The sequence below is a fragment of the Bacillus testis genome (assembly GCF_001243895.1).
Classification (GTDB): Bacteria; Bacillota; Bacilli; order Bacillales; family DSM-1321; genus Bacillus_AD; species Bacillus_AD testis.
The window spans coordinates 498,852-556,522 of sequence record NZ_LN851186.1 but is presented as its reverse complement, the minus strand read 5'-3'; the positions used below and the strand labels follow the sequence as shown (position 1 = coordinate 556,522).

At 40.0% G+C, this 57,671-nt stretch carries 52 protein-coding genes and 1 riboswitch (1 of these 53 only partly in view); of the genes, 8 read left to right on the top strand and 44 right to left on the bottom strand.

Translation table 11 applies throughout. The features are described 5' to 3' along the window. Nucleotides 1–413: 413 nt before the first annotated feature. The 14 genes from BN1765_RS03350 to BN1765_RS03285 form a co-directional block, all read right to left on the bottom strand. Entirely contained in the window at nt 414–1,070 is a 657-nt protein-coding gene (locus BN1765_RS03350; protein ID WP_050613836.1) for a hypothetical protein, read from the bottom strand. A 387-nt stretch (nt 1,071–1,457) separates the two neighbouring features. Beyond that, entirely contained in the window at nt 1,458–2,069 is a 612-nt protein-coding gene (locus tag BN1765_RS03340; protein ID WP_147554142.1) for a hypothetical protein, read from the bottom strand. Then, a complete protein-coding gene (locus BN1765_RS03335; protein WP_147554141.1) occupies nt 2,053–2,862 on the bottom strand; it encodes a hypothetical protein in 810 nt (269 codons plus the stop codon). Before BN1765_RS03335 ends, BN1765_RS03340 begins: the two co-directional genes overlap by 17 nt. Next, nucleotides 2,847–3,095: a hypothetical protein gene (locus BN1765_RS19930; RefSeq protein ID WP_147554140.1), complete on the bottom strand. Its 249-nt coding sequence runs from the start codon at nt 3,093–3,095 to the stop codon at nt 2,847–2,849. Before BN1765_RS19930 ends, BN1765_RS03335 begins: the two co-directional genes overlap by 16 nt. A gap of 75 nt (nt 3,096–3,170) precedes the next feature. Next, nucleotides 3,171–4,895 carry a hypothetical protein gene (locus BN1765_RS03330; protein ID WP_050613832.1) on the bottom strand — a complete coding sequence of 575 codons (1,725 nt, stop codon included), beginning with the start codon at nt 4,893–4,895 and terminating at the stop codon, nt 3,171–3,173. A gap of 14 nt (nt 4,896–4,909) precedes the next feature. Then, nucleotides 4,910–6,283 carry a vWA domain-containing protein gene (locus BN1765_RS03325; RefSeq protein WP_050613831.1) on the bottom strand — a complete coding sequence of 458 codons (1,374 nt, stop codon included), beginning with the start codon at nt 6,281–6,283 and terminating at the stop codon, nt 4,910–4,912. A gap of 34 nt (nt 6,284–6,317) precedes the next feature. Then, nucleotides 6,318–6,524 carry a hypothetical protein gene (locus BN1765_RS03320; RefSeq protein WP_050613830.1) on the bottom strand — a complete coding sequence of 69 codons (207 nt, stop codon included), beginning with the start codon at nt 6,522–6,524 and terminating at the stop codon, nt 6,318–6,320. 21 nt (nt 6,525–6,545) lie between these two features. Then, nucleotides 6,546–7,478 (bottom strand): type II secretion system F family protein, encoded by a 933-nt coding sequence (locus tag BN1765_RS03315; protein ID WP_050613829.1) that lies wholly within the window; start codon nt 7,476–7,478, stop codon nt 6,546–6,548. A gap of 4 nt (nt 7,479–7,482) precedes the next feature. Beyond that, nucleotides 7,483–8,361 (bottom strand): type II secretion system F family protein, encoded by an 879-nt coding sequence (locus BN1765_RS03310; RefSeq protein ID WP_230199495.1) that lies wholly within the window; start codon nt 8,359–8,361, stop codon nt 7,483–7,485. Between the two features lie 44 nt (nt 8,362–8,405). Next, nucleotides 8,406–9,764 carry a TadA family conjugal transfer-associated ATPase gene (locus BN1765_RS03305; protein ID WP_050613827.1) on the bottom strand — a complete coding sequence of 453 codons (1,359 nt, stop codon included), beginning with the start codon at nt 9,762–9,764 and terminating at the stop codon, nt 8,406–8,408. A gap of 12 nt (nt 9,765–9,776) precedes the next feature. Continuing rightward, entirely contained in the window at nt 9,777–10,925 is a 1,149-nt protein-coding gene (locus BN1765_RS03300) for a CpaE/TadZ family protein (protein ID WP_050613826.1), read from the bottom strand. Between the two features lie 68 nt (nt 10,926–10,993). Continuing rightward, nucleotides 10,994–11,773: a Flp pilus assembly protein CpaB gene (gene cpaB, locus BN1765_RS03295; protein WP_082195404.1), complete on the bottom strand. Its 780-nt coding sequence runs from the start codon at nt 11,771–11,773 to the stop codon at nt 10,994–10,996. 417 nt (nt 11,774–12,190) lie between these two features. Continuing rightward, nucleotides 12,191–13,774 (bottom strand): amidohydrolase, encoded by a 1,584-nt coding sequence (locus tag BN1765_RS03290; protein ID WP_050613825.1) that lies wholly within the window; start codon nt 13,772–13,774, stop codon nt 12,191–12,193. A gap of 116 nt (nt 13,775–13,890) precedes the next feature. After that, nucleotides 13,891–14,484, bottom strand: coding sequence for a DUF2238 domain-containing protein (locus BN1765_RS03285; RefSeq protein WP_050613824.1), 594 nt, complete (start codon nt 14,482–14,484; stop codon nt 13,891–13,893). Between the two features lie 506 nt (nt 14,485–14,990). Between BN1765_RS03285 and BN1765_RS03280 the strand changes: the two genes are divergently transcribed. Beyond that, nucleotides 14,991–15,950: a GNAT family N-acetyltransferase gene (locus BN1765_RS03280; protein ID WP_050613823.1), complete on the top strand. Its 960-nt coding sequence runs from the start codon at nt 14,991–14,993 to the stop codon at nt 15,948–15,950. Between the two features lie 132 nt (nt 15,951–16,082). On the opposite strand, the gene BN1765_RS03275 is transcribed toward BN1765_RS03280, so the two are convergent. The 14 genes from BN1765_RS03275 to BN1765_RS03210 all read right to left on the bottom strand — a co-directional run bounded on the left by BN1765_RS03275 (nt 16,083) and on the right by BN1765_RS03210 (nt 31,212). Next, complete coding sequence (locus tag BN1765_RS03275; protein WP_147554139.1) at nt 16,083–17,630, bottom strand: FAD-dependent oxidoreductase; 1,548 nt, start codon at nt 17,628–17,630, stop codon at nt 16,083–16,085. Nucleotides 17,631–17,805: 175 nt separating this feature from the next. Beyond that, nucleotides 17,806–18,804, bottom strand: a complete 999-nt coding sequence (locus tag BN1765_RS03270; protein WP_050613821.1) for a Gfo/Idh/MocA family protein — start codon at nt 18,802–18,804, stop codon at nt 17,806–17,808. Next, nucleotides 18,797–19,519 (bottom strand): hypothetical protein, encoded by a 723-nt coding sequence (locus tag BN1765_RS03265; RefSeq protein WP_050613820.1) that lies wholly within the window; start codon nt 19,517–19,519, stop codon nt 18,797–18,799. The genes BN1765_RS03270 and BN1765_RS03265 overlap by 8 nt, the downstream gene beginning before the upstream one ends. Before the next feature lie 4 nt (nt 19,520–19,523). After that, nucleotides 19,524–20,591, bottom strand: coding sequence for a Gfo/Idh/MocA family protein (locus BN1765_RS03260; protein WP_050613819.1), 1,068 nt, complete (start codon nt 20,589–20,591; stop codon nt 19,524–19,526). An 18-nt stretch (nt 20,592–20,609) separates the two neighbouring features. Then, nucleotides 20,610–21,599, bottom strand: a complete 990-nt coding sequence (locus BN1765_RS03255) for a zinc-dependent alcohol dehydrogenase (protein ID WP_050613818.1) — start codon at nt 21,597–21,599, stop codon at nt 20,610–20,612. Between the two features lie 14 nt (nt 21,600–21,613). Further along, nucleotides 21,614–23,032 carry an extracellular solute-binding protein gene (locus BN1765_RS03250; protein WP_069203058.1) on the bottom strand — a complete coding sequence of 473 codons (1,419 nt, stop codon included), beginning with the start codon at nt 23,030–23,032 and terminating at the stop codon, nt 21,614–21,616. 26 nt (nt 23,033–23,058) lie between these two features. After that, nucleotides 23,059–23,877: a carbohydrate ABC transporter permease gene (locus BN1765_RS03245; protein WP_050613816.1), complete on the bottom strand. Its 819-nt coding sequence runs from the start codon at nt 23,875–23,877 to the stop codon at nt 23,059–23,061. A gap of 11 nt (nt 23,878–23,888) precedes the next feature. Beyond that, nucleotides 23,889–24,785 (bottom strand): carbohydrate ABC transporter permease, encoded by an 897-nt coding sequence (locus BN1765_RS03240; protein ID WP_187119474.1) that lies wholly within the window; start codon nt 24,783–24,785, stop codon nt 23,889–23,891. A gap of 171 nt (nt 24,786–24,956) precedes the next feature. Next, nucleotides 24,957–26,225 (bottom strand): sugar ABC transporter substrate-binding protein, encoded by a 1,269-nt coding sequence (locus tag BN1765_RS03235; RefSeq protein WP_050613814.1) that lies wholly within the window; start codon nt 26,223–26,225, stop codon nt 24,957–24,959. 91 nt (nt 26,226–26,316) lie between these two features. Further along, entirely contained in the window at nt 26,317–27,195 is an 879-nt protein-coding gene (locus BN1765_RS03230; protein WP_050613813.1) for a Gfo/Idh/MocA family oxidoreductase, read from the bottom strand. Next, nucleotides 27,192–28,253, bottom strand: a complete 1,062-nt coding sequence (locus BN1765_RS03225) for a dihydrodipicolinate synthase family protein (RefSeq protein WP_050613812.1) — start codon at nt 28,251–28,253, stop codon at nt 27,192–27,194. Before BN1765_RS03225 ends, BN1765_RS03230 begins: the two co-directional genes overlap by 4 nt. Nucleotide 28,254: 1 nt before the next feature. Beyond that, nucleotides 28,255–29,271 carry an NAD-dependent epimerase/dehydratase family protein gene (locus tag BN1765_RS03220; protein WP_050613811.1) on the bottom strand — a complete coding sequence of 339 codons (1,017 nt, stop codon included), beginning with the start codon at nt 29,269–29,271 and terminating at the stop codon, nt 28,255–28,257. A 13-nt stretch (nt 29,272–29,284) separates the two neighbouring features. After that, nucleotides 29,285–30,352: a Gfo/Idh/MocA family protein gene (locus BN1765_RS03215; protein WP_050613810.1), complete on the bottom strand. Its 1,068-nt coding sequence runs from the start codon at nt 30,350–30,352 to the stop codon at nt 29,285–29,287. Continuing rightward, nucleotides 30,349–31,212 (bottom strand): sugar phosphate isomerase/epimerase family protein, encoded by an 864-nt coding sequence (locus BN1765_RS03210; RefSeq protein ID WP_050613809.1) that lies wholly within the window; start codon nt 31,210–31,212, stop codon nt 30,349–30,351. The genes BN1765_RS03215 and BN1765_RS03210 overlap by 4 nt, the downstream gene beginning before the upstream one ends. A gap of 523 nt (nt 31,213–31,735) precedes the next feature. Between BN1765_RS03210 and BN1765_RS03205 the strand changes: the two genes are divergently transcribed. Further along, complete coding sequence (locus tag BN1765_RS03205) at nt 31,736–31,999, top strand: hypothetical protein (protein WP_147554138.1); 264 nt, start codon at nt 31,736–31,738, stop codon at nt 31,997–31,999. On the opposite strand, the gene BN1765_RS03200 is transcribed toward BN1765_RS03205, so the two are convergent. From BN1765_RS03200 to BN1765_RS03170, 7 genes are all read right to left on the bottom strand, one after another. Beyond that, a complete protein-coding gene (locus BN1765_RS03200) occupies nt 31,963–32,676 on the bottom strand; it encodes an SGNH/GDSL hydrolase family protein (RefSeq protein WP_082195403.1) in 714 nt (237 codons plus the stop codon). The genes BN1765_RS03205 and BN1765_RS03200 overlap by 37 nt on opposite strands. Nucleotides 32,677–32,905: 229 nt before the next feature. Then, the gene (locus BN1765_RS03195) at nt 32,906–34,048 is read right to left on the bottom strand and encodes a BMP family lipoprotein (RefSeq protein ID WP_050613806.1); all 1,143 of its coding nucleotides are present in this window, start codon (nt 34,046–34,048) and stop codon (nt 32,906–32,908) included. Between the two features lie 537 nt (nt 34,049–34,585). Next, nucleotides 34,586–35,545 carry an ABC transporter permease gene (locus BN1765_RS03190; RefSeq protein ID WP_050613805.1) on the bottom strand — a complete coding sequence of 320 codons (960 nt, stop codon included), beginning with the start codon at nt 35,543–35,545 and terminating at the stop codon, nt 34,586–34,588. Beyond that, entirely contained in the window at nt 35,545–36,696 is a 1,152-nt protein-coding gene (locus BN1765_RS03185; protein ID WP_050613804.1) for an ABC transporter permease, read from the bottom strand. Before BN1765_RS03185 ends, BN1765_RS03190 begins: the two co-directional genes overlap by 1 nt. Next, nucleotides 36,689–38,221, bottom strand: a complete 1,533-nt coding sequence (locus BN1765_RS03180; RefSeq protein ID WP_050613803.1) for an ABC transporter ATP-binding protein — start codon at nt 38,219–38,221, stop codon at nt 36,689–36,691. The genes BN1765_RS03185 and BN1765_RS03180 overlap by 8 nt, the downstream gene beginning before the upstream one ends. Before the next feature lie 129 nt (nt 38,222–38,350). Further along, a complete protein-coding gene (locus BN1765_RS03175; protein WP_050613802.1) occupies nt 38,351–39,493 on the bottom strand; it encodes a BMP family lipoprotein in 1,143 nt (380 codons plus the stop codon). 118 nt (nt 39,494–39,611) lie between these two features. Further along, a riboswitch (purine riboswitch) is annotated at nt 39,612–39,713 on the bottom strand. A 625-nt stretch (nt 39,714–40,338) separates the two neighbouring features. Further along, nucleotides 40,339–41,145, bottom strand: coding sequence for a HEPN family nuclease (locus BN1765_RS03170; protein ID WP_050613801.1), 807 nt, complete (start codon nt 41,143–41,145; stop codon nt 40,339–40,341). Nucleotides 41,146–41,233: 88 nt separating this feature from the next. Here BN1765_RS03170 and BN1765_RS03165 point away from each other — a divergent pair, with 88 nt between their 5' ends. Together BN1765_RS03165 and BN1765_RS03160 are read left to right on the top strand one after the other, a co-directional pair. Then, nucleotides 41,234–41,959 (top strand): M48 family metallopeptidase, encoded by a 726-nt coding sequence (locus tag BN1765_RS03165; RefSeq protein WP_050613800.1) that lies wholly within the window; start codon nt 41,234–41,236, stop codon nt 41,957–41,959. A gap of 13 nt (nt 41,960–41,972) precedes the next feature. Continuing rightward, nucleotides 41,973–42,353 (top strand): hypothetical protein, encoded by a 381-nt coding sequence (locus BN1765_RS03160; protein WP_050613799.1) that lies wholly within the window; start codon nt 41,973–41,975, stop codon nt 42,351–42,353. A 40-nt stretch (nt 42,354–42,393) separates the two neighbouring features. Here BN1765_RS03160 and BN1765_RS03155 read toward each other — a convergent pair whose 3' ends face one another. The 3 genes from BN1765_RS03155 to BN1765_RS03145 are packed head-to-tail and all read right to left on the bottom strand — an operon-like array spanning nt 42,394 to nt 48,109. Further along, complete coding sequence (locus BN1765_RS03155; protein ID WP_050613798.1) at nt 42,394–45,321, bottom strand: type I restriction endonuclease subunit R; 2,928 nt, start codon at nt 45,319–45,321, stop codon at nt 42,394–42,396. Nucleotides 45,322–45,353: 32 nt separating this feature from the next. Continuing rightward, a complete protein-coding gene (locus BN1765_RS03150) occupies nt 45,354–46,619 on the bottom strand; it encodes a restriction endonuclease subunit S (protein ID WP_082195402.1) in 1,266 nt (421 codons plus the stop codon). Further along, on the bottom strand, nt 46,616–48,109 hold the full coding sequence (locus tag BN1765_RS03145; protein WP_050613796.1) for a type I restriction-modification system subunit M: 1,494 nt from the start codon (nt 48,107–48,109) through the stop codon (nt 46,616–46,618). Before BN1765_RS03145 ends, BN1765_RS03150 begins: the two co-directional genes overlap by 4 nt. 602 nt (nt 48,110–48,711) lie before the next feature. Here BN1765_RS03145 and BN1765_RS03140 point away from each other — a divergent pair. Then, nucleotides 48,712–49,308, top strand: coding sequence for a site-specific integrase (locus tag BN1765_RS03140; RefSeq protein ID WP_261797548.1), 597 nt, complete (start codon nt 48,712–48,714; stop codon nt 49,306–49,308). An 84-nt stretch (nt 49,309–49,392) separates the two neighbouring features. On the opposite strand, the gene groL is transcribed toward BN1765_RS03140, so the two are convergent. Continuing rightward, nucleotides 49,393–51,024 carry a chaperonin GroEL gene (groL, locus tag BN1765_RS03135; protein ID WP_050613795.1) on the bottom strand — a complete coding sequence of 544 codons (1,632 nt, stop codon included), beginning with the start codon at nt 51,022–51,024 and terminating at the stop codon, nt 49,393–49,395. A 56-nt stretch (nt 51,025–51,080) separates the two neighbouring features. Further along, complete coding sequence (groES, locus tag BN1765_RS03130; RefSeq protein WP_050613794.1) at nt 51,081–51,365, bottom strand: co-chaperone GroES; 285 nt, start codon at nt 51,363–51,365, stop codon at nt 51,081–51,083. A 304-nt stretch (nt 51,366–51,669) separates the two neighbouring features. Here groES and BN1765_RS03125 point away from each other — a divergent pair, with 304 nt between their 5' ends. Both BN1765_RS03125 and BN1765_RS03120 read left to right on the top strand, forming a co-directional pair. Next, complete coding sequence (locus BN1765_RS03125; protein WP_050613793.1) at nt 51,670–52,401, top strand: CPBP family intramembrane glutamic endopeptidase; 732 nt, start codon at nt 51,670–51,672, stop codon at nt 52,399–52,401. Beyond that, nucleotides 52,398–52,601 (top strand): YdiK family protein, encoded by a 204-nt coding sequence (locus BN1765_RS03120; RefSeq protein ID WP_050613792.1) that lies wholly within the window; start codon nt 52,398–52,400, stop codon nt 52,599–52,601. The genes BN1765_RS03125 and BN1765_RS03120 overlap by 4 nt, the downstream gene beginning before the upstream one ends. A gap of 44 nt (nt 52,602–52,645) precedes the next feature. Here BN1765_RS03120 and BN1765_RS03115 read toward each other — a convergent pair whose 3' ends face one another. Next, nucleotides 52,646–53,329: a redox-sensing transcriptional repressor Rex gene (locus BN1765_RS03115; RefSeq protein WP_050613791.1), complete on the bottom strand. Its 684-nt coding sequence runs from the start codon at nt 53,327–53,329 to the stop codon at nt 52,646–52,648. Between the two features lie 487 nt (nt 53,330–53,816). Here BN1765_RS03115 and BN1765_RS03110 point away from each other — a divergent pair, with 487 nt between their 5' ends. Further along, nucleotides 53,817–55,754, top strand: a complete 1,938-nt coding sequence (locus tag BN1765_RS03110) for an ABC-F family ATP-binding cassette domain-containing protein (RefSeq protein WP_050613790.1) — start codon at nt 53,817–53,819, stop codon at nt 55,752–55,754. Nucleotides 55,755–56,076: 322 nt separating this feature from the next. Here the strand turns inward: BN1765_RS03110 and tsaD are convergent, their stop codons facing one another. The 3 genes in view from tsaD to tsaB are tightly spaced (at most 13 nt apart) and all read right to left on the bottom strand, a layout consistent with a single transcriptional unit that may run on beyond the window. Continuing rightward, nucleotides 56,077–57,093 carry a tRNA (adenosine(37)-N6)-threonylcarbamoyltransferase complex transferase subunit TsaD gene (tsaD, locus tag BN1765_RS03105; RefSeq protein ID WP_050613789.1) on the bottom strand — a complete coding sequence of 339 codons (1,017 nt, stop codon included), beginning with the start codon at nt 57,091–57,093 and terminating at the stop codon, nt 56,077–56,079. Beyond that, the gene (rimI, locus tag BN1765_RS03100; protein ID WP_050613788.1) at nt 57,090–57,542 is read right to left on the bottom strand and encodes a ribosomal protein S18-alanine N-acetyltransferase; all 453 of its coding nucleotides are present in this window, start codon (nt 57,540–57,542) and stop codon (nt 57,090–57,092) included. Before rimI ends, tsaD begins: the two co-directional genes overlap by 4 nt. Nucleotides 57,543–57,555: 13 nt before the next feature. Next, nucleotides 57,556–57,671, bottom strand: the 3' portion of a protein-coding gene (tsaB, locus tag BN1765_RS03095) for a tRNA (adenosine(37)-N6)-threonylcarbamoyltransferase complex dimerization subunit type 1 TsaB (protein WP_050613787.1). 589 nt of this gene lie beyond the right edge of the window; 116 of the gene's 705 nt are visible here — the last part of the coding sequence; the start codon falls outside the window, past its right edge; the stop codon is at nt 57,556–57,558.

Genomic DNA, 57,671 nt, shown 5'->3' with positions numbered 1-57,671 from the left:
TACCAAAGGTGGAAGAAAAACAGAAGCCACCTATTGAATATCTTTTCTTCATAGAAATCTTCTATTTGCTCTTGTATTCGAAAAAGAGAATAGTAGAGGATCCCTAAAAAATAAAATGTAAAAATGATATCAGCTATCTCTATATTCATTAATTCTATGGGTGTGAATACGATACTTCCCGCAATGGCATTTAGAAAAAATAACACAAGGAATACCGTAAAGAAGACCCACCACCTAAAAGGAATATGGTTATCAGGGAAATGATTATTAAGCGTTTTCTTTCTGCTTATAAACCAATATCCTATATAGGCACCCGACGTGATAATGGTTAACAAGACCATGACTGCCACGTTAACATTTTTTATTGTTGCCTTTTTTGTATCCACTATCTCTTCTATGACCTTTCCTCCTCCTTATGCCTGAATATGGATGTCTTTTTGTCTATATTTCAATGTTAAATAAATAAAAATGAAAGGATAAACTATACTATTAACGAAAGCACGCAGAAAAACATACACCATAGTATTTGTTTCTAAGCCTGTAACAATAGAAGTAATCAATACCCAAACAACCGCATTAATAGAAAAGATTAAAAGAAGATCAATTAGTATAAATACATTTTCTTTTAAAATGACGCCCCAAACACCTTTTAATATATCTGAGACTCTTTCCTTCTCCGAAAATAATGGAATTAATATAATCATAGCCATTCCAATAATTGTTGGGATAAACAGTAAAAAAAAGCTAAAGACCGACAAAAAGTAGATGACTGCGGTCATGAGGAAAATGACGCCAAACCGCTCCGCAAAAAACAGAAAGGAATGGCGTATTTTTACTGGGTTATCCAACAGATCATTCTTCGTAACATAAAAGAAGGCCGGGAATAAAATCGCAAAATTAAGAGTGATCAAAAAAACCGAAAAAACATTCTTCAATTCAATTATGTTGCTTTGTTGCATCAATATATCCAAAAAATACATAAACATGGATATGGGTATTACCATAAAAATACATAAAAATAAAATCAGAATTAGGTTTCTATTATATATTTCAAAGACATCACGAATCATGTGCTACTCTCCGTTTAATTAAAATGCTTGATTTCAAAGTAATATAAGTCGCTAATAACGATGCAGCGGAATTAATAAAGATACTTGCATAAAGAAGGTTTGTCTGATCCCAAACAAACCAGTCAAAAAATAGCTGAGCACACCAAAAATTCAATATGGTTAAAGTAAGGCCCCCTATATAACTGGAAAAGTAAGGGGCATTCGGGTTGTAATGGGCAGATAACATGCCATTAAGTATATAGGTACATATAAAAGAGATAATGATAATAGAAGCAAAGCCCCCAATATGAAACATCCCCATAAGAAAATTAATAAGAAGCAGTACAAGAAAAGATATCCCCATCGACTGCATAAGGCCAATAAATCTAAACAATATACACTGCCTCCTCAGTAGCCGCCGCCTTTTTTAAACTTTCCTTTAGTCGCTAAAAAAGGAGGGGCTAAAAAAGTAAAGAATAAACCGAGCAAGAACATCAAGAAACATCCCCAAAATATCGCTATGTTCTCGCCCATCAAAAGGGCTAGAATTTGTTCTTCCCCTTTTCTGAAACTTAAATTTCCTATGATGATAAGAACCACCATAAACACACTTAGACCGAGCACCAACTTAGATCCTTGAGGATTAATAAAGGATTTCAACATTTCTCTTCTTTTATAAAAGGAAATACTAAATACGATTAAGTAGATGGCCAACACACTAAAAAAAAGGGTTGAATGCAAGGTTAGACGAAATAATGGAATACAACTCATCACACCTATTGTAATTAACATCAAAAAGACTGTTAGGTCATTATACTTCGTGTCATTGTCAGTCGTATGGCTCCACCAATAACGACATATGCCTATTTCTATAAAGGTAATAAAAGCAACAACTATATAATAAGCACTTGATGGAAATGGAATCGAACCAGAAATGCCTCCAGCTATTAAATTACTTATAACTAAATAAATGACGTTGCTATCTTTAAATGTCTTTCCTCTATCAACCAAATAACTCACCTAACCTCCGTCTACCTTTTTTTAGTTTAGATCCTATTCCGTCGTATAGCTTTTTAAAACCGCGAGCTAGAGCTTGTTTTTTTCTTTTTCCTCCAGCAGTAGAGAAATAAATTGAAGATCCTATTCCAACTAATAAACCTGTTCCAGCACCAATCAATGTTCCTAAGCCCGGAACAGCAGATCCTGCGACTGCTCCTGATAATACACTTGAAAAAATACTACCCGTCACTGCAGTTGCTGCCCCTATGGTCACATCCGCAGAGATGGCTCCGGCAAAATCGGTAGAAGCAAGCCCTTTACTATGGTACTTTCCTTTAGACGAACCATAATCATACCAAGTGCCTGCAGTCGTTAAAGCGAAATTTACTGGTCCGTTCATTTTTAATCCATTGCTTAGTTTCCAATACGTTTTATTCACAGGATTGTGACTCTCCTGCAAAGTAGTCATTGCCTTCTGCTTAATATATGTCCATCTGCTCATGCCATTTGGTTTTAATTTTTTACTTTCCAGATATGCGTTTACTCTTTCGCTGCTTATTCTTCTGGATTTTGGCCCCAACACCTTATCGGTGCCGTCCATTTTATACTCTTTATATTGTTGGTAGAGCTTATTTGCCCATTTGTTCTTTATATTTTCTTTGCCGAATACTTTATAATTCGTACTGCCTTCAATTTTTTCAAACTTAAATCCTGCATATTGAGCCGCTGCTGCTCCCATCACGTTTTTATCAAGCAATATCTTAAGCCCATATGTTTTAAAATCTGATGCAAAGCCTGTTATATGACCGTACATCCCCTTTTCGCCATTCGTTGATTTAAACACGCTGTTCCAAAAAGAAGGTGATGTTTGATTTCCTCCGTTAACGCCACTTCCTTGGCCTGGTGTTCCGGCGTTCCCACCGCCTCCTTGGCCTGGCATTCCGGCGTTAACGCCACTTCCTTGGCCTGGTGTTCCGGCGTTCCCACCGCCTCCTTGGCCTGGCGTTCCGGCGTTCCCGCCGCCTCCTTGACCTGGCATTCCGGCATTCCCGCCGCTTCCCTGGCCTGGCATTCNTTATAACTAAATAAATGACGTTGCTATCTTTAAATGTCTTTCCTCTATCAACCAAATAACTCACCTAACCTCCGTCTACCTTTTTTTAGTTTAGATCCTATTCCGTCGTATAGCTTTTTAAAACCGCGAGCTAGAGCTTGTTTTTTTCTTTTTCCTCCAGCAGTAGAGAAATAAATTGAAGATCCTATTCCAACTAATAAACCTGTTCCAGCACCAATCAATGTTCCTAAGCCCGGAACAGCAGATCCTGCGACTGCTCCTGATAATACACTTGAAAAAATACTACCCGTCACTGCAGTTGCTGCCCCTATGGTCACATCCGCAGAGATGGCTCCGGCAAAATCGGTAGAAGCAAGCCCTTTACTATGGTACTTTCCTTTAGACGAACCATAATCATACCAAGTGCCTGCAGTCGTTAAAGCGAAATTTACTGGTCCGTTCATTTTTAATCCATTGCTTAGTTTCCAATACGTTTTATTCACAGGATTGTGACTCTCCTGCAAAGTAGTCATTGCCTTCTGCTTAATATATGTCCATCTGCTCATGCCATTTGGTTTTAATTTTTTACTTTCCAGATATGCGTTTACTCTTTCGCTGCTTATTCTTCTGGATTTTGGCCCCAACACCTTATCGGTGCCGTCCATTTTATACTCTTTATATTGTTGGTAGAGCTTATTTGCCCATTTGTTCTTTATATTTTCTTTGCCGAATACTTTATAATTCGTACTGCCTTCAATTTTTTCAAACTTAAATCCTGCATATTGAGCCGCTGCTGCTCCCATCACGTTTTTATCAAGCAATATCTTAAGCCCATATGTTTTAAAATCTGATGCAAAGCCTGTTATATGACCGTACATCCCCTTTTCGCCATTCGTTGATTTAAACACGCTGTTCCAAAAAGAAGGTGATGTTTGATTTCCTCCGTTAACGCCACTTCCTTGGCCTGGTGTTCCGGCGTTCCCACCGCCTCCTTGGCCTGGCATTCCGGCGTTAACGCCACTTCCTTGGCCTGGTGTTCCGGCGTTCCCACCGCCTCCTTGGCCTGGCGTTCCGGCGTTCCCGCCGCCTCCTTGACCTGGCATTCCGGCATTCCCGCCGCTTCCCTGGCCTGGCATTCCGGTATTCCCGCCGCTTCCTTGACCTGGCATTCCGGCATTCCCGCCGCTTCCTTGACCTGGCATTCCGGCATTCCCGCCGCTTCCTTGACCTGGCATTCCGGCATTCCCGCCGCTTCCTTGACCTGGTGTTCCGGCATTCCCGCCGCTTCCTTGACCTGGCATTCCGGCATTCCCGCCGCCTACTTGGCCTGGTGTTCCGGCATTCCCGCCGCCTACTTGGCCTGACGTTCCGGCATTCCCGCCGGGCCCTGTCCCGCTCCCAATACTAGTTCCTGGAGTGATAGGGTTGCCTGTTTTTATAGAAGGCATTGAAAAATTAATCGATGGTACAGTAATAGGCGCATTCGGGATGATAAAAACTCCGTTTTGATCAGGAAGCGGCGGCCAAATCACCTGTCCGGATGATAATCCAGTTTTTCCTGGGGTAATTGCTTTTCCTTGAGTAATTGCTTTTCCTGGCGTGTATACTTTTCCAGGAACAATGAATTTACCGCCAGTTATCGGCTTTCCACCTTTAATTGCTGTTCCGGGAGTAATGGGTTTACCTGGTGAAATAAAACTGCCAGCATACGTAGTACAAGGTAGAAAAGTCCAGAACGCAAGTATCATTACCAATAATAGAATGGTAATTCGGTTCAAGGTCTGTACTTTCATCCTGCCTCTCCTTTTTACTCAATATTTTGTTTATATTTTTGTTCCAAAGCATTCAATGCCTCTGCATACCCCTGATCATTCAGGGCTTTTAATTCCGTTTCAAAACGGCTAATTTCCTCATCAATCCATTGATGATATTCCTTATTTTTTTGTTCCAAAACATCTCGGGTCTCTTTGCTTAATTTCCCGTATCGTTGAAGAACACCTATAATCAAACTTATTTTCGTTTCTTCAAATGTAGATGTTGCTTCTTCATGGGCTATATACGCAAAAATATCTATATTATTTTGTATGTGTTTACCTTCAAGATTTTGTTTCCCTAGTTTTCTCCATTCATTCCAGCTTTCCGTAACCTCTTTTAAATGAGAGAGTTCTTCATTCAGTTGTGCTGGATCAGTGACATTTGAATAAAGGCCATCTGTTGCTCTTGCAATCTCTTTCAATTCATTTTGTCCTTTACTGTCTACGTCAAAGCCAATTACATTGACAATCGGAATAGTATCGGATGTAAACAACTTTTTGGCTGCCTCGATAGGCTGATCTCCACAAGTGGAAACGCCGTCACTGACTAAATAGACTATATTCGTATTTGTCTTCCCATCAAAAGAAGCCAGATCCTTTAAAGCTTCTGTTAAAGCCAAGCCTGTTGGGGTCCATCCCGTAGGTTTAATGTTGCCCAAAGCTAATTCAAAACTAGTTTGATCGTAAGCAGATAGCGGATATGCCAATTCTGTGCTGCTGCATGAAAGTTCCTTGTCGGATTCAGCGTTGCTTCCTTTATTGCCGTATACACGAATGCCTACTCTAGCTTCCTTTGGCAGTTCTTGCACAAATGATCGAATAGCGTCTTTCGCTGCAGCCATTTTGTTTGAACCACCCGCATTTTGCGCCATACTACCAGAAGCATCCAATAAAATTTCAACATTTAAGTTTTCTTTAAATTGATACCTTGGATTACTGATAGATGGATCGCCTATCGATTGAAAGCGCAGCTTTCGGATCATTTCCTCAGGTCCTTTATACTCATTTTGGGCCATCTTTAGCAATTTTCGATAAAATTGATCTATTTTCTCATCAGAAGGATTTTTAGAGATATCCGGCAAATCCTGAAAAGATTGAATAATATGTTCTTCATCTTCTTTGTTAAAATTGGTTGGTATATCGTAAAATTCACCTACCGGCCTTTGCTCTAATTCAGTATAGGAAGTTGGCAAAGGAGGCTCTTCTATAGAATCAGAATCCTCTTGAGCTTCTTCGCTTTTGTTTTTTTTCTGATGAACTATTTTGGTTTTCGGTTCACCTTTTGTTTGACTGTCTTGTTCTTGACTGCAACCGCCCGATACTAAAAGGAGTAGAGCCAGAATAGTTACAACAATTGGATTCCTCATAATAACCTCTTACTTTCCTATTATTTGACCATCCTTAGCCTACCATTTGTGTGATTTTATCGATGATTTTACCAATAAGGCCGGTTATACCGTTTTCCTGTTTGCTTACCGCGGTCGACACAATTCCCAATACTAAAATCAGCAACGCTGCAAGGCCAAGCCATTCTAATGATTGTGCGCCTCTTTCATTTTTCACCGGATACATTACCTTCACCCAAACTGTTTGCATCATATTTTTCATTTTCATTCTCCTTTTTATTTTTTATTTGAATAAATCAAACAAATTACTATTATCATTAAACATATTTATAATCATCAACCCCGCAATTAGGAGTAGAGCTGAGGGCATAACCAAGAAAGTGGTAATAAGTGTAACTTTCGGAGAAGCTTTTGCCGCTTTTTCCTTTACTCTTTCTTTTTTTATTTTTCTCATTTCCTCAGATTGTTGTTTGAATGTCTTGGAGATAGGCACGCCGAGCCGTTCACCTTGAATTAGGGATTTAATCAGCAATTGAAATTCGTTACTATCATTACGGACCAAAAGTGTCTTGTAAGCTTCAGGCCTTGGCACTCCCACATCTGTTTCCTGTATGAATCTACCGAACTCTTCTTTTATGGGGCCCTCAAAAAATGGTGTAATATCTCTTAAGGCTTGATCAAGCCCCACCCCCGCTTGCAATGTAACACTCATCGTATCTAAAAAGTCCGGCAACTGATAGGATAATTCTTCTTGTCTTGCCTTTGCTTTGCCCCGAAGCCAAAGCACTACGCAAAAATACGAAATGATTGGAAGTAATATGACAGAAATTTGAGAAAACGGGAACTGTAATATTAAGCCAATCCCACCAACTATGAGACCGATGACTGCAAAAAACATTTTGACGCCTTGAAATCTAGCAACTGTTAATTCATAAGGGAATCCTGCCTGCATTAGTAACCGCTGCACATCTTCATTTTCGCTGTAGAAGTTTATTCGTTGACCAAGATCTGAAAAATCATCTGCAAAAGAGAATATCTTTATTAAGATTTTTTCTTTCTTTGTCGCCTTTTTTTCCAGGTTACTTTCCAAACGATGTTTTTCTCTGATTTCACTTCGCAACTCTTCCCTCGTTAAGAAAAATTTATAAAAATAGCGGAAAGAGATTGCGAGGAAAGAGAGTATAAGCAATAGTAAAATAAAGATTAGACCATCCACATTCTCACACCCTTATATTTGTGACCTTTCTGACTAAAACGAAGGTAAGAACTGTGCCCGCTAGGAAGAGTGCAAATAGCACAGCGCCGATTCCTGTAAATAAAGGATCTAAAAAGCCATCAATTACATTATTCATCATAAGTACCAGGAAAATCGGGATCACCGGAACAATGTAAGCTACATATCTTTGTTCGGCGGTCATTGTTTTTATTTCTTGCAACAGTATTTTTCTTTCTTCGAGGGTTTGTCCCATTTCATCCAATACAGCAAAAAGATTTCCTCCCGCTTTTTTTTGGATAAGCAAAGTCGCTACGAATAAACGAAACTCTCGGCTATCAATCCTTTTCTCCATGGATTTCAACGCCACATTAAAATCAATTCCTAGAGCTAACTCATTTGCCATTCTCTTGAACTCTACTTTAGCTGGCAAGCTGACTTCCTGGGCGACTAGATTTATACTCTGCGTCAATGTCATTCCAGATCTAGTGCCATTAGCAAGCGTTCTGCAAATTTCCGGTAGTTGTTCAACCATCTTTTCTTTCATCTTACTTTTTCTGTAGAGGAAGAATATCCGCTTACTGCCTTCCAAAATGAGAAGGGCTATTATTATATTCATCGGAAAGGTAATACTAAAAAAATTATTCAGCAGCATAATTAAACCCATCCAAGCAACAAATTGGAAAACGATATATTCTGATGGGGTAATGGATAGGCTGCTTTCCGTTAATTTGCTATGAAGCGGCGAAGCCATTTCTGATTGATCAAAGCGATCTCCTAATAAAACAATGGTGCTTTTTCTTTTAGCCCCATCGTTATATAGCCGATTAACTCTTTTTCTCCATTCTCTTTTTTCTTTCCGATAATCCAGATATAAATAACCCATTATAATGGCTGCAAATACGGAAAGAGTAGTCAGAACACTGGCCGTCATAAGTTCACTTCCTTGTATAATTCACTAAAAGTTGCCTCTGGGATGTTAATGCCAAAATAAGCAAAGCGTTCAAGGCATTTTGGGACATACCCTGTCGGTGTAAAGTATCCTTCAATTTGGCCATCTTTCGTCATTCCAGTTCTCTTATATATAAAAATATCTTTTACTGTATGAGAACCATCCTCCCTTTTACAAATTTCAGAAATAGAAACTACTTTTCTCGTTCCGTCTGTTAACCTCGTTGCTTGAACAATGATATCCAAAGCCCCTACAATATAATCCCTGATTACATGGCTGGGAAGTTCCATTCCTGCCATAACTACCATGGCTTCTACCCTTCTCAGAGCATCCTCGGGCGAGTTTGCATGCACAGTTGTAATGGAGCCTTCATGGCCTGTGTTCATTGCCTGCAACATATCGAATGCTTCTCCGCTCCGTACCTCTCCGACGATAATTCGATCCGGCCTCATCCGTAACGCATTCCGGACAAGCTGCCGGATGGAGATTTCACCTTTCCCTTCCACATTCGCGGGGCGGGCCTCCATCCCAATCACATTTGGCCTGTTCAGGCGTAACTCTGCAGAATCTTCAATGGTTAAAACCCTTTCTCCTGGTGGAATGGCAGTAGCTATTACATTTAATAGGGAGGTTTTACCCGAACCAGTCCCGCCAGAGATCAAAACATTCAGCTTAGACTTTACAACTGCTTCCAAAAATTTTGCCATTGCAGAAGTGAGTGTATTGAAGTTCAGGAAATCCTGCATTTCAAATGGCTTTTGGCGAAATTTCCGTATCGAAACCAATGTCCCATTCAAGCTCACCGGGGATATGACCGCATTTACTCGGCTGCCATCAGGCAATCGGGCATCCACCATCGGTGAACTTTCATCAATCCTTCTACCGAGGGGGGCAACGATTCTGTCTACTACATGGCGGACGTGCTCATCATTGCGAAAGGATACATCAATCAATTCCAATTTTCCGTATTTTTCTACATATACTTCATCACTCCCATTGATTAGTATCTCTGTTATCGTAGGGTCGTTAATAAGCGGTTCCAATGGTCCATATCCTACAGATTCATCTAGAATACGGGTAATCAGTATATCTTTATCATGCCTTGAAATGATCACTCTTTCTTCAGACATGAATTGGCTCACAAGCTGTTCAATACGAAGCCGCATTTCCCCTTGTGATAATTGCGTTAGTGCCTCCAAATTTGTATCTCTCAACAGCCTTGCCTTATAGTGTTCAACCAGTTCATCCACTAAATGGTTCTCATATTTATAATCTTTATTCCGTTTGATGCTGGATGCTTTTTCTTTTCTTTTTTCAAATATGGATGTTGATGCCATTATCTAATCCCCCTATTTGACAACAGCCAAAGCCCATTTTTTAACATCTTTAGCAAAAGGAATTAATCTTCTTTCCTTTGTAACCTTACGGATTGGTTCACCCTTATTGATAAATGGCTGTACACCTTTATGGTCCAATCGGATTGCGCCATTAACGGGGAATCTTAGAATAGATTTCAAATCTTTTTCTTGAACCTCATTTTCTCTTGCTACCTTATTGATAAGAATAGAGGCTCGAGAAGACAATTCAATGCCTAATCTGATGCTTAATTCTTCAAACTGCTTCAATGTTTTTAAAGACGGAGTATTCGGATTAAGTATATATATAATTTGATCCGCTTCTTCCAATGCGGTAACTACTTGGGCATTGATATAAGAAGGAAGATCAATGACAACAAAGTCAAAGCTTCTTCTGCAAGTCCTTAAAAGTTTTGCAATGAACTCATCAGATAAAGATTCTGCAACTTCTGCGTCACATGGGCTGAGAAGAACATCCACCTTTGAATCAGGCAGTTTTTGGCACACATTGCGTATATGGCTCTCGTTTAATTCATCTGCAACAGGAAGCAAATCAGCAATAGACCTTGTAGAGTCAATTGATAACATCGTCTCTATTCCGCCAAATTGTAAATTCAAATCAATTAAAATGACTTCGGCATTCAATTCTAACTTCAGTGTCTGGGCAAACGTTGAAGCTAGCAGGGATTTCCCAGATCCGCCATTGCTGCTGAAAAAGGAAAAGATTTGTCCTCTGCCCCTAGAAAAATGGAGCGTTTGTTTGCTGATTTCCACATTTTTTTTATAGTTCGTGCAAATCGTTGAAAATCGACTTATGAATAAACTAATTTCTTCAGGATAGACAAAGAATTCTGTTGCCCCTGATTGGGTTACATTTCTCAAGAGACTTAAATCTCCTACCCTAGCAATAAATATAACCTGAGTAGATGGTGTAGCCATTTGTAAGAATTGAATGCTTTCTACCGACACATCGCTTTCGGGTTGTATATAAATAACAATATCCGGCGTATCTCTATTCACTTCTCTTATTAGTTCATCAGGTGAAATAAGCCTAATTTTATATTGATCACTAAAAGCATTTAATAATTGGCTATGGATTGCCTCGTGCTCACTAACCAAAAATATATTCAAATTATTTTCCATATCCCTCTAGCACCTTTTAATAATTTTGATTTATTTCTTTTTTTATATTTTCTCTTGGGGTAGTAACCTTATTTTGTTGAAGTATTATTTTGTGGAATTTTAGCTTTGGGCTGAGTGTTAGCCTCTGCTGAACTTTGGTTCTTTTGCGTATTTTGATTTTGAGTTGGATTTGTCTTGGGAGGTATATTCGTAGTTGAGTCAGTTATTTCCGCCTTGGCATTGGGATCTTCGCTGTCTTCTTTTCCTACATTAGCCTTTAAAACTCTTACCTTGTCAGCGTAATTTTGAATATGTATCAGTTTGGAGGCATCCTCTATGCTGACTTCTAAAGCCACGCCCGCAAATTGTTTCTTTTCTACTGAGGCATAAGCAACAGGAACATCCCTCATAAAGATTTCGGTTTTAGGCTTATTGTTTTCTTTCGTGGAGATAATAATATCTACTCTATCTAAAGCCTCGATCACTTGATCGAATTGTATTTTTTCCGAAGGGTACATCGCAACTAAACGATGGTTTTCTTCACGAAGATTTGAATATGGTTTAATCATATTTTTGGTTATAACGTCATTTTTGTTTAATGGAACGACTACTACCATGCCCAATAGGTCTTTTTGGGATGTTACATACGATGAATTAACAAATTTATTAGGCACCTCCATAGTTGTTAATTGATTTTTTTCTATCAGTGTTCTTGCTGGTATATCTCCATTTGCTATGTATATTTTTGTCATACCTCCCAAATCGGCATTTAGGTCCTTTACTTTTTGCCAAACCAAATATCCTGCTGTACTGGCTAAAATAAAAGCAAGTAATAAAAAAATGAACGCTCTCTTCTTTGACTCTAGCATCAGACATCTTCTCTCCTAAACTATTAAATAGTGTGAAGCACTCTTCTTTTGTCTCTTATTAACTTATAATCAAAATTAAACATTATTGTAATTAATTTGCCTTTATATACTTAATATTACATGTAATTTTTACCATCTCCTGTAGAACACGTCAAATCCATGTCGAAATTTGTCTGGGAAAATCGCTTCATTTCATATAAAAAGGACACCCTCTGTCTTTTTTTGCATGTGAAAAAAGAGGACTAAAAGCATAATTCCTTTTATCTACGAAAAAGGACTTATGATTCAAATAAAGCACCAATCAAAGAGTATTTTTGCTACCAATCGATTATTTTTAACTTATTTAATCCATTAGAGCGCTATACCATAAAAAAACCCGCCTCTTGCATGATGGCGAGTTAAAGGGCAACTATTCTATTATATATTTTGTATATTTCCGCCTATTACGGTCATGTCAATCTCTGTATCTAAGAGCTCATCAGGATCTTCAAGCTTAAGTATATCTTTAGAGTAAACGGTCATATCAGCCATTTTACCTGGAGAGAGCGTACCCTTTACATCTTCCTCGTTTGTGGCGTATGCGCCGCCGATGGTAAATAGCCTCAGCGCTTCAAACATGGATAATTTCTGGCCTTCATTCCATCCGCCATGCCGTTCCCCAGGGGATCGGCGCGTCACTGCCGCATGGATGCCAAGCAATGGATCGACTGGCTCGACTGGCGCATCCGATCCACCCGCACATAATATCCCGGCCGACAGGAGCGTTTTCCAAGCATATAAGTCTTTGATGCGGGCTTCGCCGAGACGCTGCTGGATCCACGGGAAATCACCTGCTAAAAATCGCGGCTGGATATCTGCGATTATATTTGCAGCTGCCATTTTCCCGACCAGATCATCTCGAATTAATGAAGTATGTATAATTCTGTCCCGGTATGCTACAGCTGGAAATTCAGCCAGCGCACCCAGCACCATATCGAGCGCCTGATCGCCGATTGTATGGACCGCAACAGGCATACCAGCTTCTCTCACCGCCTTGAACATGCTCAACAATTCTTCTTCTTCCTGAATGGCTTCGCCGTAATGCCCCGGATCATCGGAGTAAGGAGCCGATAACAAAGCTGTCCGTCTGCCGAATGCCCCGTCTGCAAACATCTTTACAGCACCGATTTTCAGTGTATCGTTTCCATAGCCCGTCTTCATGTTCCGCGCTGTCATTTCCTGCAGAAACGGATAATCAATCAGCAGATTGCAGCGGAGGGCATGTTCTCCGCCATTCAGCAGTTCATCATACATCCGGTATGTTTGTTCAAACCCGCCCAGATAAAGCGGATCATTGGTGTGGACACTAGTCAGCCCCTTGCTGACAGCAAACTTCATCGCCTGGCCGAGCGCCCCCTTCATCTCATCGTACGTGCGTTCAGGAATATAAGGAGTAACCAGATTGGCCGCTCCCTCCAGCAACAGACCGGTCGGTTTCCCCGTTTCCGGATCCCTGACCACATTGGGGCTTTCCGACTTGTCGCAACCGCTGATTTCCATTGCTTGTGAGTTCACCAGGAAAGCATGGTGGCAAGTCCGTTTCAGATAGAGCGGGCAATGCGGCGCAACCGCATCCAATTCCTCAAGTGTCGGTATGCCGCCGTCTCCGAATAAGTTTTCGTCCCAGCCCATGCCGAGCAGCCATTCCCCTTCTGAAAGGCTATTCGCTTTTTCACGGATCATATCGAGCATGGCAGCTTTCGAGGTAACACCTGTAAGATCCAGATCAAGGTAAAACAGAGCCAGACCGGACATATGCAAATGGCTGTCGATTAATCCCGGTGAAGCCGTCTTCCCTTCCAAATCCACATAGGTAATGCCGCTTCTTCCCCACTGCAGATCCATGTCCTTATAGGTGCCGACATCTACTATTCTTCCGTTTTCAACGACGATTGCTTCACAGATTGGAAAGCGATGATCCAGCGTATGTATAATGCCATTCGTAAAAATCGTTCTGTTCATCCTTTTAAACCCCTTTCGTTTTGAATAGCCTTTCATTCTCCTATTCCCGCACTCCGGCTTAATAAGCTTTCTTACAGAAAAGCCCCGCCATGCAGGCAGGACTTATATTTACGGGTTCATGCCGATTGATTATTCCCATGTTTCCTAATCAGGATAAAGGCCATGATAGTCGCTCCGCATAAGCCATCGATCATATCGAACATCGTATCTTTCGGGTCACGGCCCTGGGCTGTAAAGCTGAATAATTGATCGCCGGCAAACTCCATTAGCTCCCATGCGCCTGCGATCGCGAGCCCGCAAACAATTATGTAAAAAGCAATGAACGGTTTAGGCAATGATTCGGCGCGTTCCTGGCCGATCATATAATTCATGACAAGCCATGCCCCGTATCCCAGCCAGATACCCGAAGTCACATGCAAAAAGTCATCAAAATGATTGACGCTGTACATACCTCCGAACGTGCCCAGCCCTACGGAAACAAAAATGAATGCATACGTCATGCTAGCAAAGACAGACGGAAAAGCCGAACGGCATTTCCACTGATAGGCGGCGATCGCAAACAGAGCCAAAACCGTCAGAATACCCATAAACCCTTTCGTACCATTGCCATCCATAAATTTCAGGATCGTCCAGCCAAGAATAATCAGAGTAACGATTCCCCATATTATATTTTCAAATAGCTTCCCTTTTTTTGTTCTTTGATCTTCCATAGTCTCCCTGCTCCTTTAACTCTGCATTATAAATGTATATTCCCGATCTCCATTTTTTTTACGCTAAAATGGCTCTATAAAAAAAGTAACACAGGAATATGTGCCAGGGTAGAACTATTTATATATATTCAGTAAAGGGAAATCAAAGATCTCTTTATTCCTTATTTGTCCCTTATTTCTTCCAGCAATTTAATCATTACACTATTCTGCTGTTTGATCTCCTTCATCTATAATACCGGATGAACAGAAAACAATCAGTATCAGGGCAATGCCCACAATTAGGCCCATGCTTATTCTCCCTCTGTTTGATTATCCTTATTTTACCACAGGCAATAAAAAAGATGTTTCCTAGAAGGTTGCGTATCCTAGGGAAACACCTTACATTTAGCGCTTGTATATAAAACTTATTTATTTATAAACCTCCTAAACACCCTTATCAAAATGGTTCAACCGAAGTATACTATTATATATAATAACAATATTTTCCATATAAACGGAGGGGTTTTATGAAAATCATACCTTGGCAAGAAGATCGACTAGATGAAATTACTTCATTATGGAATAAGGAAATAGGAAATGATTTTCCCATCCATCAAACGTTACTTCGCCAAAATAGTATGTTGGATAAAAATATTGTAAGGGAAGGAACTCTATTAGCCATTAATCAGGCTAATGAAGTAATTGGTTTCATTGTCTCTAAAATATGGAAAGAAGAGCTTATGGCTCAATCGGAAAAAGAACATGGCTATATACAGGTTTTACTTGTCCATTCGAACTATAGACGCAAAGAGATAGGCAGTATGCTTCTGGACAGAGCAGAAGCAGCACTCGATAGATTACATATCAAAACCATTTATTTAGGCAGCGATCCCTTCCACTACTTCCCAGGCATCCCTACACAATATTCGGTTGCACAAAAATGGTTTGCAGCGAAAGGCTATACAAAAACGGAACAAGTAGCCGATTTGATTTGCAGCTATAAACCTACAGATGAATTACTCCACCCTCTGCCGAAAGATGCACGCCTTACCCTTCTTCAAGAGGGAGATCAAGAATCATTTTTGCACTTCCTCAATCGATGCTTTCCCGGAAGATGGGAATATGAAGCGAAAAAATACTTTGAAATGGGCGGTCGTGGAAGAGAATTCGTCTTATTAAAGAAAGAAAATCAAATGATTGGTTTTTGCCGGATTAATGACAAATCCTCTCCTTTCATTGCCCAAAATGTAAATTGGTCTGCTCTTTTCAATGATGAAGAAACAGGAGGCATCGGCCCATTAGGGATTGATCCCTTGGAAAGAGGAAAGGGATATGGCCTCTCCGTTGTAGAAGGAGGCATATGGTTCTTACGCCAGCGCGGTATATCGAGGATCATTATTGATTGGACCAATTTGATCGAATTTTATCAAAAGCTTGGCTATACCGTTTGGAAAAAGTATGACTTATTCCATAAAGTGAAACCTTAATCGACGGGGGTTTTCATTCTTCCCCCAGCGATTATTAGTTGAACCAATCGGATTCTTACTGGCGCTAAAACTCCCGTGTTGAAGTGGGCGTTTTAGCGCAATAAAGAGTAGAATCATAACTGCTCTTTCTTCTCATTGATAGAATTCACTTGGCCATTGAATCTGAAATCCATCTTTGATGATTTCCCTTTGAAAATCCTTTAAGATTCGATCGTCTTTCCACACTGCAAACGGCGTTTGATCATTCAAGATGCAAAACGCAGCAAGTGCCCCGCATGCTTCCCCAATATTCCATTCAACCGGGTGCAACCGGTAACAGCCATTCGTAATATGGGTCGTGCCGATATTCTTGCCGCCAGCCAGTAGATTCCCTGTATGCTTGGGCAATAAAGCCCCTAGTGGGATATGAAAAGGCAGCGCCGGGATGTCCAAATAATTTCTGCCGTTTAAACTGGGATGAAGGTCGATGCTATATGAGCCAACTCCTACAGAATCCCTGTATACTTTACCCGTCTTCCCTCTCTGAAATTCAGGCGATACATCCATTTCCGTTATGGTATACTGCGCTTTGATCCTTCTGGATTCTCTAATATAAATGCTCTTGGCCAATCCATCTTTTGTCCCTAATACATCTCCCCTTAAAGTCAGTCCTGGATAGCCAAATCCTCCATCTGGACGTGGTGCTTCTGTCTGCAGCCAATAAAAGAGAGACAAACTCAATTGTTTAGCTTGATACAAATGCTTCTTTTTCTCTTCGTTTGTCACGTCATAAACATTGCCGAGCACATAGTCATTCTGCGGCCAATTCAATAATGAAATATCACCTGCATCTTCTAATTGAAATTGTTCAGCCGCAAATATTCTTCTGTAGTTCCAAAGAGGAAAAAAATCTTGGTGGACAAACATTTCATACTGCCTTTTTTGAAGTGTTATTGGGTGAGGGCTATAGAAACTAAGCATCTGATCCGGCCAAAAATCAATCTTATACTCTTTCCAGAATGGATACATATCAGGCTCGGGTATGATATTTTCTTCTCCCGGCCGGTACTCCATTGCCAGTACATGGGTATGTGCCTGAATATTCAAGGGTTCGCTTTCTTCCGTTGCATGAGGTTCTCCTGTTTCTGTCTGTGATTCTGAACCAGTGATATAGTCTGTTCCGGATAAGGCTAGGACTTCGCCTGTATCTGTCGAATCAATCATATAGGTGAACGTAACGGAATCCCTTTGTTGTGTGACTGTATGTTTAATGATTGCGTCAAGCAGCTTTTTTTCTGAGCGATTAACCTTCTCTACCTCGGATTCCAAGCATAATGTCAATTTGCCGCTAATCAAATAGGGAAAAAGCATTTCTTCCAGCACACTGACTGTTACTCTAGGGTCATGACAAAGGAGACTGACTATTCCCTTTCCTGGATTTAATTGTTTTTCATTTTTTACAGCAGGAAAATTTCTTGTATAATAGCTTCTTATTCGATTTCGATATTCCCTATATCGTGCCGTACAGCCAAATTCCTCGATCCAAGGATGTTCATCCGGCGGTACAGCCTGTGCGGATGATTGCCCGCCAACCCAATCTGTTTCTTCCACAATCATCGCCGAAAGGCCTTTCGAACAAACGGCCATTGCAGCTGCACAGCCGCCAAGGCCGCCTCCAACAATTAATACATCAACATGCACACTTTTAACCTCCCTTTCGGATGATTCATTAGTTCTTATAAAGTGAAGCTTTGATCGGCGGGGGCGTTCATCCCCTACCGATCATATTAGTCGAACCAATCGAGTCTTACTGGCGCTTGATTTCCAACTTACACTTCTTCCTTTTCACTCTTGTGTTCAAGTGGAAGTCTTAGCGCTAGTTAGACTGGGATAAAGAGACCGGTTTTAACGTTTTCCCGGATTGATAGGCTGCAAGTGCGGCTTCCATCGCTTTTAGGCCATCATAACCAGTTATGGATGGTTCGCTTTTTTTCTCTGCAATCGACTTTATAAAATCTTGAACCAAAGCAGAATCAATATTATTTCCTGTATATTCGTATTGTAATGTTTTGCCGTTTAATTCTTTAAAAACCTGAATAGAAGAACCAAAAGCGCTTGCTTTAACTGATTTTTTTGTTCCGATCACTTCGATAGCAGCATCTCCCCAGGATGGATATCCAGAAAATCTAGACCAACTGGTATCCAAGGAGGCAATGACGCCATTCTCAAATTCAATCATTAATAATCCTGCATCATCCATTTTCTCATCTGAAAAATATTGATAGCCTACTAATGCAGAAACTTCTTTTATTTCTTTGTTCAAATACCAGCGCATAATGTCAACCATGTGAACGGTATGATCCAGGACGGCTCCTCCCCCTGAAAGCTCTTCTTCAATAAACCAGCCTCCTGGATTTTGTCCGCGATTGACAGCGCGGATGGCCAATATGTCACCCAGTTCCCCTTGATCGATCTGTCGCTTTAACATGTGGATGGAATGGCTGAAACGTACGGGGAAAGCTGTTTGTAATAGCACATTATGCTCTTCGCATTGTTGAATCATTTCCTTGGCGTCCGCTGCATTTGTTGAAAGAGGCTTTTCACATAGAATATGTTTGCCTGCCTTGGCAGCTTGAATGACATATTCTTTATGAAAAGCATTTTCACTGCAGATAATAACTGCTTCAAAGCTTTGCTGCAAAAAAGCATCTAAATCATGAAAATAACTGGTAGAATACTGCCTTGCTGCTTCTCTTCCGCGTTCTTCATTCCGGTCATAAATCCCAGCAATCTCTACTTCTTGCATACTTAGTAAACAAGATGCATAGCTGTAGGCATGCATGTGAGCAAAACTGATGATTCCGACTTTAACCATAAAGCAACTCCTTTATATTCTTTATTTGTTCTTTTAATACTGTATTGAAAGGATATTGAACAGTTAAGATTGCAGATAATGAGTAAGAAAGGTTACTATCCATATTCTCTTCATATTGTGTTTGTAATTCAGTGGAAAAGCTGATGACATTTTGTCTTCCCGACCACTCTAACTCCAATGCTTCCTCGCTTTTCGCTGTTTTTTCATATTCGATTTGGGCTAAAACGCCTTCCGCAAACTTAATTATGATCATTGAATACATCTTCCCGGTTACTGGGTCCTCTGCTCTTTTAGGCACTAAGTGTTGAATGTCCCCAAAAATCAAACTTAAAAAACTGATATCCTCTATTATTTTTTCTGTAGCCGGTTTTTCTAGTTTTCTTTTCATTCGAAAGACGCCCTTATGACCGGGATTCTCTTGCCTTACTAATGTAAAAAAACGGTTACTCTCTTCATATGCGTTCAATTCATGGAAGATTGAAATATTCTCTTGTTGCTGGAGGTTTTGTAAAAGGTAGGTTTCTACTGACAAAATTACATTTTCAAGGTTGATGAATAATTCTGCATTTTCTCGATATAATTCGTCATCAACAATATAAGTTACATGTTTCCCAGGATTATTGGCTACTGACCTAATGTTTTCTGCTGTAATAGAATCATGATGATCATCTACAACCTTTGAACGGCTATCATTCTTTAAAACAATCAATTTCATGGCTTTACTCCTCTCCGTAATCAAACCTGACTTCTTTTCCTATATTTGCAGATTGATAAATCGCAGACAGCATTCTAAGCACCTCTACACCGTCTTCCACGGGAGCGATTGTTTTATTGCCCGTTATACAACATTCGACAAAGTGATTTACTTCTTTATCAAAAGCGTGATCAAAGTCGAAACCTTTAAAATCAATTTGCGGCTGCATATTAAGGATGGTGTCATGTTTTTCCGTAACGAGCAGTAATTCGGGTTCTACCTCTGCCCCGCCTTTTTCGCCATAGATCTTTACTGATAGTTCATCTTCTTTGGCGTGAAGTGTAAAACTTACATCGATCAGCAAGGAAGCGCCATTTTCAAAAACGATCATCGCATTCGCCAAATCCTCTACATCATTCAATCCGGGATCATAATCGGCAGCCTTATAGAAGCTCAAATTTTCTATGTGGCTTCTATTGCCTAAAAGGCTGTAGGTATTCCCTGTTACGGATACTGGCTTAGGTTTCCCCATTAAGTACCAGCATAAATCTACAATATGGACACCCAAGTCTATTAAAGGACCACCTCCAGAACGTTTACTATCTGAGAACCAGCCCCCGGGATTTCCTAAGCGCCTGATTACGGAGGCTTTTGCATAATAGATATTGCCCAAATCATGATTATCAATAAATTTCTTCAGTATTTGAGTATTTGATCCAAATCTGCGGACAAATCCAATCTGCACCGTTTTATTTGAAGCCTTTGCTGCGTTTTCCACCTGAAGCGCTTGTTCCGTATTAATGCTTATAGGTTTCTCAATTAACACATGCTTTCCTGCTTGCAAAGCAGCTATCGCAATTTCTGCATGCGTATTATTCCAGGTGCAGATGCTTATGGCGTCTACTTCCTTATTCGCAAGCAGCTCTTGATAATTTGTATACCTGAGATCTACCTGATAATAATCTCCTTTTTCTTCTAACCGTTTTTCATTGAGATCACAGATTGCCATGAGCTGAACCTTTGGATTCTTTTGATACGCATTTAAATGAAACTCCGAAATGGAGCCCAGACCGATTACGCCAACCTTTAGCATTTGAAATCCTCCTCTTTTTTATTTCTGGAAAGAAATAAGATGGGTCAATATTGTAGATTGTTTGTCAGCCAGGCTCCTATAAGCCATTGAGACCGATTCCAATCCGACGATTTCCTTGAGATATGGGGACACATCAATCCGCTTTTCTTCTACCAGCCTTAAATATTCAGCTAAATTTCTTCCTTCCGTCCATCGAATGAATCCATAAGGGTAATCGATCGCTTCCTTTTCAAAAACAGGATCGTAGCGGCCAGGTCCCCCTGCCCTAGCGATTAACACTTCCGCTTCTTTGGCAAACATGGCGTTTCTCGGAAAACACGGTTCTATATCGCCGACGATGACAATTTTCCCTTTATCTCTTGCCCATGATAAACTTTGGGCGTTCAATTCCGAGTCGTTCCCTCCTGTGCACAGTAATACCGCATCTGCACCTTTGCCTAGATGATGGCTGATCTCTTCACTGTTGCTGAAGCACTTTATATTTTTTCTAGACTGCAATAATTTCGTACGATTATGTACGATATCCAAAGCATATACATCGTAAGCAGCGGCATCTGCTATTTGAGCAATCATCTGCCCAATGATTCCCAACCCTGCCACCACAATCTTCTCTCCAAATTGCAATTTGGCTATTCGCAATGCATGGATGGCAATGGCTCCGATTCCGCCCATGGATGCTTCAGCGTCTGATACTGCATCAGGCACCTTGGCACAGAGTGTTTTAGGGACTAGCAAATAGTCTGAATGCTCTACATAAGGGGCCCCGTAGCAGGCAACTCTATCTCCTGGTGAAAATCCTTCCGTATGTTCCCCGCATTCTTCCACTATGCCGAATGCACTGTATCCAAGCTTTACTTCTTTTTCTCCGCTCCGCTTTACCATAGACAACTCTGTACCTGGGCTAATTGCAGAGAACTTGGTCTTAACCAATAAATATGAGGGCTTGATCATAGGCTTATCATTGTTTATAAGCTGGATCGATTGGTTGCGTGCTACTACTGTTCTCAAAGAGCCACCTCCATTTATGTTATTTGTTCATATTTCGCTGACCGGGATAACTTTCCTTTTAATCTTTCATAAAAGGAATCATGATCCGTTGCCCCCGACAAGTAGAGACGTAATTCATTGCGGACTTCTGCTAATTCATTGGATTCCAAACCCAAATCGGTATACAGACAAAAAGACGGAATGATCTCTCTAAATAATTGGAATCTTGAAGGCTTATAGACCTTTTCCTCCCCTTGTTTTTCGGCAATTCTTTTCACTGCCGGCAGGCTTAGAGTATGGATGCGTATGTACTCCTGAACCTTCTCCCCCGACATGAACGAGACAAATTGTTCCGCAGCATGCTTTCTTGTTGAATGCTTATTGATCGCCAAGCCGATGATCAATAGGATCGTCTTAGGATACTTAAAATAGGGTAGCGGGGCTATATCATATTCAATGGAATGTTTACGGAACTCATTCAAAGTAAAATAAGAAGCTATGATCATAGAAGTTTTATTATCTATAAAAAGTTGCTCGGCATCCCGATTGTTATCAGACAAAAAGGTTTGGAGAATACCCTGCTCTTCAAACATCGTACGGATGAAAGCAGTGCTTTCCAATAATTCTTCATACGGAAACTGAATTTCACCGTCCAAATCCTTTTCAAACTGGACACCGTTCTGCATCATAAAAATAGGCCACCTATTTAATGAAAAGGGATGAAAATACAGACCGCAGACTTTACCATCCTGATCTTCTCCCATTAAGGTTTTTGATGTTTCAAGCGCATCCTCCCATTTCCAGCTGCTGTCCGGATATGGAATGTGGTCCTGATCAAAATGTGCCCTATTGTAGCAAAAGACAATAGGAGAAAAGACAAATGGCTGAACCATCAAGTTTTCCTTTATACAGTCCGACTCGAACGGTTTCTGTAAAAATGAATAGATAGTAGGGTTATATTCCATTGGTTCGAACAAGGATTCACTTTGATCTTTGCATTCATAAAAATCTTTAAAATTGATGGTTACCACATCAATCATGTCATTCATGAAAAAGTCACGAAGGGTTAAATGATAGTTTTCATAGGACAAAGCAATCGTTTTTACTTTTATATTTGGATATTCCTTTTCAAAAAGTCTGATCAGGTCATCGAATTTCACCTCATTCATTAATGAGGGATAATAGCCAACTCTTAAAATGATTGGATTGAAGGGTTTAATTGATACCACTTGATTCCCAATTCTTGATTTTTTGACGATCAATCCTTCTTCCACCAAATCTTCAAGCCCTTTTCTTACAGAGTTTTTGCTTAACTCGTATGTTTCTGCCAGCACTAATTCTGACGGAAGATATTCACCAACTTGAATATCTCCTTCTGCTATTTGTTTTCTTATGGTTGTTTTCATCAATTGGAGCTGTTCCATAAAGATGTCTCTGCTCTTTTTTCCACTCATTCGTAATTTTTCCCACTCCTTCATTCCTATTTACTGCCTGTCAACGCGATCCCTTTCACAAAATATCTTTGGAAAAATATAAAGATCAAAAAGGTCGGAATAAATGATAGCACCGATCCGGCCATTTCTACGCCAAAATTCCCTTCTTTAGTCAATAGGGACGCTAACCCCACAGTCACCGGATACATTTCATTGCTTGTTGTAAAAATTAAAGGAGTCAACAAGTCATTCCAATTTGCGATAAAGCTGAATGTTCCGACGGTTGCTATCACAGGTCCGGACAGGGGTAAATAGATTTTAAAAAATACCGTAAAATCACTTGCTCCATCCATATACGCAGCTTCTTCTAAATCTTTCGGCAGCGTCATCATATATTGCCTTACAAAAAACACCCCCATAATCCCCCAGATTTCCGGGACGACCAAGGGCAAATACGTATTGATCCATTCGAAGTTACTGAACATAATGTATCTAGGAATAATAAGCAATTGGCTTGGAATCATGACAACTGCCATCATAATCCAAAATAATGAATCCCTAAAAGGAAACTGTTTTCTCGCAAAAATATAACCAAGAATAGCGGAGAAAAACATATTCGTACATACCGGAATAATCGTTATGATCAGTGAGTTCACAATCCATCTCATATAGTTAGCGTTGGTAAAGATATATGTAAAATTCTTAAAAGAAAGATCTTCATTCAACAGCCATTGAAATGGATTTCCAATCGGGAATCTCATATTCACAATAGATCCAAATAGCATAATAATAAACGGCGTCAGGAAAAGTATACCAAGTATACATAAAGGGATATAAACAAAATTGCTTTTTAAGGACCTTATCATCCGCTCTCTCCTTATTTATATGTCGTTTCTTTACCTAGGAATTTTTTCTGTATGATAGAAATGATAAAGATGATGAAAAACAAGACATAGGCCAATACACTCGCGTATCCAAATCTTAATGAAACAAACCCTTCTTGATAGAGATAGTAAACAATTGTAGTGGTAGCATAATTAGGGCCGCCGGAAGTCAATAAGAAGGCCGAATCAAAAATCTGAAAAGAACCGATCGTTGTGATAATGGCGACATAAAAATGGATTGGCAACAAAAGAGGAAATGTTATTTTCCAAAATATTTTCCAAGAGGACGCCCCATCGATTCTCGCTGCTTCATATAATTCTTCCGGCATAGACTGTAATCCGGCATAATAATAGATCATTGTACTCCCACAGACTTTGAATATCGATAAGCCTGCCAGCACAATCATCGCCTGGCTTGAACTTGAAAAAAAGAGTTGCGGCTCGATGCCGAATATAGACAGCAACATATTGATCAAGCCTGATTCAGTTCCTTTAAATAGCCAATCCCAAATCCCCGATATTACTACAAATGAAGTGACAACCGGCAGAAAGAATAGTCCTTTAAAGAAACCTGTTCCTCTTTTCCCGGTGTTGATCATCAATGCCATACCTAATCCTATAACCATTGTCGGTACTATGTAATAAATAGAGAAAACCACGGTATTCCAAAGCGCTTTCCATGCTAGAGGATCTTTGAACAGCGCTAACCAGTTCTTTAAACCGATAAATTTGGGATCACCAATGACCGGCCAATTGGTAAAGGTCAAAATAAAGCTAAACAGAATCGGAAAAAGTTGAAAAACGGCAAAATGAATTAAAATAGGGATCAAAAAGATATAGACTAAGCCGTATTTATTCCAGTTCCTCTTGATTCTTTCTTTTCGTGTCATATTCGTTACACGTTGATTGGCATGCACTTGATTTATTTTTATTTCTCCCGCCATCCGCTCACCTTCTTAAAAAAGTAAAGCTTCCATTTATAGCTTTTGCTTTGTGCAAAATCGGGTCCATGGAAGCTATTATTATTCTTCATTTATTGTTCTAGATTTACGATGTTCATCTTATTGTTTATCGATTTCTCCCTTTATTGCTTCTGCTGATGCATCGGCGGCTTCTTTCGGCGATTTGCTTCCTTCTAACATCGCTTGAAGCTCAGCTTGGATTTTAGGCATGATTTCGCGGGCCACCGGATGAATCACCCCTGGTTTTGTATACTTTAACCATTCTGTCATCTGCTTCATTTCCGGATCATCATTATAGATATCCGAAGCTGATTGGCGGGCCGGCACGTATTTTGTGAGCTTATTAAATGCTTTGGAGCCTTCTGTATCCGTCATTGCCTTAACTAACTGAGCGGCAGCTTCTTTATTTTTGCTATTAGCAGAAACGACAAACATCCCTGTTGTTCCGAATGTTACTTGCTTTTCTCCTTTTAGAGGCGGCCCAAGCACATAATTGTCAAATCCTCTGTCCTTAAGTGTGCTTAAAGTTAAACCCGATGCTGTAGAGGATAAAGCTTTCCCTTCCAGAAAACCTGTAAAGTGGTCGAGTGCTGTTGTTGAATCTTTTGGAATCCAGCCTTTTTTATACCAGTCATTGATTTTCTCGAATACTTTTACACCTTTTTTATTGTTGATGACAACCTTATTATCTTTGATGATGTCTCCGCCAGCCTGCCAAATCAATGGATAAAGTGTGGAGTTCAATGTATTTGCACCTTCAAAATTTCTGGCAAAATAGCCTTTCGCAACTGCTTTTTCGGCAAGCTGATCGAATTCTTCCCATGTTGTAGGAGGAGCATTTTTATCTCCGCCAACCTCTTCCAGAATCTTTGTATTGTAGACCATCGACTGGACTTCATGCAGAATAGGCAGCCCATACATTTCGCCTTTATAAGTTACAGCGTCCAATGAACTCTTAGGGAAATCGTCTTTATCAAAATCATCCCCTAGTAATTTTGTGATAGGAGTCAGCACATTTTTACTGGCAAACTGCGCCATCATATCAGGAATCAAGTAAAAGACATCTGGTCCTTCCTTAGCTGCAAGCGCTGTCAAAATTTTCGTTTCCCTATTTGCCCAAGGGATTTCTTCAAATTTTACTTTTGTATTTGGATATTCTTTTTTAAATTGTTTCGCCATATCATCAAATACCGCTGTCTGTTGATCCTTTAAGTCTGATGCAACGTAAGGATGAACCCAAACTGTCAATGTTCCTGAAAATTTCTTCCCTTTTCCATCTGATGAAACCTTCTCATCTTTTCCAGAGCATGCAGATAAGAGCAACAAAAATACCAATGTTAAAATGAGATAAAAACGCTTCTTCTTCATGAATTCCCTCCTCTTTTACTGGTTCATATCTGGTTCATGTAATTCATATTAGTTTCGTTTACAAAATATGTCAATATTTATTTTTGAAAATTCAGTCTTTATTCGCCGAAAATCTTGCATATGCCTCGCTTTGTTTATTCATACTTTCCAGCATCCGCATGACATCAATCGTCTCTTCAAATGGCACAGTGGAATGGCCGGTTTGGAAAAATGCCATTATGTTCTTAAGCAAACCCGTGTAAATGGGTTCACTGCCGGAAGCTAATGGAATTGTACGGTTATTCAGTTTTAGACTAAAAGGTTCGTCTCCTCTGTTTTCAAAAACCATTCTCACTAATTGATGATTATAAACACATTCTACGATTTCTCTGCCGCCATTCCTTTTAACCGACAATTCTTCCGGTAAGCCCCCCATTAAGGAAACCACCATTTCTGCCAAGTGAATCCCATACCAAAAATAGCCTGGAATACTGGAATGAAAAAGAAGAGGGCCATTAAACTGAATCGCTTCCTCAGTTTGTGTATAGGTATTTTTAAAGTTTTCAAATGCTGTCACAAACCGTAAAGCTGAAGAACTCATGATCGGTGTTTTCGCTTTATGGCTTAACCGTTCTAGCTGAATTGCTTCCGCGGCAGTCAACGATATTGGCTTATCTATAAAAACAGGCTTGTTATAGTTCAGCAGTCCTTTCAATTGCGCCTGTTTTTCATACGGATGCACCGTCAATAATAAAAAGGCATCACATCTATCCGCCATTTGTGGAAAACTTGCCAATTGAACCAAACCGTACTGATGGATCAGCTTTTTTTCTATGTCCTTTTTCCGTTCCTGGTCAATGGATGGCTCGGCAGAATAAAAACCTATCACCTCCCCTCCCGGTACATGGTATGGGTTCAATGCATTGGTCAGTTGTTCAGTAAAAGCGACTGCATGCGTAGAGTCGGCGCCGATGATCCCTATTCTAATCAAGAGCTATGTTTCCTCCAGCGTTCAATATTTTCTTTGATAAATTCGTCATCATTCATATGCGGGTACTCTTGATAGATTCTATCAATTTCCTCATTTTGGCCCGGACTCAATTGTTCCTCCGGCTTAAGGCACCAATTCCCCTGGAGCAACCCCTGCCTTGCCAATACCTCATTGATACCAGCAATACACCCTTTGAAATGATTCTTAGCATCAAATAAGACCGAATTTGCATCTGTTACTTCATTTGCTTTCATCAGCCATTGCCCAGGAATGGATGGTTCCATCCTTGCTTTTTTCAATTCTTCAAACAGATCAACGGCACGCTTTGTCCACACTGCCCAATGCCCCAGCAAACCGCCTGCAATCCGTTTCTCAACCCATTTTCCATCTATATGCACTTTATAGATAGAGAGCAGATCGTGGATGATTGAATCATCATTTCCTGTATATAAAGCAATATCATCCCTTCTGGGTGATTGGCACACGGCTCTTACTACGTCCAATGTCTTATATCTGTCAAAAGGAGCTATTTTTATGGCATGGACATTCTGAATGTTTGAAAACTCGCTCCAAAAACGATAGCTTAACACTCTTCCTCCTACAGACGGCTGAAGGTAAAAACCAAATACCGGAATAAGATCAGCTACCGCTTTCGCCCTTGCAAGCAATTCTTCTTCTGAATAGTGGTCAAGATTCCCCATATTGAGAAGTCCCATTGAATACCCTATACTCTTAGCAAACTCCGCTTCCTTGACCGCTTGATCAGTCGGCCCACATATTCCTGCCACCTTGATGAACGGCCGCTTCAGTCGCGCTTTTTCTACCTCTTCCATCGCCAACGTCAGTACTTTTTCGAACAGCTTGAATTCCGGATCCCTAATCTCAAACTGTGTCGTATGAACGCCTACTGCGATGCCGCCTGCTCCTGCATCCATATAGTAACGTGTCAACGCTCTTTGAGATTGTTCGTCCAACATCCTCTGTTCTGTCAATGCCAAGGGATGGGCAGGTATAACAGTGCCTTCCAGCAATAATTTCCTTTCCAGTGGATCCATCATATTAGAAAGCCCCTTGCCTTTCCTGGAAATGTGTTGGTTTTTCATAGACAGACCCATCTTGACTTACCCATTCAGCGGTCCAATCGATCATGTCCATTAAAGGAACACGAGGATAACCAAACAATTGATGGGACTGTGAGGCATTATTCAATAGCGCTGTCGTTTCTTCTTCCGAGTGGAAATGGACTTCTTTCTTGAACCTCTTTCCGAATTCATTCGCCAGCCACCGCACAGAAATCTTTTCCGGACCCGTAATATTCAGCACTTTCGGCGGACTGCTGCAATGCAACAACGAGCGAATGGCATACTCATTTGCATCTCCTTGCCATATAAAATTGACGGCTCCCATTTCCAAATCAATCGCCTGTCCCGTATATACTTTTTTGGCGATTTCCAAAAGCACTCCATATCGTAGATCAATCGCATAATTCAATCTAAAAAATAAGACAGGTGTATGATTCAATTTCGAAAAATAGGTCATGACCCTTTCTCTGCCGAGGCATGACTGGGCATACTCACCAATCGGGTTCACCTGATACTCTTCCGTACATTCACCCTTCCCTAACGATGTAAGCGGATACACGTTTCCAGATGAAAAAACAACTATTCTTGATTGTTTAAATATGTCAGCTACCCTTCCAGGCAAATATGTATTCATGGCCCACGTTAGATGTTCATTGTTTTGAGTGCCGAATTTTTTGCCTGCCATATAAATCAAGTTTTTTACTTTTGGCAGCTGTTTTAATTCCTCATCATTCAATAAATCTGCACGAATCGTTTCTATGCCTGAAGCTTCTAAATCATTTCTTACGCTTTCATCTGAAAATCTGGACACGCCTATTACTCTCTTTTGCAAATTTGCTTCTTCTATTGCTCTCTTTGCCATTTTTCCGAGAGTCGGACCCATCTTTCCACCAATGCCTAAAATCATTAGATCTCCATCTATTTTGGCTATATCTTCAATAAGGCGATCGGATGGTCTGGACAATAAATCCTCTAATTCTTCAACTGTTTTCATCTTTTTCCTCCCTTTACTCAAAGAATATTTCATTTCCGTTTTCTGCAGATTCATAAATGGCATGAATGATTTTCATAGTCAATAGACTGTCTTCTATTGAATGACGGGGGGCACTTCCATTCATGCAGCAATCTATAAATCCTTCAATTTGTTTCGGATAAGCACTCTGTAAATGCGAGACATCTTGGTCGATCTGCGGATATGCATTCAAAATGGTATTATAGCAGTCGGTTGAAACTACGAAATTTGGTTCTACCTCTACGCCTCCTTTAGTCCCATAGATTATACACACGGTTTCATCCTTGCTTGCATGCAATGTATAACTTGTATCCAAAAGTAAGCAAGCCCCATTATCAAATCGAATGGAAGCAGCAGCAAGCTCTTCAACTGTATTGTTGCCTTCGCCAGGATCAGCCGCTGTGTAATAGGATAGATTCTTAATATGATTTCTGCTGCCAAGTTTTTTATAGGTTACAGCTTTAACCGTTTTGACCGTAGGAGAAGCCATGAAATATAAACATAAGTCCAATAAATGAATGCCCACATCAATTAGCGGTCCTCCACCGGATTTTTCTTTGTCCGCAAACCATCCCCCAGGATTCCCTAATCTCCGTAAAGCAGACATTTTGGCATAATAGATCTCACCAATCGCGCCACTGTCCACCATTTCTTTTATTTTCTCCACCTTGGAATCAAACCTTCTCACAAAGCCTACCTGGAGTTGTTTTCCGCTCTTCTTAACAGCCGCTTCTATTTCCTGGGCTTCTTCATAAGATATACATAAAGGCTTTTCCACAAATACATGCTTTTGGGATGCTAATGCATCAATCGCTATTTGGGCGTGTGTGGCATTATATGTGCAAATAACAATTGCATCTATGTCTTTTAGCGACAACAATTCTTTATAGTTAGTACAATAATGAGGAATTCCGTACTGTCTGGCCTTTGCCTTTGCTCTTTCTGCATTTTGGTCACATATGGCCATTACATTCGAACGGCTGCTTCTTTGATGCCCGGCAATGTGCAGATCAGATATTGAACCGGCGCCAATGATTCCTACCCTTATTTGCTGTTGGCTCATACTTGGTCCCAAATCCTGCGTATATTGGCAAGGCCTGATTTAATCGCTTGGCCACAGTCTTCAATCCCCTCAAATTCTAATGAAATGGCGCCTTGATAATTTGATTGTTTGATTATTCTGATTACTTCGGTCATATTCAAATCTCCTTCTCCAGCAATTGCCCCTCTGAGTGATTTGCCATTTTTAGAAGTAAACCAACCTTCCCCCATTTCAATAATCGTATCCCGGTAATAAAAATCTTTAATATGGATAAATGATGCAAATGGAAGATTATTCATCACCGCGTTGATTGGATCTTCATCCACACACAAAAAATTGCCCACATCCAAAGTTGTCTTAAAATTATCCCTGTTGACCAATCGAACCAAAAGCTGCACTCGATCGCTAGCTTGTAGATAATAGCCATGGTTCTCTACACTGGTGGTAATGCCAAACGGCTTCGCATAATCAGCAATTTCCTGGCATGCCCTCACCATAAGCGGCAAATCATGGTAGTATTGTTCGATGTGCGTGTCACAGAGAGGCCTTATTGCTACATCATGCCGCATAAAACGGACTCCCAATGCTTTCGCTACATCCACATGGCATTTTACTCTCTCAATCTCTTTTTCATATTTTTGTTCCGTAGGCTGAATAAAATTGGCTCCGATTGCATAATTGGATAGTTCGATCTCTTCACTTTGCGCTTTTGATTTTATGGCCGCTATTAAATCCGGCTGTTCAACCAAGTCAAAGTGAATGGGAACCACCTCAAAGTGTTCGCCGCCGTTTTCTTTTACCCAGCTAATAGAATCCAAAAAAGTCATGTCTCCTTTGTGGACCGCTTGATGTAGGCTGTATGAACTTACGCCCAATTTCATTCGTTTATCCTCCCCTTTCCGTTGGTTCATATCTGGTTTATATAATACTAACTTTTCTTCAAAAAAATTACAATTATTTTTACAATATTTTGAAATTAATTATAGCAACTGTCTTTTTATTTCCTTTTTATCTTCTTTCTCCAGAATCCTTAAACCAATTAAGCACCAATTTACAATCAATCCTTTTTACAGTGTTGAAAAACAATCTTTTCAATGAACAAAATAGAAAACGGCTTCAATACCTCCTTTTGTAAAAGGATAAAAAGAAGAGCCAAGGTGCAAGCGACGATTGATATCCGCTCCAGGATGCTCGCTTTCCGCGGGGCGGGCGGTGATCCCGCAGGAGTCTCGCACCTTCCGCTCCTATCAATCAACCTTATGATCAATCACTCAACTTATTTAAAAACAAACCACCTTTTAGAAAATAGACGTATGATAAGATGGATGACTCAATACCTAAAAAGGTTTCGTTTCATGAGATTCGCAAGTCAACAGGTAAGACCGTCGACAAAGGAGCTGGACGTTGAGCATGATAAAAAACGCCATGGCTGATGGATGGTACCATGGAATTCATAAAGTAAAAGCACTTGGTGAATGCCATCATCAAATACTTAATAATGAGACCAAGAGCCAAATAAAAAAATGTCAGCGTTTACACATGGCCAACTTTTTATTTCAACAACGTGGAGTACCACAAAAATGTTGGGATATTTATATTGCCTTCATCTTTTTTATACTAAACTTCGAAAATCAACAACCAATCGATTGCAAAAAAGCTGCTCCATAATTCCCCATTCTTTCATACCCGCGCTCATTTGGATGAAGGCCATCTCTTGTGAATGCTGTCAATGTTTGTTCGGTAAAACCACTGTTCCCATACATATCGCATACCGGAATACTATACTGAGCGCCAATTTCCTTTATTTTCTGCACATAACTATTTAATATATGCCCAGCCTTATTTACAAAATGTACATCATACATAGAATGGTTTCTTTGCAGTGGTGTAAACATTACAATTCGAATGCAAGGATTATGTTCTAAAATAAACCGTATTAAATCTTGATAGGCACCATCGAAAGTATTGGTATCATAATCGTCTTCTTCATTTTCTATTGGGACATCCAGTTTAAAATCGTTTGTTCCCGCCGCAATTGTCACTAAATCAAATGATGTATAGTCTATGTTTTTCCCCGTTGTGTTTGTGCCTGCTCCATTCATGGTGCCATTAGCCATCGGCCTGCCTGAAACGCCCATATTCAATACTTCAGAAAATCCAAGCTGTTCACGCATAACCGTTTGATACCCTCTTACAATCTTATTTGTATCATTAAACGGTTGGCCATCCTGCCAGGTAATAGAATCACCAAGTGTTACCCATTTTTTATTGGACCATACAGAACTGATATTCATCATCTCCTTAAGTATTCTCTTCTCTGATCTATACATTAATTTGCGATTCAATGCCAAATTCCTTCTGTTTGCAGGTTCTCTTATACTCTTTTACTTTCTATAAAAATTAGGAACTCTATCATCTCAGGAAACGATGCTGAATCGGTTTATATTACCAAAAGAGACTAACTTTCTCACAATAATAAAAAAAAATTAGAAGTTCACCACTCCCTAATCCATCTAAAATCAGGAAATGATAAACTTCTAATCGTTTATTTCTTTATTATGTTTCTATTTATTCTTATAGTCCTGGAAACTTTTCTGGAGTATGTCCATTAAAGTTAGATGCAGGTTCGATTTTGCCGTCTTTCATTAACTCGTAAGCTTCATTCATTTTCGTAAGTGTATCTGCTGATAATTGATGGCGGCCTTCTTCTTTAATAAAGCCGGTGGACTCTGTATCTGCGTGAAGCACGACATTTCCGCCTTTAAAGCTTCCATCAACAACAGAATTCAATGCTTTTTCAACATTCATCGACATGAATTTAACAACAGATGTTAACACGATGTTTTCAGAACCATTGGCCCCGTCATCATATTGGTCAACATCGCAACCAATTACTTTTACGTCGCCTTTTGCTTCCTTAACCGCTGTGAATACGCCATTGCCGGTTCCGCCTGCTGCAACAAAAATTTGATCTACGCCTTTTTTGATCAATGCATTTCCGATTACTTTTCCGGTTGCTTCATCTCCAAAAGATCCAGCATAGTTGCCGCCAATGTTTTTGCCAGTTACATCCGTGCCGGCATAACCTGATAATTCAACAACTTCAATATTCTTTCCGAAAACCTTATTAGCGTAATTTACGCCTGATTCAAAGCCAAATTGATAATTGACGTTTGAAGGATAAGCAATCCCATTTACAACCGCTACTTTATTTGATTTTGTCTCAAGTGCTGCAGCCATCCCTGCGAAAAAGCCGCTTTCCTGTTCAGCGAAATTCATGGAATAGATATTATCAAATTCTTTTTGGTCGCCTACAGGTGTTGGCTCAGAGTCATTTATAATAAACTTTTTGTCCGGATTTTCTAAAGCAATACTGGAAATTCCAGCGAATTGAAACCCTGGTGTTACAATAACATCGTAATCTGCCACAATATCAGCAACCGCTTGTACAGCCGCAGCAGGGTCGCCAGATTCTTCTTTAACAGCTTTTACTGTTGCTGTTGGATGTTTTTTAATAAAGTTCAAAATCCCGTTATAGTTATCTTCATTAAAGTTGCCATCATCAACGCCTGTAAGACTTGTAACAATCGCAATTTTTAATCCGTCTTTAGCTGTTCCAGCCTTTGCTTCCTTATCATTATTTCCGCATGCTGCCAAAACAGCCGTCATTAATGCAAGGACTAATACCATTGCTATTTTTTTGGTATGTTTTTTCATTACAATGATTCTCCTCTGTTAATCAGGTTGAATTTTTGCTTGTGTGAAAATTCAACAGCACCGAATGACACCAGTGCTTGACTTCAGGAAGGTACATTCATCTCCATCTTTTTATGCTCAACCTCGCAGTCAAGCGATTCATGATCGATTAATAGAAGCCTCCTGGCCGCATTCCAAATGTTATACTAATATAACTTAAATTCTCACTAAGCCATAGTACCACCGGTAATCCCGCCTGTCAAACAAAATCCGTATTTTTTCTAATGCAACTGCGATTAACATTCGGAAACTGGCCGAACAGGACGTATATTTCAACCATATTAGAAGCAAATCTGCATTAATTCTTAAAAATCGATCTTAGAATCATCAGTTATCAATGACAAACCCTCTGGTTCATTCGGTAACAATCCTTCCTTTTTGATATTCTTTTACAATCACTCATGTACGTTTTTCACTTTGTTTAGACAACATAAATAAACACCCCAAAAGTTAGAGTTGAAACCTAACTTTTGGGGTGTTAGCAAAACATACATATACCTACCTTTTTCCCTTATCATAAATTTCCCCTAAAGCTTTAGGAGCGCGATTTGATTTAGAGAAAAAGATTAATAACAATAATGTTAATAGGTACGGTAAGATCATGAATAAATCGGTAAAACTGCTTGGCAATGCCATTGACTGGGCAATAAAAGCCCCGCCGGATTTTGCAAAACCAAACAAAAGGCAAGCGGCTAAAGTAGGGAGAATTCTCCAGTTACCAAAGATTAATGCAGCGATGGCCAAGAATCCATATCCCATATAAATACTAGAAGAAAAATTAGCCGAAATAGAATATGCAAAACACATGCCGCCAAGGCCTGATAATAGACCTGAAATTAACACGGCAGAAAATCTAATTTTCGCTACATCTACACCTGCTGCATCAACTGAATGAGGATTTTCCCCGCACGCTCTTAAGCGCATGCCAAATTGTGTTTTATATAAAAGATACCAAGCAAAAATAGCAATCACAATAATAATCACTTCGAACGGATAGACATTCGTAAAGACTGCTCCAATGACCGGTATATCAGCTAAACCATTAACCGTAAACCGTTCCATGACACCTAATTGGAACTTGTCTGAAGCCGTTCCAAATACAAGTGCATTTATTTGTGTCGTTAAGAAAGTCGTTAGGGCCAGTGCCAAAATATTAATCACGACACCGCTTATAACTTGATCTGCCTTAAACTTAATACTTAGTACAGCATGAATAACGGAAAAAGCCATTCCGCCAATCATCGCGAATAGTAACGCTACGTAAAATAAATCTTGAATATTTGTGCCAAAAGCATTTGCAATTAGAACAGCTGACAGCGCTCCGATGAATGCCCCAAAACCTTGAAAGCCTTCAAGTGCTAAATTGGTAATACCGCTCTTTTCACTATATATGCCGCCTATTGCGATAATAAAAAGAGGCAGAGCAAAGGATAAACCATCAATAATTACTGTATCCATTATGATTCACTCTCCTTCCGATCCACTTCTTTTTCCTTCAAACGGCTGATTTTATATTTCATATACACACCGCATGCACTAAACAGGAGGATTAACCCGACGATCACAGAAGAAATTTCTTGTCTGATTCCTGCCTGCGAACTCATATACGTGCTTCCCTGATCAATAATAGATACTAAAAAGGAAGAAAAAATCACGCCAATCGGATGAGAGTTCCCTAATAGCGATACAGCAATGGAATCAAAGCCGATGCTTGATAATACCTTTGGCTGGATGGAAGAAAAATAGCCTAAATAATAAGTGACACCCGCAAGGCCAGCCAAGCCTCCTGAAATAATCATCGCCAAGACTGTATTTCTTCCTACATTAATCCCTGCATATTTAGCGGCTTTGCGATTGGAACCAACGGCTTTGATTTCAAAGCCAACCACCGTTTTGTCCATGACAAACTTGACTAAAACAGCGCAAAGAATAGCCAGAATGAAGCCGAGCGGAATATCCATTTTCAAATTAGCTATTTCGACATTCACTAAAGTTAATCTTGCTGCATCTGATATATATTGGGACTGTCTTGAAACAGGGTCAATATAATACATTTGAATAAAAAAGCTGATGACATATTGAGCCATATAATTCAACATAATCGTCGAGACTACTTCATTAATGTTGAATTTATATTTCAGCCATCCTACTAATCCCCCCATTAGTCCCCCGGCAACAATTCCGATTACCAGCACAAGCGGCTTTGCGAGGATGGCATCCAAACCGCTGTAACCAACAATAATTGTCGCTAAAAAACCGGAGACAAGCATTTGGCCGGCAACCCCGATATTGAATAGGCCTGCTCTAAATGCTACAGCGACTGCCAAGCTGGCAAACACAAGCGGCGTCATGGCATTCAGCAAGCTCAGAAAATCAGTCAGCATGCTCTTATAGCCAGCATAAGCGGGCTTAGGTAAAATCCCCGCTCCTTGGAATAAGTTATAGAACGCCTGTAAAGGGTTTTTGCCGATTAAAAGTATAACAACTGCGGCAGCAATAAAACTTATAATTATGGAGATTAAAGGTATGGAGATCGGTTGCCATTTCTCATTCGTTAATGGCTGAATAAGACTTGTACGGAAGATTCTTTTCTTTTTATCTTTACTCATGCTTTGCCCCCATCATATATTCACCGACTTCATTCGTCGTTAAGGATTCACTGCTAGCAACTTTTTGAAGTTGGCCGTTATAGATCACTCCAATGGTATCCGCCACATTCATGATTTCATCTAACTCCAATGAAATGAGGAGAATCGCTTTTCCGCGGTCCCGTTCTTGAATCATCATTTTATGGATGTTCTCGATCGCGCCAATATCGACTCCCCGCGTTGGCTGAACGAAAATCATAAGCGGCGATTGCAATTCGATTTCGCGTGCAATAATCGCTTTTTGCTGATTGCCGCCGCTCATCGAACGAACTTGCGTTTTGACACCTTGTCCGCTTCGAATGTCATATTTATCGATCATCTTCTTGCCAAATTGCTCGAATTCCTCTTTATTTAAGATTCCCTTACTAGAAAAAGGCTCCTTATAGTACTGCTTTAAAGCTATATTGGTTGATAAATCAAAATCCAAAACCAGCCCATAGCTTTGCCGGTCTTCAGGGATATACGATATTCCCGTTTCTGTTCTGTTTCTTATACTTTCATTCGTGATATCCTTGCCCTGAAGGAGGATTTTTCCGCTGCTGACCTTGGTTAATCCAGCAATGGCATCCGCTATTTCGACTTGGCCATTATCTGCGACCCCAGCAATGGCAAAGATTTCACCGCTGCGGATGGCAAAGGAAACATCTTTCACCACTTCAAATCCGTCTTCATTTTTAATCGTTAGTTGCTCTACCTTTAATACTTCTTCTTTAAATTGGGCAGGCGCTCTTTCTGCTTCAAAGTTTACCTCTCTGCCCACCATTAATTGCGCCATACGGTTAATCGATGTTGTCTTTACATCCAGCACATCCACTAGTTTGCCTTTATTCAATACGGCACATCGATCAGCCACTTTCTTGATTTCTTCCAGCTTATGTGTAATCAATATGATCGTTTTCCCGCCTTCTCGCAGTCCTTCGATAATATTGAGCAAGAACTCGATTTCCTGTGGTGTTAACACGGCTGTTGGTTCATCGAAAATGAGGATTTCTGCTTCACGGTAAAGAACCTTCAAAATTTCTACACGTTGCTGCATAGAAACATTAAGATCCGCTATTTTTTTCGTGGGGTCCACTTCTAAGCCGAATTTTTTAGACAGTTCTTCAATTTTACGATTGGCATTTCGAATATCCACGTATGGAAAAAGGCCTGCAAACTTTTTAATCGGCTCGACTCCCAAAGTAATATTCTCGGTAATCGTATAATCAGAAACTAGCTTAAAATGCTGGTGGACCATGCCGATATTAAGCTTTGCCGCATGGTTAGGCGAACTAATTTGCACTTTCTCTCCCCGGATATAAATGTCTCCTTCATCCGGTTCGTACATGCCTCCCAACATACTCATCAGCGTGGATTTACCTGCGCCATTCTCTCCAAGTAAAGCAAAAATTTCCCCTTTTTTTATGCCAATGGATACATCGTCATTCGCAACTATTCCAGGGAAACGTTTGGTTATATGTTTCATTTCTACAATATACTCGGACATCTGTTTTCTCCTTTATTACAATAATCATAGAAAGAAAAATTTAGAAGTTTATCATCCCCTTGTTAATCTGATTTCAGGAAATGATAAACTTCTAATTGGTTCATTGCATTATTGTGTTTCTATTTATTCTTATAGTCCTGGAAACTTCTCTGGCGTGTGGCCATTAAAATTGGATGCAGGCACGATTTTGCCATCTTTCACTAGCTCGTAAGCTTCATTCATTTTCGTAAGTGTATCCTCAGATAATTGATGGCGGCCTTCTTCTTTAATAAATCCAGTGGAATCTGTATCTGCGTGAAGGACTACATTTCCGCCTTTAAAGCTTCCATCAACAACTGAATTCAATGCCTTCTCAATATTCATGGCCATGAATTTTACCGCTGATGTTAACACGATATTCTCAGAACCGTTTACACCGTCGTCATATTGGTCAACATCTACACCAATGACTTTTACATCACCCTTAGATTCCTTAACCGCTGTGAACACACCATTGCCGGTTCCGCCTGCTGCAACAAAAATTCGATCTACACCTTTTTTGATCAATGCATTTCCGATCACTTTTCCGGTTGCTTCATCTGAGAAAGATCCAGCATAGTTACCGCCAACATTTTTGCCAGTTACATCCGTTCCTGCATAACCTGATAATTCAACAACTTCGACATTCTTTCCGAAAGCCTTATTAGCATAATTTACACCGGATTCAAAACCAAATTGATAATTGACATTGGAAGGGTAAGCAATTCCGTTTACTACCGCTACTTTATTTGATTTTGTTTCAAGAGCTGCAGCCATCCCTGCAAAAAAGCCACTTTCTTGTTCAGCGAAATTCATGGCAAAGATATTGTCGAATTCTGTTTGGTCCCCAATAGGAGTTGGCTCAGAGTCATTTATGATGAATTTTTTATCAGGGTTTTCTAAAGCAAGCTTAGAAACGCCAGCAAATTGGAATCCAGGCGTTATAATTACATCATAATCAGCCACAATATCAGCAACCGCTTGTACAGACGCAGTTGGGTCGCCAGATTCTTCTCTAACAGCCTTTACCGTTGCTGTTGGATTGTTTTTAATAAAGTCCAAAATTCCGTTATAGTTATCTTCATTAAAGTTGCCATCATCTACGCCTGAAGGGCTCGTTATAATAGCAATCTTTAACCCATCTTTACCTTCTCCAGCCTTAGCTTCTTTATCGTTATTACCGCATGCTGCCAAAACGGCAGTCATTAAAGCAAGGACTAATACCATCGCTATTTTTTTGGTATGTTTTTTCATTACTATGATCCTCCTCTGTTAATCATCTTGAATTTTTGCTGTAAAAATTAAAAAGCACCGAGTTACACTGGTGCTTGACTTCAGGAAGGTAAATAATGAAAACAGGAGAAGATCTCCACCTTTATATACACAACCTCGTAGTCAAGCTATTTATGGTAGCTTGGTAGAAACTTTCGGGCCATATCCCCAATATTATACGAGAATAGTAATTAATTTTTACTAAGACATAGTAACACCATAAATATTAGCTGTCAATAATACACAAATATTTTCTGAAAATAGCAATTAGTCCTGTTAATTGGTTGTGATTTTAGATAAAAATTAGTCGTGTGCGCCTTTTTACAGCATACCCTCATCTTGATTCTTTCCCTAAGACATTTATAGGGCTGAAAAAATTACGGACAGGCTTGATCATTCGGATCGTCAAATTACGAAGAATGCTTATCCATGTAAAACAGATATAAAAAAAGAAGCTTCTCATAAGTTTGGTCAACTTATGAGAAGCTTCCGATAAACACTTTGGTGTTAGCATTTCACTAAACCCTTATATGAGGGGTAGTGCGGCTGATTACATCATGCCGCCCATGTGGTTTTAAGGTGTAATATGTTTCCCTATAGTGGAAAGAAACTGCATCAAATCAGCATTTCTCCGATGTTTAGTGTAATATCTTTAACTTGGATTCAACGTGTTTTATCGTATTTCGTTAGCAAAATGTTAGTAAACATTGATGTGTGATTATGCTTCTGTCAAAATGCGGTGTAAAGTCTATATGCATCGCATTTTGACTTGATACATTCTCCAGATGTGTGGAGTGTATCTCGCAACACAAGAGATGTTGGTGGGTTTACACTTCCCTATAATTCACAACCATCCCTTTTGGGCTAACAAAATCAAAGAAATCCAAATGTACATTTGCGATATCTCTACTAATCGTTTTTAACTCTTCAATATTTAGTTCAATATTTGAACCATTTCTATCATTTAACCGAACGGATGAAATTGTTTTATCTTCACCTAAAAACTCTACTCGCCCATGTGAAAGTGCATTTCTTAATTTCCTTAAATACAATGCATACGGCGCATCCAAAATATTGTTATATACTGTTTCTCCATCTTTTATAAATCCTTTACCGACTTCTTGCTTTGAAAGGACATTTTTAACTTTAGCTCCATCATATTTGTTTATTAAAAATTTCTCCATTGCCTTATCATTTCTTTTTGAGTATTCATTAGGTATTGTAATTAACCCTACACAAAGGTTAATCAATAGCGTTACTTCATATTCATGATTACTTTTATCCAATTCATCTAATAATGTTAGAGTTCGAACAGTAAATTCTCGTTCGAAATTAGATACATATATCCCCATTCTCTCACTCTCCCTTTGAAAAAACTCCACCGCTCCATTTTTATTAGTCAGTTCAAACTCACAATCTCTAATATGTGCCTGTGTTTTTTGTAGGTTACCAGTAGATTCATTTATTACATGACCATGTACTCCTTCACCACGCGAAGCTATCTTTGTCACGTATAATAATCGTCCAACTATGCTCAATCCACGGTCATTAACAGGTCTTTTCTTGCATCTTCTTACGTTTTTCACAACAGATCCAACCACTGCAGAAGTTTTAATATTACATACTCTACACACGTCTAACCCCCAAACCCACTTTTATCCATTTTATTATAACAAATTTATCTATATTTCTTGTTATAATAGAGAATAGGAGGTCTGCCATATGCACTACATCCAATTCGGTTCACAAACAATACAATACGCACTTTCCAGAAGTAATCGTCGCAAAAGCGTATCTATTTCTGTCGATCAACATGGCGTTAAGGTTGTAGCTCCTACTTCTGCTGAACATGCTGTTATTAAAGATATAGTACATCAAAAAAGTGCTTGGATTAGACAGCAGCTGAATAGTTATGAAGAAATGAATCAAAGCAGTTTACAGAGAAGATTTGTATCAGGAGAAAAGCTACCTTACCTTGGTAGGCAATACCGACTTAAAGTAATAAAAACAAATGAATCTCTAGCTTCAACTTTTCATTTCTATAGGGGACAATTTGTCGCAGAGCTTCATGAAGATATTGCAGAATCCCACTATCGAGAATTGTTGCATCCTCTATATGCTGAATGGGTTACACAAAAGGGGCATCAGTTTACCAAAGAACGAATGAAGAAATTTACAATCAAATTCCCTCACTACCCAAATGCTATCAAGGTCAAAGAGCAAGAACAGCGTTGGGGTAGCTGTACGCCTGCCGGTAATATTCTATTGAACTGGCGCATTTTCCTGGCTCCTGCTTCTGTTGTAGACTATGTACTGGCGCATGAACTTGCACACTTAAAGCACATGAACCATTCAAAGGAATACTGGGAAACACTGCGCATGTTGCTTCCAGATTATGAAGAAAAGAAAGAATGGCTTAGAGTTAACGGAAAAACGCTTTATATATAAAAGGAGGATATAAATGGAGGAATTAGTAATATCATTAGAAGATGTCAAAAAAAATATTATTCAGTTTAATCGTGACCTTGAAGAAAACACCGATATCATATCCCAGCTTACACAATTCATACATTGGTATTACATTCCTACTATAGATGCATTCGGTCCCAGTAAATACATAGGTTATAAAAACATGGATACTGAAAAATATGCCAGAGGAGAAAACAAAACTGGAGTAGACACAGAAAAAATAATGAAAGAATGGTTTGTTAAACTATCACCTGAATCCTCAAAGAGTCAAGAATTAATGAGTAAGCTAGAGAGTCAATTCGATTTATACGGCAAAAAAGTAAAAAGGAATGCACGTATTCACATATTAAAAAAAGGAATTAATCTATCTTAGTTATATAAAAATGACCAGCAAACATATGCCGGTCATTTCCTTATTTCTTCCCGTATTGTGTTTCTGCCAAAGCAGTGAAATACCCTGTTAATTCAAATGCTTCATTCGGCTTCAGCTTTTGCTTCAGCAACATGATCTTCAGCTCACTAGTAAGTTGGCGTTTAAAGTCTGTTTTCAATGTCCAATCACTGATTGGGGTCACTTGTTCTTCAATAAAATGTTGTACTTCTACAGCCACTTCCTTAAGCGTGTATTCTTCTTTATCTTCGCAAACTTCCTGTAGCTTATTGTAATACGGCTCTTGTAAATAGGTTAACCCGCTCTTTGTTTGCCCACTCGCTTTATCCAATAACTCTTCTCGAATGGCATCATACTGTTCCAACAATTCGAAGATTGTTAACTGCCGCTCCTTATAGCGCTCAATCAGTTCTTCCACTTTATCTTTTAATGAAGTATAAAATACTTTATCTTCTTCAATACGAACAGATATTTCTTTCTTAATCGCATGTTCCATCTGTGCGGCCTTGCTTTCAGGATGGACATTCTTATCTACTTCTTCTTTAAACGATGCATCTAAAATAGAGACCGGATCACGTGCATCAATTCCTTCAGAATATAGATAATCATGAACCAGTTTACGCACTTTTTCACCACAATCGGAGATATCCATGCCATCCTCAATTGAGAATCGTGATTTAGCTAATTGACGAATAACACCTGCACGCTTTAAATCGTCCACATATCGTTCTGCTTTCGGACTTGGTAATACCTTATCCATGCTTTCAGCAAATCGTTTATAGGCGATATCAAAATCAGCTCGCACGTCTTCATTCACTAAGCGTAAAACGCTCTCTTCTAGTTGATCCTTTTTCAACCCATCAAAGAATCTCATTGCTGAACGATGACGTTGTTCTAATCTCGGCAACTCCGAATCAATAGAATGCAACGCACCTTGTACATCATTCGAACTAAAGATTTCAAGTGCTTGATCCAAGAAGCGAGATACACCAAAATAATCAACAATCAAACCATATGATTTATTGGCATCATACTTACGATTCGTTCGGGCGATAGCTTGCAGTAGATTATGCTCTTTCAATGGCTTATCCAAGTACATGACCTGTTCAATCGGCGCATCGAATCCTGTCAGCAATTTATCGCAAACAATCAACATAGATAACTTATCTTCAGAGAATGGCTTCTTGAATCGCTCAATCAGTTTTTTCTCTTCCTCTTTCGAAACATGATACTCGCGTAATTCTTCGCTATCATTTTGTCCTGCTGAAAAAATGACAGCTGTTTCAAACTTATTCATAGCATATTCATCAATCAGTTTCTTATATTGCACAGCCGCATATCGAGAAACTGCCACGACTTGTGCTTTATAACCATTGATTAAGATTTTTCTTTCGAAATGATGAATAATATCCAAAGCAATCTCTCTCATCCGTTCAGGAGCAGTTAAAAGCAATTGATCATCCACATATTTCTGTTTGATTTTTTCTTTCGCCTCATCATCATACTCATGGAAGGAACGAGCGAACAATTCATCCAACGTTTCACCTTTCACATGAAGATTCGGCAAACGAGATTCATAGTAGATTGGAACCGTCGCTTCATCTTCAACCGCCTGTTCAATGGTATATTTATCGATATACGAACCAAATTTTCCTGTAGTAGAACGACTTTTCTTATCAATCGGCGTACCAGTAAATCCAATAAACGTAGCGTTAGGCAACGCTTTACGCATATTCATAGCTAATCCTTTATATTGGGAGCGATGCGATTCATCTGTCATGACAATGATATTCTCTGCTTCAGAAATAATAGGAAAGTTCTTCTCTTCATTTCCTTGGAATTTTTGAATCAACGTCATGACGGTTGTTCCCGGCCCTTTGGCTAATTGTTGCTTCAAATCAGCTACAGATGCTGCTTGCGTTGGATTAGGAAAACCTGATTGCTGGAACGTTTTCGTAATTTGGTCATCCAAGTCTTGTCGGTCCGTAACAATTACAAGCATCGGATTCTCCAAATCTACTTGTCTACGTAGCTTCATCGCCAAATAGACCATCGTCAATGATTTCCCCGAACCTTGTGTATGCCATACAACACCGCCACGTAAAGCCGGCTTCTTCTCTCTCATAATCCGTTCAATCGCTTTGTTCACTGCCCGATATTGTTGATAACGAGCTAGTTTCTTCACTTTTCCATCGAATACGATGAAGTTTCGCATCAAATCAAGAATAATTTCTTTACGTAATGTTCCGGACACCAATACATCTTGAGCACGGTCACTTCCGATTTCATCAAATGTATAAGGATAAGGATCTTTCCATAATCCATAATGCTGCGCTTTTGCTAAAATTGTTCCTATCCGCGCACGATCTCGACTCGTCACAATGAGCATTTGGTTATACCAAAACAACTTTTCATTCGTATCCATATAGCGCTCAAACTGTTTAACGCCCTCCGGCAACTGCTTATCCACTTGCAATTTCGGACTCTTGCATTCAATGAGAACAAGCGGAAAACCATTGATATAGATAGTAATATCAGGGCGAATCGTTCCAGCCGCATTATCAATACTCAACTGATTCACAACAAGAAAATCATTATTCTTCACATGTTCAAAGTCAAAGAGCTGCACCGTTTGATTTTTCTTTCCAGCTCCTACATCTTGCAGAACGGATATCCCTTCACCAAACAACCAATCAAAAATAGTCTTATTCGCATGCCACACATCTTCCGCTTGTAAAGTGACAAATTGCTTCACGACCTTCTCAACATTGTGTTCGTCTATCCAAGGATTTAACTTACGAATGGCACTAGCAAGGCGTTTCTCCAAAACAATGCTCGATTTAGAAGAACGTTCATTCTCTAACTCTGATCCAGTCTTATGCGTATATCCGTAATCTCTCAACTGTTCGATTAGCGGTAATTCCACTTCTGTATATTCCAATCCACTCAACCTGTTCACCTCCTATGTATAAGAGAGACGGCTTACACCGTCACTCGAATCTTCCCAGTAAGAAGCTGTTGCATTAAGCCTTTTTTCAATTCTAGATACTTCTCTTTTTCTTGTTCATAACTTTCAATTTGTTCATCTACGGATGAAAGGATGGATGCTATTTTTTGTTGTTCCTTAAGAGACGGTACACTAATCTTATAACTTGATAAGGATGAAACATTTAGATTTTGCTGAGCCCCACCAGCAGATAATTGTTTTAATTGGTTCTTACCAAGAGGAGAATTCATGTAATATGCTAAATAATTTGAATCCACTTTATCCTGATATGGACTGCTGATTAATGTTGTAAACGTTTGAGTATTTTCTAATTCCTTTGGTACAACACAAGTTACGCCAGGATAACCTGTTCTTACAGTTAATAAATCTCCTTCTCTTAATCGCTTCTTTTCATTATTTAAATCAAACTCTTTAGAAATATATAGAACGTCATCTAAATAAAGATGATTTTCTTTTATATTTTGATTTCTAACTATCATTACTCCCAAGTCTTTAGATGTATAATGTTCTGCCGTGGATGATGCAATCCCGACAATAATCCTACTGCATAGTTCACTAAACTCTCTTACTTCCCACTCAACCGGTATCTCTCCAAGCTCTGTCTGTTTAAATTCTGTATGTCCAATACCTTTTATCAGCAATTGCTGCATTAAGCCTTTTTTCAGCTCTTTCGTTTTTTCAATCAGCTGTTCGGTATTCTCGATTTGCTCATCAACTGTTGAAAGGATTTCAGCGATTTTTTGTTGTTCTTTTAATGGTGGCAAAGCTAACTTAATTACTTTAAAATCCGTAAAACTGATTTGTTTACCATCTCTTATTCCTACAATAGACCCCTTTAATTTTTCAATAAACCAAAATGATTTAAAAAGATATTTAAAATAATCGACATTAACTAAGTTTGAAGGATTAAGAACTGTATATGCCGGACTAGATATGCCGGTTATTGATGAATACTCCAATCCTCCTTGAAACGATCTTAAACTAATAACAAATTGACCTTCTTCAATCAGCTTATAGCTTTTCAAAGAATTCTTGTCATATTTAATATTTATGTCTAAATCATTCCTGTACACTACACCGTTATCTTGTGTTACAGATAATACCGGTAACTGTTCAAATCCCTTTTTCGAAACATTCTCGAATAACTCACCAGTAGTTTTTACTTCCCATTCTACTGGTATCTCACCCATTTCAGTTAATTTATATCCTTCTCGTACACCTTTATTGACTGTTACCATCATAACTCACCTAACCCTAAACCACGCAGGTGTACATTCAATTTCGCTTTAATCTCTAAGCGACCACTTTCTAAATTGGTAATCTCTTCAATTACTGATTCTAAATTCACTTGCTCTTCTTCTTCTGATTTATCAATATAACGTGTAATGTTCAAGTTATAATCATTGTTTTTGATTTCTTCTAATGTAACAACACGAGCATATTTCTCTACATCTTCATATTCATTAAATGTAGAAACAATCTTTGTTATGTCTTCATCACGCAGCATGTTTTGGTTCTTACCTTCTTGATACTCATCTTCCGCTGCAATGAAGAATACTTTTCCTTTTCGTTCTTCCGCCTTATTGCGATTGAATATCAGCACACAAGCAGGAATTCCTGTGCCGTAGAAAAGATTAGAAGGTAAGCCGACAACCGCTTCTAATAAATCAGATTCCAGCAATCCTTGACGAATTTTCCCTTCCGCACCACCACGGAACAGTACACCATGTGGCATAACAATTCCTGCCATTCCATCTGCTTTTAATGATGCAATCATATGCTGAATAAATGCATAGTCTCCGGCATTTTTCGGTGGAATTCCATATTGGAAACGGCCATAGGCATCATGTTCCGCTTCTTCGCGCCCCCATTCTTTCAATGAAAATGGAGGATTGGCAATCACTCGGTCAAACAGCATGATTTCGCCATCTTCGACTAACTTCGGTTCACGAATCGTATCTCCTTTTTCAATGCGATGATCAGGTAGATTATGCAATAGTAGGTTCATCTTCGCAATTGCCCATGTACCTAAGTTTTTCTCCTGACCAAATAGAGATAGTGATTGTGGATTACCATTATGTTCTTTTACATAGTCTACTGATTGAATCAACATACCGCCTGATCCACACGTAGGGTCATATACACGCATACCTTCTTGTGGCTTGATTAATTTGACAATCAACTCAACCACTTTCGATGGAGTATAGAATTCTCCACCCTTTTTCCCAGCATCATCAGCAAACATTTTAATCAGATACTCATAAGCACGCCCAAGCATATCCGGTTCAGAAAGATTAGCGTTACGTAAATCTAGTAATGAGAAATGTTGCAACAGACGTTGTAACACACTGTCCGTTAACACTTCTTTACGGTTAAAATCGATTGGCGTCAATACACCTTCAAGTGTGACATTTTCATTTTCCAACGCTTCAAACGCCACATTGATCGCTGAACCGATATCAGATGCATGCTTACGGATTTCTTCCCAACGAGCCGCTTCCGGTACATAGAACTGATATTGATCTGGATCGTCTGCTAATAGTTGTCCAATTTCTTCTCCGTGTTCTTGTACAAGCTCCAATTTATGTTCTTCAAACACGTCACTCAGACGCTTTAAAAATAATAATCCAAATATATAGTTCTTATAATCGCTTGAATCGACAGAGCCGCGCAGGATGTCAGCTGACTTCCACAAATGCGATTCTAATTCTTGTAATGTTAATTGACTCATCCTTATACCTGCCTTCATAATTCCTCATTTTTATGTAATAAGACCTAATACTATCTTTTCTTATTCTACCATAATCCCATGATGCAATCGCTTAGCGCGAAAAGTTGTTCCAGTTAAAGCTTGTCTATCTACAATCTAATGGTTTAACTACAGATACTTTAGTGAAATCCTGTGCGGTCAGAGAAGCTACCCTCTGTCAAAAGCTGTTGTTTTTAGTAAGGTTCGACATGGAAAACTCAGAATAATCGTAGGAATGCCCTTAAGTCACGCTAAAGAAGAGGTCAGGTGAGTTGAGCCGATGCATATAAAATCAACGTAGCAATCATTAGGCAAGGTCTTTACTGTTGTTTTGTGACTGGATTGTGAGACTTAGAGGAGCGGGAACGGCTTCTTGCATTCAACGGTTCGGACGGAGTTTCGATTGGTTATGGCCAATGGTGCTCGTCATGATACATGTGGGCGAAACTGCATGTGCTTGACAGCAAGTGACGAGATGAAGAAATTCAGATATTAAAACAACAGCATCATCGAGTTCCCAGCTTTACACTACACTAAAGTTAGATTCCTCGTACGAATACCCACTCCTCTATCCTTGAATCCCTATGATTCTTGAGATAGGGGTGGGTATAATCTTCCTTATCCTTTCTTACACAGGAATGCGTGTTGGTGAATTAGTAGCACTAAAGTGGAAAGACATGGACTTCGAAGAGCATACAATTAGTATTACGAAAACGTACTATAATCCGACTAATAACACATTGGAATATCAACTAGTGCAACCTAAGACACGAAGATCTAAACGGACCATAGTCGTTGATGAAGATGTTATTGCAGCTCTTAAAGAGCACATGGAATTACAGAAGAAAGTGAAAAAACGTTTGGGTGAAACTTATCTAGATGAAGGATTTATTTTTGCCAAGCATGGCAGACAGCCCGGCTATCCCATTTTCATTAAAACTGTCGAAAATCGAATGGCTCGATTACTGAAATTAGCTGGATTAAACACAGAACTTACTCCCCACTCTTTACGACATACGCACACATCATTGCTTGCAGAAGCGAGGGTAGGATTAGAGGAAATTATGGACCGGTTAGGTCACTGCGATGATGAAACAACGAAGAACGTTTACCTTCATATAACGAAAGAAATGAAAAAAGAGGCTTCTCATAAATTTGCTCAATTAATGAGAAGCCTCTAATCGGGAGAGAAATGTTAGCAAAATGTTAGCATTGCTCTTATCCCTTATTCAAAATCCTTGTATACCAAAGGTTTTGGGGGCAGATTACATCATGCCGCCCATTCCACCCATGCCGCCCATGTCAGGCATCATTGGTGCTTTGTTTTCTTCTGGTTTGTCAGCTACGACTGCTTCAGTAGTCAAGAACATAGCTGCAACAGAAGCTGCGTTTTGTAGTGCGGAACGAGTTACTTTTGTTGGGTCCACGATACCAGCTTCGATCATGTTTACCCATTCGCCAGTAGCTGCGTTGAATCCAGTTCCTACTTCTTCGCGTTTTAGGCGTTCTACGATCACAGATCCTTCAAGGCCTGCGTTGTGTGCGATTTGGCGGACTGGCTCTTCGATTGCACGAAGAACGATGTTCACACCAGTTGCTTCGTCGCCTTCTGCCACGATTTCAGCCACTTTGTTGTATACGTTAAGAAGGGCAGTACCACCACCGGCTACGATCCCTTCTTCTACAGCTGCGCGAGTAGAGTTTAATGCGTCTTCGATGCGAAGTTTGCGTTCTTTCAACTCAGTTTCAGTTGCAGCGCCGACTTTGATGACTGCTACACCGCCAGCCAATTTAGCAAGGCGTTCTTGTAGTTTTTCACGGTCGAATTCAGAAGTTGTTTCTTCCAATTGCATGCGGATTTGATTGATGCGGGCATCGATGCCTGCTTTGTCGCCAGATCCTTCAACGATTGTTGTGTTTTCTTTTGTAACAACGACTTTAGCAGCGCGGCCAAGAGAGTCGATTGTAGCAGATTTAAGGTCACGGCCTAGTTCTTCCGTGATTACTTCGCCGCCAGTAAGGGCTGCGATGTCTTCAAGCATAGCTTTGCGGCGGTCACCGAATCCAGGGGCTTTAACAGCCACTGCATTGAATGTTCCGCGAAGTTTGTTCACTACTAGAGTAGCAAGTGCTTCGCCTTCAACATCTTCAGCGATCATCAATAATGGTTTGCCTTGTTGAACCACTTGCTCAAGAACTGGCAGGATTTCTTGGATGCTGCCGATTTTCTTGTCAGTGATCAGAATGTATGGGTTGTCAAGAACAGCTTCCATTTTATCGCTGTCTGTTACCATGTATGGAGAAGCATATCCGCGGTCGAATTGCATACCTTCCACTACATCCAATTCAGTTGCGAATCCTTTAGATTCTTCGATTGTGATAACGCCGTCGTTGCCAACGCGTTCCATTGCTTCAGCGATCAATTGGCCGACTTCTTCATCAGCAGCAGAGATAGCCGCTACTTGAGCGATTGAGTCTTTGCTTTCGATCGGACGAGAGATTTCTTTCAATTCTCCTACAGCTGCTTTAACCGCTTTTTCGATCCCTTTGCGGATGCCCATTGGGTTAGCGCCTGCAGTTACGTTTTTAAGGCCTTCACGAATCATTGCTTGTGCAAGGACTGTTGCAGTTGTTGTACCGTCACCGGCGATATCGTTTGTTTTGCTTGCTACTTCAGCAACCAACTTAGCACCCATGTTTTCGAATGCATCTTCAAGTTCGATTTCTTTTGCGATTGTCACACCGTCATTTGTGATTAGCGGTGAACCGAATTTCTTTTCAAGAACCACGTTGCGTCCTTTTGGTCCAAGTGTTACTTTAACTGCGTTTGCAAGAGCATCTACACCACGAAGCATCGAACGGCGAGCTTCTTCACTGAACTTAATGTCTTTAGCCATTTTCCATTACCTCCCTAGATTTTTAAAAAAGTTATAAGTATAAGATCGGTTTTCTATTAACCGATGATTGCTAGAATATCGCTTTCACGTAAAATTAAGTATTCAGTACCTTCATATTTCACTTCAGTACCAGCATATTTTGAGAAGATGATACGATCGCCTACAGCAACCTCTGGAGCAACGCGCTCGCCATTGTCTTGTACATTACCTGCACCCACGGCAACTACTTTACCTTCTTGAGGTTTTTCCTTTGCAGTATCAGGAAGTACAATACCGCTTGCAGTTTTTTCTTCAGATTGAACTAGTTCAATAATAACGCGATCACCTAATGGTTTTAACAAGAAAAACACCCTCCTCAATTTTTCGATCACAATAGTTTATCTATTAGCACTCATCTCTAATGAGTGCTAACACATTTATTATGATAATGAACTTTATCCTTTTTTTCAAGTATTTCTCTTTAAAAAAATCCCTAAATTTTCTACAAATTTTTTCTTGTGCATGCGCTTACACCTCTACTTCTTAAAGTATAGGCCACAGTTCGATAATATATAACAAACATCTGCATTTAATGGGAAACGTTTGTAACCATTCCCTAAAAAGAAGTACAATACCCTTAAGTGATTTTTTAAAGGAGTTAACTTTGTGAAAAAAGAATATATATTTATCTTACTAGCCTATGTATGTATGCTGTTTTCGCCGGCGATCGGCACTCCATTGTTCAAGAAATTCTGGGAATGGGGAGGGGCATCCGAGCGGGAAGCCATCTTGAATGGATATGCCTACTGGTCGATTTTTGCCTTTGTTGCGACACTTTTCATTGTTCTATGGTTGCTCAGAAAGGAACGGCCATCGAATGAGGACCGGTTGGAAAGTGAGCCAAAGGCATCTATCGGGATTTCCATCGCATGGGCCATCGGCGGCATTTTCATTGCTTTATTCGCTCAAAATATAGCTGCCCTCATTGAACAGGCCATCGGCGTCACTGCCGGTTCTGAAAATACGCATTTCATCATGCAAATGATCAAGACCATTCCCTTATTTGTCATACTGACCAGCATTATCGGTCCGATTCTAGAAGAGCTGGTTTTCCGAAAAATTATCTTTGGCACTTTGTATCAAAAGTTTAATTTCTTTATATCCGCTTTGGTCAGTTCGCTCATCTTCGGGTTGGCGCATAGAGAATTGTCACATATCCTTCTCTACTCCGCTATCGGATTTACGTTTGCATTCCTGTATGTCCGGACAAAGAGAATCTTAGTGCCGATTTTTGCCCATGTCATGATGAATACATTAGTGGTCGTTGTCCAATTAAAATATGAAGAGATCATCAAAACAATCGACCAGGCCCAAAGCTTTATTGGAGGATTATTATGAGACGTCAATCACCTTTAGTTTCCAGCTTCATGTATATCCTGCTGGGAGTTGTTTTTACCTTTTTCGCGATCAATTATGTATCCGATAACGGTTGGACTTTTTTTGCTTACTTGATTGTTTTTCTGGCCACAATCGATTTCGGGACAGGGATCCGCTTGCTCATGCTGTACTTCCGCCTGAGACGAATGAAGAAAAAATAACAAAATCCGGCTCCCCTTTTAAAGGAGCCGGATTTTTTGTTTGTTTAATCAATAAATGGTTCAGCGTGCCCATCAGGTTCTGTGGCCTCTTCCATCGGATAGTGCTTGAGGAAATAAACAAGGGATTGCAGTTCCACAGCAAGGTCAATATGATGCACCCGTATGGAGGCCGGAACATTCAACCGTGCTGGCGTGAAGTTCAGGATCCCCTGGATATCCGAATGTACAAGGCGGTCCGTAATAGGCTGTGCTACCTGCGCTGGCACGGTCAAAATCGCTACGGATATCCCTTGGTCCGCAAGGCGTTCTTCAAGCTCATCCATATGGCAGATTTCTACATCGCCTATTTTCGTGCCGACTTTATCCGCCGATACATCGAAAGCCAATTCAATCTTGGTATTATTATTCTTCAAAAAATTATAGTGCAAAAAAGCAGTCCCCAAGTTTCCCACACCGATTAATGCTACTTTGGTCAATTCATCCTGGTCAAGTGTCTTACTAAAGAAAGATAATAAATAATTTACATTATAGCCATAACCCTTCTTGCCCAGTGCACCAAAATAGGAAAAATCTCTGCGGATGGTTGCTGAATCCACTTTGACGGCTTCACTTAATTCGGCGGAAGAAACCCGCTGTTTCCCTGAGGAATGCAGATTCTTTAGGAACCGATAGTATAAAGGCAAGCGTTTCGCCGTTGCCTGTGGAATCTTTAATGTTTCATGCGGCATAATTTACTCCCCCCCATTATATTCTGCTCTTTCTGAATTATATTTGTCTATAATAATTAGGGCCCGAAGATTCTCCTGTTTTTCCATCATAACAGCATAAAGACTCGCCCGCATTGATAACGCTTCCATTTGGCGACCTGTCCTGAATGAAGAGGCTGCATCTATTGTCCCAAATGATGAAAGATTTGGATTCTTTAACCGCTGTGTCTTTTGTTGGCCATTCATCTATTACATATGGTCCTGCAAAAATAGGCTTGGCATCCGGCAGCCTGAAGCCGCCTCCTGTAAGATCACTTAAGTTAAAACGGTCCTCCTCAAGGAATGGGCAAAGTGCCCATCTAATCTCTCCCTTCCTTTTAAATCATACACTATTTTCCTTTCTTTGTGAAAAAGTTTGTATTGCATTTCACAAAAGCGAGCTTAAGATAATTGCCCCTGCCCCCTCTTTTCGTTTACACTACACTTAAGACAACTGAGGTGAATATATATGATCGTTCTACAAGTGAACAAGCTCTCTAAATATTTCGGGGCTGAAAAAGTCCTATCCAATATAAAATTAGAAGTACAAAAGAGAGACCGCGTTGGCCTGGTCGGCCGGAACGGCGCAGGCAAATCGACTTTGCTTAAAATCATCGCAGGGCAATTATCCTACGATGAGGGTGAAATCATCAAACCAAAAGACTTAACATTCGGCTACTTGGCCCAAAATACCGGCCTTGAGTCGGATAAGTCCATCTGGGATGAAATGCTGACAGTGTTCACCCCTGTCATTGAATTAGAAAAGCAGCTGCGGTCGCTCGAAGAAAAAATGACCCAGCCAGAAATCTATAATGACGAAGCGCTTTATCAACAGATTCTAAAAGAGTATGATGACAAGCAAATTGCGTTCAAAGAGCGCGGCGGCTATCAATATGAGTCGGATATCCGCTCGGTGCTGCACGGGCTGCAGTTTCAGCAATTTGATTATGAAACACCGGTCGCTTCCTTGAGCGGTGGTCAGCGCACCCGCTTGGCATTAGGGAAACTATTGCTTTCCCAGCCTGATTTATTGATTCTCGATGAACCGACCAACCACCTTGATATCGAAACGCTGACTTGGCTAGAGCAATATCTGCAAGGCTATAATGGAGCCGTCTTGATTGTATCGCATGACCGTTACTTTATGGATAAGGTCGTTTCCGTCATCTACGAGATTTCGAGAACAACCTCTAAAAAATACCACGGCAACTACAGTTACTATTTAGAGCAAAAAGCGGCGGACTATGAGCGTGATATGAAACAGTATGAAAAACAGCAGGATGAGATCGCTAAGCTCCAGGACTTCATCCAAAAAAATATAGCCCGTGCAACCACAACCAAACGTGCCCAAAGCAGGCGGAAGCAGCTGGAACGGATGGATGTAATGGACAAGCCACTGGGAGATGAAAAATCCGCTTCCTTTACCTTTCGGATGAATAAGCAAAGCGGCAACATTGTGGCAACCATTTCCGACGTCAGTATCGGCTATGAAGGTGCACCTATATCAGAGCATATCAATATGTCCGTCACCAAAGGAGAAAGCATTGCCCTAGTCGGACCGAACGGCGTCGGCAAGACCACTTTGCTCAAATCCGTTTTAGGCAAACTTCCTTTATTAAAGGGCCATGTTGATTTTGGTTCCAATGTGACGATCGGCTACTATGACCAGGAACAAGCCAATCTTTCATCCAATAAGCGTGTATTGAATGAGTTGTGGGATGAATACCCGACTACGAACGAAAAAGATATCCGGACAGTCTTGGGCAATTTTCTCTTCTCTGGCGATGATGTCCTGAAGTCTGTTTCCGCATTGAGCGGCGGAGAAAAAGCGCGGCTGGCCCTTTCCAAATTAATGATGCAGGGCTCCAATTTTTTGATTTTGGACGAACCAACTAACCATTTGGACCTCGATAGCAAAATCGTATTAGAAAATGCGCTCGTCGAATTTCCAGGCACTATTCTTTTTGTTTCGCATGACCGTTATTTCATCAATCGGATTGCTTCAAAAGTGATTGAATTATCCACAGATGGAAGCCAGGAGTTCCTCGGTGATTATGACTACTATGTAGAAAAGAAAGCTGAACAAGAAGAACATGAACGGTTCGAGCAGGCACAATCCACATCTGCAGCTCCCCAGGTGGAGGAGAAAGCGACTTATCAACAGGATAAAGAGACGAAAAAAAGACAGCGGCAAATCAAGCGCCGTCTAGAAGAAATAGAAACGCGGATGGAAGAATTAGACGCGCTTGTATCCAAGCAAAATGAACTATTATGCGATCCAGACATCTATCAGGATCACCAGCGTGTTCTTGAGATAAACGAAGTAATTGATGGAGCAAATGTCGAATTGGAACGACTTATGGAAGAATGGAGCGAATTGGAGGAAGAACAAGGAGCTTTATCATAGAAATGATCCAGGGATTTTTTCTCTGGATCATTTTCTTTTTTTTGAACAAATTTTCGGAATACTGTGGATAAGTGATAGATAGTCACAGTTTTTGTTGATAACTTTATTTCGTTTGTGGATAAGCAGTCAGTTTTTTGTGGATTTTGTGGAAAATCCCAATAAACCGTATTTTAAACCACTTTTTACTGTGGACAAAAGTGGTGATAACTAAATAACTTTGTGGATGATACCTGCATAACTTGTCGAAAAAAGTATTTTCCAAAAAGGCCTGGCTTATATTCCAGAAAAAAACGATAGGTTTTCGAAAAACCTATCGTTTTTTCTATTCATTTTCAATATCCAATCCTGGATTGGCATTGAGATCATAGGCAGACCGTTTCCCTTTTTCAAACATTACACTGCCCACAGCCGCTATCATAGCTGCATTATCTGTGCAAAGAGACAATGGAGGAATGACCAATTCTACGTCTTCCATTTGGCTGTAAGCCTCTTGCAAAGCCGTCCGCAGGCCTTTATTCGCCGCAACTCCGCCCGCTAACAGGACTTGTTTGACACCATACTGTTCGGTGGCCTTAACCGTCTTAGTGACCAAGACATCAATCACGCTGCTTTGGAAGCTTGCCGCAATTTCCTGTGGAGAAAGCTTTTCTCCTCTTTGCTCTGCATTGTGCAGGGTATTGATGACAGAGGACTTTAAACCGCTGAAACTAAAATCGTACGAATCTTCCTCCAACCATGCCCTTGGAAATGCAATTGTCGGTTCACCTTCATGAGCCAATCTGTCGATATGGGGACCGCCCGGATAAGGAAGGTTCAACGTTCTTGCCACTTTGTCGTATGCTTCACCGGCTGCATCATCACGCGTTTCCCCAAGCACTTCAAAGGAACCGTGCTCCTTCATATAAACCAATTCAGTATGCCCTCCGGAAACGACTAATGCAATCAAGGGGAACTTCATTTCTGTTATAAGCCGATTGGCGTAGATATGGCCGGCGATATGGTGTACCCCAAGCAATGGGATATCATGCGCGAAAGCAACCGCCTTGGCTGCATTCACCCCAATCAGCAAGGCACCGACTAAACCAGGTCCTTCCGTAACGGCAATTCCGTCTATATCGCTGTATGCCAATCCCGCTTCCTGAAGAGCTTCTTCGAGCACTAATGTGATAGCTTCCACATGGTGGCGGGAAGCAATCTCGGGAACTACCCCGCCGAAGCGCTTATGGCTGTCTATTTGTGAAGCCACTATATTTGATACTATCTCTCTTCCGTTCTTAACGATAGCAACTGCTGTTTCGTCACAGCTGGTTTCTATCCCCATTATATATTGATCTTTCATCCTAAATTCACCCACATTACAATCGCATCCTCTTGATTATCACTATAATAATTTTTTCGAAGGGCCCCTTCTACAAAACCGAGTTTTTTGTATAAAGATCTCGCCGGTATATTGCTGACTCGCACTTCAAGCGTAATCCTCTCGATTTTCCGTTCCCTGCACATATCCATCATATAGCGCAGTAATTCTTTCCCTAACTTTCTACCGCGATATTCAGGAAGTATCGCTATATTGGTAATATGAGCTTCATCAATGATCAGCCAAGCCCCGCAATAGCCGATGATTTTTTCATTTTCCACTAGAACCACATAATGAGCGAACTGATTTTGGTTCAATTCATTGCAAAATGCATCTTTAGTCCACGGCAAAGTAAAGCATCTCTTTTCAAGCACCATTATTTCATCTAGATCCGCTTCTGTCATCGGTCTAAAATAGGTTGTTTGGTTCATCTGCTTCATCCCTTTACTCAGCACTTTTTTTCTTTTGTTCCTTCAACCAATTAGCTTCAGCTTCTGCCAAACGTACATAATTGGGGACAAAAGTATGGATATCTTCATTTTCCATATCTTTTCCTAATA

Coding starts and splice junctions, on each gene's coding strand:
- BN1765_RS03350 (WP_050613836.1), bottom strand. CDS start 1,070: ATGATTCGTGATGTCTTTGAAATATATAATAGAAACCTAATTCTGATT.
- BN1765_RS03335 (WP_147554141.1), bottom strand. CDS start 2,862: ATGTACGGTCATATAACAGGCTTTGCATCAGATTTTAAAACATATGGG.
- BN1765_RS19930 (WP_147554140.1), bottom strand. CDS start 3,095: ATGCCGGAATGCCAGGTCAAGGAGGCGGCGGGAACGCCGGAACGCCAG.
- BN1765_RS03330 (WP_050613832.1), bottom strand. CDS start 4,895: ATGAAAGTACAGACCTTGAACCGAATTACCATTCTATTATTGGTAATG.
- BN1765_RS03325 (WP_050613831.1), bottom strand. CDS start 6,283: ATGAGGAATCCAATTGTTGTAACTATTCTGGCTCTACTCCTTTTAGTA.
- BN1765_RS03320 (WP_050613830.1), bottom strand. CDS start 6,524: ATGAAAAATATGATGCAAACAGTTTGGGTGAAGGTAATGTATCCGGTG.
- BN1765_RS03310 (WP_230199495.1), bottom strand. CDS start 8,361: ATGGGTTATTTATATCTGGATTATCGGAAAGAAAAAAGAGAATGGAGA.
- BN1765_RS03305 (WP_050613827.1), bottom strand. CDS start 9,764: ATGGCATCAACATCCATATTTGAAAAAAGAAAAGAAAAAGCATCCAGC.
- BN1765_RS03300 (WP_050613826.1), bottom strand. CDS start 10,925: ATGGAAAATAATTTGAATATATTTTTGGTTAGTGAGCACGAGGCAATC.
- cpaB (WP_082195404.1), bottom strand. CDS start 11,773: ATGCTAGAGTCAAAGAAGAGAGCGTTCATTTTTTTATTACTTGCTTTT.
- BN1765_RS03290 (WP_050613825.1), bottom strand. CDS start 13,774: ATGAACAGAACGATTTTTACGAATGGCATTATACATACGCTGGATCAT.
- BN1765_RS03285 (WP_050613824.1), bottom strand. CDS start 14,484: ATGGAAGATCAAAGAACAAAAAAAGGGAAGCTATTTGAAAATATAATA.
- BN1765_RS03280 (WP_050613823.1), top strand. CDS start 14,991: ATGAAAATCATACCTTGGCAAGAAGATCGACTAGATGAAATTACTTCA.
- BN1765_RS03270 (WP_050613821.1), bottom strand. CDS start 18,804: ATGGTTAAAGTCGGAATCATCAGTTTTGCTCACATGCATGCCTACAGC.
- BN1765_RS03265 (WP_050613820.1), bottom strand. CDS start 19,519: ATGAAATTGATTGTTTTAAAGAATGATAGCCGTTCAAAGGTTGTAGAT.
- BN1765_RS03260 (WP_050613819.1), bottom strand. CDS start 20,591: ATGCTAAAGGTTGGCGTAATCGGTCTGGGCTCCATTTCGGAGTTTCAT.
- BN1765_RS03250 (WP_069203058.1), bottom strand. CDS start 23,032: ATGAGTGGAAAAAAGAGCAGAGACATCTTTATGGAACAGCTCCAATTG.
- BN1765_RS03245 (WP_050613816.1), bottom strand. CDS start 23,877: ATGATAAGGTCCTTAAAAAGCAATTTTGTTTATATCCCTTTATGTATA.
- BN1765_RS03240 (WP_187119474.1), bottom strand. CDS start 24,785: ATGACACGAAAAGAAAGAATCAAGAGGAACTGGAATAAATACGGCTTA.
- BN1765_RS03235 (WP_050613814.1), bottom strand. CDS start 26,225: ATGAAGAAGAAGCGTTTTTATCTCATTTTAACATTGGTATTTTTGTTG.
- BN1765_RS03225 (WP_050613812.1), bottom strand. CDS start 28,253: ATGATGGATCCACTGGAAAGGAAATTATTGCTGGAAGGCACTGTTATA.
- BN1765_RS03220 (WP_050613811.1), bottom strand. CDS start 29,271: ATGAAAACAGTTGAAGAATTAGAGGATTTATTGTCCAGACCATCCGAT.
- BN1765_RS03215 (WP_050613810.1), bottom strand. CDS start 30,352: ATGAGCCAACAGCAAATAAGGGTAGGAATCATTGGCGCCGGTTCAATA.
- BN1765_RS03210 (WP_050613809.1), bottom strand. CDS start 31,212: ATGAAATTGGGCGTAAGTTCATACAGCCTACATCAAGCGGTCCACAAA.
- BN1765_RS03195 (WP_050613806.1), bottom strand. CDS start 34,048: ATGAAAAAACATACCAAAAAAATAGCAATGGTATTAGTCCTTGCATTA.
- BN1765_RS03190 (WP_050613805.1), bottom strand. CDS start 35,545: ATGGATACAGTAATTATTGATGGTTTATCCTTTGCTCTGCCTCTTTTT.
- BN1765_RS03185 (WP_050613804.1), bottom strand. CDS start 36,696: ATGAGTAAAGATAAAAAGAAAAGAATCTTCCGTACAAGTCTTATTCAG.
- BN1765_RS03180 (WP_050613803.1), bottom strand. CDS start 38,221: ATGTCCGAGTATATTGTAGAAATGAAACATATAACCAAACGTTTCCCT.
- BN1765_RS03175 (WP_050613802.1), bottom strand. CDS start 39,493: ATGAAAAAACATACCAAAAAAATAGCGATGGTATTAGTCCTTGCTTTA.
- BN1765_RS03165 (WP_050613800.1), top strand. CDS start 41,234: ATGCACTACATCCAATTCGGTTCACAAACAATACAATACGCACTTTCC.
- BN1765_RS03160 (WP_050613799.1), top strand. CDS start 41,973: ATGGAGGAATTAGTAATATCATTAGAAGATGTCAAAAAAAATATTATT.
- BN1765_RS03150 (WP_082195402.1), bottom strand. CDS start 46,619: ATGATGGTAACAGTCAATAAAGGTGTACGAGAAGGATATAAATTAACT.
- BN1765_RS03145 (WP_050613796.1), bottom strand. CDS start 48,109: ATGAGTCAATTAACATTACAAGAATTAGAATCGCATTTGTGGAAGTCA.
- BN1765_RS03140 (WP_261797548.1), top strand. CDS start 48,712: ATGATTCTTGAGATAGGGGTGGGTATAATCTTCCTTATCCTTTCTTAC.
- groL (WP_050613795.1), bottom strand. CDS start 51,024: ATGGCTAAAGACATTAAGTTCAGTGAAGAAGCTCGCCGTTCGATGCTT.
- BN1765_RS03120 (WP_050613792.1), top strand. CDS start 52,398: ATGAGACGTCAATCACCTTTAGTTTCCAGCTTCATGTATATCCTGCTG.
- BN1765_RS03115 (WP_050613791.1), bottom strand. CDS start 53,329: ATGCCGCATGAAACATTAAAGATTCCACAGGCAACGGCGAAACGCTTG.
- BN1765_RS03110 (WP_050613790.1), top strand. CDS start 53,817: ATGATCGTTCTACAAGTGAACAAGCTCTCTAAATATTTCGGGGCTGAA.
- tsaD (WP_050613789.1), bottom strand. CDS start 57,093: ATGAAAGATCAATATATAATGGGGATAGAAACCAGCTGTGACGAAACA.
- rimI (WP_050613788.1), bottom strand. CDS start 57,542: ATGAACCAAACAACCTATTTTAGACCGATGACAGAAGCGGATCTAGAT.